Source organism: Nocardia transvalensis NBRC 15921, assembly GCF_000308875.1.
In the GTDB taxonomy this organism is placed as follows: domain Bacteria; phylum Actinomycetota; class Actinomycetes; order Mycobacteriales; family Mycobacteriaceae; genus Nocardia; species Nocardia transvalensis.
The window spans coordinates 1-57,011 of record NZ_BAGL01000003.1; the positions used below are offsets into that span (position 1 = coordinate 1).

General features: G+C 67.7%; 51 protein-coding genes, 4 tRNA genes and 1 pseudogene (1 of these 56 running past the window's edge). 28 read left to right on the top strand and 28 right to left on the bottom strand.

What is annotated here, in order from left to right:
• The 11 genes from ON41_RS02090 to ON41_RS02140 all read right to left on the bottom strand — a co-directional run.
• Positions 1-2,215: ATP-binding cassette domain-containing protein (locus ON41_RS02090; RefSeq protein ID WP_040744653.1), on the bottom strand; the 2,215-nt coding region annotated here is incomplete at its 3' end.
• 37 nt (positions 2,216-2,252) lie between these two features.
• Entirely contained in the window at positions 2,253-2,663 is a 411-nt protein-coding gene (locus ON41_RS02095; protein WP_040744704.1) for a VOC family protein, read from the bottom strand.
• 5 nt (positions 2,664-2,668) lie between these two features.
• Complete coding sequence (locus ON41_RS02100; RefSeq protein ID WP_040744654.1) at positions 2,669-3,118, bottom strand: helix-turn-helix transcriptional regulator; 450 nt, start codon at positions 3,116-3,118, stop codon at positions 2,669-2,671.
• A 121-nt stretch (positions 3,119-3,239) separates the two neighbouring features.
• Entirely contained in the window at positions 3,240-3,758 is a 519-nt protein-coding gene (locus ON41_RS02105) for a hypothetical protein (protein ID WP_040744656.1), read from the bottom strand.
• Positions 3,759-3,968: 210 nt separating this feature from the next.
• Complete coding sequence (locus ON41_RS02110; protein ID WP_040744658.1) at positions 3,969-4,817, bottom strand: SDR family oxidoreductase; 849 nt, start codon at positions 4,815-4,817, stop codon at positions 3,969-3,971.
• 172 nt (positions 4,818-4,989) lie between these two features.
• Positions 4,990-6,039 carry a ribosome small subunit-dependent GTPase A gene (gene rsgA, locus ON41_RS02115; RefSeq protein WP_040744660.1) on the bottom strand — a complete coding sequence of 350 codons (1,050 nt, stop codon included), beginning with the start codon at positions 6,037-6,039 and terminating at the stop codon, positions 4,990-4,992.
• Positions 6,040-6,274: 235 nt separating this feature from the next.
• Complete coding sequence (locus ON41_RS41295) at positions 6,275-7,411, bottom strand: hypothetical protein (RefSeq protein WP_157185329.1); 1,137 nt, start codon at positions 7,409-7,411, stop codon at positions 6,275-6,277.
• A 34-nt stretch (positions 7,412-7,445) separates the two neighbouring features.
• Entirely contained in the window at positions 7,446-8,387 is a 942-nt protein-coding gene (glfT1, locus tag ON41_RS02125) for a galactofuranosyltransferase GlfT1 (protein ID WP_051160880.1), read from the bottom strand.
• Complete coding sequence (gene wzt / locus ON41_RS02130) at positions 8,384-9,205, bottom strand: galactan export ABC transporter ATP-binding subunit Wzt/RfbE (RefSeq protein WP_040744662.1); 822 nt, start codon at positions 9,203-9,205, stop codon at positions 8,384-8,386. Before wzt ends, glfT1 begins: the two co-directional genes overlap by 4 nt.
• Positions 9,206-9,214: 9 nt before the next feature.
• A complete protein-coding gene (wzm, locus tag ON41_RS02135; RefSeq protein WP_051160881.1) occupies positions 9,215-10,039 on the bottom strand; it encodes a galactan export ABC transporter permease subunit Wzm/RfbD in 825 nt (274 codons plus the stop codon).
• A gap of 177 nt (positions 10,040-10,216) precedes the next feature.
• Positions 10,217-10,804: a bacterial proteasome activator family protein gene (locus ON41_RS02140; RefSeq protein ID WP_174411281.1), complete on the bottom strand. Its 588-nt coding sequence runs from the start codon at positions 10,802-10,804 to the stop codon at positions 10,217-10,219.
• Positions 10,805-11,080: 276 nt separating this feature from the next.
• Between ON41_RS02140 and ON41_RS02145 the strand changes: the two genes are divergently transcribed.
• Positions 11,081-12,283, top strand: coding sequence for a cysteine desulfurase-like protein (locus ON41_RS02145; protein ID WP_040744711.1), 1,203 nt, complete (start codon positions 11,081-11,083; stop codon positions 12,281-12,283).
• Positions 12,284-12,632: 349 nt separating this feature from the next.
• Here the strand turns inward: ON41_RS02145 and ON41_RS02150 are convergent, their stop codons facing one another.
• Entirely contained in the window at positions 12,633-13,622 is a 990-nt protein-coding gene (locus ON41_RS02150; RefSeq protein WP_040744666.1) for an NAD(P)H-quinone oxidoreductase, read from the bottom strand.
• Positions 13,623-13,651: 29 nt separating this feature from the next.
• Positions 13,652-13,813, bottom strand: coding sequence for a hypothetical protein (locus ON41_RS41300; RefSeq protein ID WP_157185330.1), 162 nt, complete (start codon positions 13,811-13,813; stop codon positions 13,652-13,654).
• Between the two features lie 72 nt (positions 13,814-13,885).
• Between ON41_RS41300 and ON41_RS02155 the strand changes: the two genes are divergently transcribed.
• The gene (locus ON41_RS02155; RefSeq protein ID WP_040744668.1) at positions 13,886-15,061 is read left to right on the top strand and encodes a lactate 2-monooxygenase; all 1,176 of its coding nucleotides are present in this window, start codon (positions 13,886-13,888) and stop codon (positions 15,059-15,061) included.
• 42 nt (positions 15,062-15,103) lie between these two features.
• Positions 15,104-15,601: a MarR family winged helix-turn-helix transcriptional regulator gene (locus ON41_RS02160; RefSeq protein ID WP_040744670.1), complete on the top strand. Its 498-nt coding sequence runs from the start codon at positions 15,104-15,106 to the stop codon at positions 15,599-15,601.
• A 4-nt stretch (positions 15,602-15,605) separates the two neighbouring features.
• Here the strand turns inward: ON41_RS02160 and ON41_RS02165 are convergent, their stop codons facing one another.
• Positions 15,606-16,163, bottom strand: a complete 558-nt coding sequence (locus ON41_RS02165) for a class IV adenylate cyclase (RefSeq protein WP_040744672.1) — start codon at positions 16,161-16,163, stop codon at positions 15,606-15,608.
• Positions 16,164-16,179: 16 nt separating this feature from the next.
• Entirely contained in the window at positions 16,180-17,007 is an 828-nt protein-coding gene (locus ON41_RS02170) for a helix-turn-helix domain-containing protein (protein ID WP_040744674.1), read from the bottom strand.
• A 1,217-nt stretch (positions 17,008-18,224) separates the two neighbouring features.
• Here ON41_RS02170 and ON41_RS39935 point away from each other — a divergent pair.
• From ON41_RS39935 to ON41_RS02190, 3 genes are all read left to right on the top strand, one after another.
• Positions 18,225-19,226: a GTP pyrophosphokinase gene (locus ON41_RS39935; RefSeq protein WP_083905076.1), complete on the top strand. Its 1,002-nt coding sequence runs from the start codon at positions 18,225-18,227 to the stop codon at positions 19,224-19,226.
• A 507-nt stretch (positions 19,227-19,733) separates the two neighbouring features.
• Positions 19,734-21,602, top strand: coding sequence for a hypothetical protein (locus ON41_RS02185; protein WP_040744678.1), 1,869 nt, complete (start codon positions 19,734-19,736; stop codon positions 21,600-21,602).
• Positions 21,603-21,951: 349 nt separating this feature from the next.
• Positions 21,952-23,007: a virulence RhuM family protein gene (locus ON41_RS02190; protein WP_051160882.1), complete on the top strand. Its 1,056-nt coding sequence runs from the start codon at positions 21,952-21,954 to the stop codon at positions 23,005-23,007.
• A gap of 145 nt (positions 23,008-23,152) precedes the next feature.
• Here ON41_RS02190 and ON41_RS02195 read toward each other — a convergent pair.
• Positions 23,153-23,237, bottom strand: a tRNA-Ser gene (locus tag ON41_RS02195).
• A 145-nt stretch (positions 23,238-23,382) separates the two neighbouring features.
• On the opposite strand from ON41_RS02195, the gene nicT reads away from it, so the two are divergent.
• Positions 23,383-24,432, top strand: a complete 1,050-nt coding sequence (gene nicT / locus ON41_RS02200; protein ID WP_476703704.1) for a Nickel transporter NicT — start codon at positions 23,383-23,385, stop codon at positions 24,430-24,432.
• Between the two features lie 102 nt (positions 24,433-24,534).
• A complete protein-coding gene (locus tag ON41_RS02205; protein WP_040744680.1) occupies positions 24,535-25,611 on the top strand; it encodes an alpha/beta hydrolase in 1,077 nt (358 codons plus the stop codon).
• A 1-nt stretch (position 25,612) separates the two neighbouring features.
• On the opposite strand, the gene hisC is transcribed toward ON41_RS02205, so the two are convergent.
• Positions 25,613-26,692: a histidinol-phosphate transaminase gene (gene hisC, locus ON41_RS02210; RefSeq protein WP_040744682.1), complete on the bottom strand. Its 1,080-nt coding sequence runs from the start codon at positions 26,690-26,692 to the stop codon at positions 25,613-25,615.
• Positions 26,693-26,816: 124 nt separating this feature from the next.
• Here hisC and ON41_RS02215 point away from each other — a divergent pair, with 124 nt between their 5' ends.
• The 5 genes from ON41_RS02215 (at position 26,817) to ON41_RS02235 (ending at position 30,731) form a co-directional block, all read left to right on the top strand.
• Positions 26,817-27,542, top strand: coding sequence for a dienelactone hydrolase family protein (locus tag ON41_RS02215; RefSeq protein WP_040744684.1), 726 nt, complete (start codon positions 26,817-26,819; stop codon positions 27,540-27,542).
• An 86-nt stretch (positions 27,543-27,628) separates the two neighbouring features.
• Positions 27,629-27,718 (top strand) — tRNA-Ser (locus ON41_RS02220).
• Between the two features lie 61 nt (positions 27,719-27,779).
• Positions 27,780-27,852 (top strand) — tRNA-Arg (locus ON41_RS02225).
• Positions 27,853-28,609: 757 nt separating this feature from the next.
• Positions 28,610-29,569 carry an asparagine synthase C-terminal domain-containing protein gene (locus tag ON41_RS02230; protein ID WP_157185331.1) on the top strand — a complete coding sequence of 320 codons (960 nt, stop codon included), beginning with the start codon at positions 28,610-28,612 and terminating at the stop codon, positions 29,567-29,569.
• A 112-nt stretch (positions 29,570-29,681) separates the two neighbouring features.
• A complete protein-coding gene (locus ON41_RS02235; RefSeq protein ID WP_051160883.1) occupies positions 29,682-30,731 on the top strand; it encodes an HIRAN domain-containing protein in 1,050 nt (349 codons plus the stop codon).
• On the opposite strand, the gene ON41_RS43605 is transcribed toward ON41_RS02235, so the two are convergent.
• Both ON41_RS43605 and ON41_RS43610 read right to left on the bottom strand, forming a co-directional pair.
• Positions 30,728-31,279 (bottom strand): GNAT family N-acetyltransferase, encoded by a 552-nt coding sequence (locus ON41_RS43605; RefSeq protein ID WP_169336463.1) that lies wholly within the window; start codon positions 31,277-31,279, stop codon positions 30,728-30,730. The two genes, ON41_RS02235 and ON41_RS43605, sit on opposite strands and share 4 nt — an antisense overlap.
• 15 nt (positions 31,280-31,294) lie before the next feature.
• Positions 31,295-31,987 (bottom strand): annotated as a pseudogene (locus tag ON41_RS43610) (MerR family transcriptional regulator); the annotation flags it as partial.
• A 111-nt stretch (positions 31,988-32,098) separates the two neighbouring features.
• Here ON41_RS43610 and ON41_RS02245 point away from each other — a divergent pair.
• From ON41_RS02245 to ON41_RS02260, 4 genes are all read left to right on the top strand, one after another.
• Entirely contained in the window at positions 32,099-33,343 is a 1,245-nt protein-coding gene (locus tag ON41_RS02245) for an erythromycin esterase family protein (RefSeq protein ID WP_040744686.1), read from the top strand.
• Between the two features lie 146 nt (positions 33,344-33,489).
• Positions 33,490-34,632 (top strand): DNA cytosine methyltransferase, encoded by a 1,143-nt coding sequence (locus ON41_RS02250; RefSeq protein WP_174411282.1) that lies wholly within the window; start codon positions 33,490-33,492, stop codon positions 34,630-34,632.
• Between the two features lie 7 nt (positions 34,633-34,639).
• The gene (locus ON41_RS02255) at positions 34,640-35,056 is read left to right on the top strand and encodes a very short patch repair endonuclease (protein ID WP_040744688.1); all 417 of its coding nucleotides are present in this window, start codon (positions 34,640-34,642) and stop codon (positions 35,054-35,056) included.
• A 66-nt stretch (positions 35,057-35,122) separates the two neighbouring features.
• Positions 35,123-35,929: a DUF998 domain-containing protein gene (locus ON41_RS02260; RefSeq protein WP_083905078.1), complete on the top strand. Its 807-nt coding sequence runs from the start codon at positions 35,123-35,125 to the stop codon at positions 35,927-35,929.
• Between the two features lie 85 nt (positions 35,930-36,014).
• Here ON41_RS02260 and ON41_RS02265 read toward each other — a convergent pair whose 3' ends face one another.
• Positions 36,015-37,580, bottom strand: coding sequence for an esterase-like activity of phytase family protein (locus tag ON41_RS02265; RefSeq protein ID WP_051160884.1), 1,566 nt, complete (start codon positions 37,578-37,580; stop codon positions 36,015-36,017).
• 114 nt (positions 37,581-37,694) lie between these two features.
• Here ON41_RS02265 and ON41_RS02270 point away from each other — a divergent pair, with 114 nt between their 5' ends.
• Positions 37,695-38,417: a maleylpyruvate isomerase family mycothiol-dependent enzyme gene (locus ON41_RS02270; protein WP_083905079.1), complete on the top strand. Its 723-nt coding sequence runs from the start codon at positions 37,695-37,697 to the stop codon at positions 38,415-38,417.
• Positions 38,418-38,421: 4 nt separating this feature from the next.
• Here the strand turns inward: ON41_RS02270 and ON41_RS02275 are convergent, their stop codons facing one another.
• A complete protein-coding gene (locus ON41_RS02275; protein ID WP_040744689.1) occupies positions 38,422-38,691 on the bottom strand; it encodes a putative quinol monooxygenase in 270 nt (89 codons plus the stop codon).
• Positions 38,692-38,844: 153 nt separating this feature from the next.
• On the opposite strand from ON41_RS02275, the gene ON41_RS02280 reads away from it, so the two are divergent.
• From ON41_RS02280 to ON41_RS02290, 3 genes are all read left to right on the top strand, one after another.
• Positions 38,845-40,692, top strand: coding sequence for an ABC transporter ATP-binding protein (locus ON41_RS02280; protein WP_063709819.1), 1,848 nt, complete (start codon positions 38,845-38,847; stop codon positions 40,690-40,692).
• A complete protein-coding gene (locus ON41_RS02285) occupies positions 40,689-42,587 on the top strand; it encodes an ABC transporter ATP-binding protein (RefSeq protein WP_040744690.1) in 1,899 nt (632 codons plus the stop codon). The genes ON41_RS02280 and ON41_RS02285 overlap by 4 nt, the downstream gene beginning before the upstream one ends.
• A gap of 141 nt (positions 42,588-42,728) precedes the next feature.
• Positions 42,729-43,277, top strand: a complete 549-nt coding sequence (locus tag ON41_RS02290) for a putative glycolipid-binding domain-containing protein (protein ID WP_040744725.1) — start codon at positions 42,729-42,731, stop codon at positions 43,275-43,277.
• A gap of 10 nt (positions 43,278-43,287) precedes the next feature.
• Here the strand turns inward: ON41_RS02290 and ON41_RS02295 are convergent, their stop codons facing one another.
• Positions 43,288-44,241, bottom strand: a complete 954-nt coding sequence (locus ON41_RS02295) for a prephenate dehydrogenase (protein WP_040744691.1) — start codon at positions 44,239-44,241, stop codon at positions 43,288-43,290.
• A gap of 58 nt (positions 44,242-44,299) precedes the next feature.
• Between ON41_RS02295 and ON41_RS02300 the strand changes: the two genes are divergently transcribed.
• The 3 genes from ON41_RS02300 to ON41_RS02310 all read left to right on the top strand — a co-directional run bounded on the left by ON41_RS02300 (position 44,300) and on the right by ON41_RS02310 (position 45,447).
• On the top strand, positions 44,300-44,839 hold the full coding sequence (locus ON41_RS02300) for a tRNA adenosine deaminase-associated protein (protein WP_040744692.1): 540 nt from the start codon (positions 44,300-44,302) through the stop codon (positions 44,837-44,839).
• Between the two features lie 12 nt (positions 44,840-44,851).
• Positions 44,852-45,304, top strand: a complete 453-nt coding sequence (locus ON41_RS02305; protein ID WP_040744726.1) for a nucleoside deaminase — start codon at positions 44,852-44,854, stop codon at positions 45,302-45,304.
• Between the two features lie 55 nt (positions 45,305-45,359).
• A tRNA-Ser gene (locus ON41_RS02310) sits at positions 45,360-45,447 on the top strand.
• 97 nt (positions 45,448-45,544) lie between these two features.
• On the opposite strand, the gene ON41_RS02315 is transcribed toward ON41_RS02310, so the two are convergent.
• Positions 45,545-46,156 carry a TetR/AcrR family transcriptional regulator gene (locus tag ON41_RS02315; protein WP_040744693.1) on the bottom strand — a complete coding sequence of 204 codons (612 nt, stop codon included), beginning with the start codon at positions 46,154-46,156 and terminating at the stop codon, positions 45,545-45,547.
• A 100-nt stretch (positions 46,157-46,256) separates the two neighbouring features.
• On the opposite strand from ON41_RS02315, the gene ON41_RS02320 reads away from it, so the two are divergent.
• Both ON41_RS02320 and ON41_RS02325 read left to right on the top strand, forming a co-directional pair.
• Positions 46,257-47,387, top strand: a complete 1,131-nt coding sequence (locus tag ON41_RS02320) for an FAD-dependent oxidoreductase (protein WP_040744694.1) — start codon at positions 46,257-46,259, stop codon at positions 47,385-47,387.
• Between the two features lie 11 nt (positions 47,388-47,398).
• Entirely contained in the window at positions 47,399-48,007 is a 609-nt protein-coding gene (locus ON41_RS02325; protein WP_218003335.1) for a DUF3159 domain-containing protein, read from the top strand.
• A gap of 94 nt (positions 48,008-48,101) precedes the next feature.
• On the opposite strand, the gene ON41_RS02330 is transcribed toward ON41_RS02325, so the two are convergent.
• Genes ON41_RS02330 through ON41_RS02340 form a run of 3 tightly spaced genes read right to left on the bottom strand, consistent with a single transcriptional unit; the run spans position 48,102 to position 50,242 of the window.
• Positions 48,102-48,680, bottom strand: a complete 579-nt coding sequence (locus ON41_RS02330) for a P-loop NTPase family protein (protein WP_040744727.1) — start codon at positions 48,678-48,680, stop codon at positions 48,102-48,104.
• Between the two features lie 7 nt (positions 48,681-48,687).
• A complete protein-coding gene (locus tag ON41_RS02335) occupies positions 48,688-48,996 on the bottom strand; it encodes a DUF6374 family protein (RefSeq protein WP_040744696.1) in 309 nt (102 codons plus the stop codon).
• A 37-nt stretch (positions 48,997-49,033) separates the two neighbouring features.
• Positions 49,034-50,242: an FAD-dependent oxidoreductase gene (locus ON41_RS02340; protein WP_246829434.1), complete on the bottom strand. Its 1,209-nt coding sequence runs from the start codon at positions 50,240-50,242 to the stop codon at positions 49,034-49,036.
• 138 nt (positions 50,243-50,380) lie between these two features.
• Here ON41_RS02340 and ON41_RS02345 point away from each other — a divergent pair, with 138 nt between their 5' ends.
• A complete protein-coding gene (locus tag ON41_RS02345; protein WP_040744698.1) occupies positions 50,381-51,316 on the top strand; it encodes an LLM class F420-dependent oxidoreductase in 936 nt (311 codons plus the stop codon).
• 15 nt (positions 51,317-51,331) lie between these two features.
• Here the strand turns inward: ON41_RS02345 and ON41_RS02350 are convergent, their stop codons facing one another.
• Both ON41_RS02350 and ON41_RS02355 read right to left on the bottom strand, forming a co-directional pair.
• Entirely contained in the window at positions 51,332-53,638 is a 2,307-nt protein-coding gene (locus ON41_RS02350; RefSeq protein WP_040744700.1) for an MMPL family transporter, read from the bottom strand.
• Positions 53,639-53,848: 210 nt separating this feature from the next.
• A complete protein-coding gene (locus ON41_RS02355) occupies positions 53,849-56,239 on the bottom strand; it encodes an MMPL family transporter (protein ID WP_040744701.1) in 2,391 nt (796 codons plus the stop codon).
• A 208-nt stretch (positions 56,240-56,447) separates the two neighbouring features.
• On the opposite strand from ON41_RS02355, the gene ON41_RS02360 reads away from it, so the two are divergent.
• Positions 56,448-57,011, top strand: partial view of a TetR/AcrR family transcriptional regulator gene (locus ON41_RS02360; RefSeq protein WP_083905081.1) — the 5' portion only. The gene runs 87 nt beyond the window's last position; 564 of the gene's 651 nt are visible here — the first part of the coding sequence; its start codon is at positions 56,448-56,450; its stop codon lies beyond the right edge, outside the window.

Genomic DNA, 57,011 nt, shown 5'->3' on the forward strand with positions numbered 1-57,011 from the left:
GGTGCTCGATGACGATCACCGACTTACCCGATTCCACCAGCCGGTCCAGCAGCCCGAGTAGCTGCTCGACATCGGCCAGGTGCAGGCCCGTGGTCGGTTCGTCGAGCACGTAGACGCCGCCCTTGTCGCCCATGTGCGTGGCCAGCTTCAGCCGCTGCCGCTCGCCGCCCGACAGCGTGGTCAGGGGCTGGCCGATGGTGAGGTAGCCGAGCCCGACGTCGGCGAGCCGATCCAGGATCTTGTGCGCCGCAGGCGTTTTCGCGGCGCCGTCGGCGAAGAACTCGACGGCCTCCGCCACCGGCATCGCCAGCACCTCGGCGATGTTCTTGCCGCCGAACGTGTACTCGAGCACCTCGGCCTGGAACCGCTTGCCCTCGCACACCTCACACGTGGTGGACACGCTCGCCATCACGCCGAGGTCGGTGTAGACCACACCGGCCCCGTTGCAATTGGGGCACGCCCCTTCGGAATTCGCGCTGAACAGCGCCGGCTTCACGCCGTTGGCCTTCGCGAACGCCTTGCGGATCGGCTCGAGCAGGCCGGTATAGGTCGCCGGATTGCTCCGCCGCGAGCCGCGGATGGGCGTCTGATCGACCGCCACCACACCTTCCGCGGCCGGGACCGAGCCGTGGATCAGCGAACTCTTCCCGGATCCGGCCACCCCGGTGACCGCGACGAGTACCCCGAGCGGAACATCGACATCGACATTCCGGAGGTTGTTGGCGTTCGCGCCGCGAATCTCCAAGGCTCCGGTCGACTTTCGCACCGACTTCTTGAGCGCCGCCCGATCGTCGAAATGCCGTCCGGTCACGGTGCCGCTGGTGCGCAGCTTGTCGACGGTGCCCTCGAAGCAGACGGTGCCGCCGCCCGCACCCGCGCCTGGCCCGAGGTCCACGACGTGGTCGGCGATCGCGATCGTCTCCGGCTTGTGCTCCACGACCAATACCGTGTTGCCCTTGTCCCGCAACCGCAGCAGCAGGTCGTTCATCCGCTGGATGTCGTGCGGATGCAGGCCCGCGGTGGGCTCGTCGAAGACGTAGGTGACGTCGGTGAGTGAGGACCCGAGATGGCGAATCATCTTGACGCGCTGCGCCTCACCGCCCGACAGCGTGCCCGCGGGCCGCTCCAGCGACAGATAGCCGAGCCCGATCTCCACGAACGAGTCCAGCGTGTGCCGCAGCGACTTCAGCAGCGGCGCCACCGACGGCTCGTCGAGGCCCCCGACCCAGGCCGCCAGATCGCTGATCTGCATCGAGCAGGCGTCGGCGATGCTGATCCCCGCGATCTTCGAGGACCGGGCGCCCTCGCTGAGCCGGGTGCCGTCGCACTCTGGGCAGACCTGGAAAGTCACGGCCCGTTCCACGAAGGCGCGGATGTGCGGCTGCAGCGCGTCGACGTCCTTGGACAGCATCGACTTGCGGATCCGCGGGATGAGGCCCTCGTAGGTGAGGTTGATGCCGTCGACCTTGATCTTGGTCGGCTCCTTGTAGAGCAGGTCGGCGAGCTGTTTCTTGGTGAACTTCTTGATCGGCTTGTCCGGGTCGAAGAAGCCGCAGCCGCTGAAGATCCGGCCGTACCAGCCGTCCATGCTGTAGCCGGGGATGGTGAGCGCGCCCTCGTTGAGCGATTTGTTCTCGTCGTACAGCTGGGTCAGATCGATGTCGTTGACCGAACCGCGGCCCTCGCAGCGCGGGCACATGCCGCCCGTGATGCTGAAGGCGCGGCGCTCCTTCACCTGCTGGCCGCCGCGCTCCACCGTGACCGCGCCCGCGCCGCTGATCGAGGCCACGTTGAACGAGAACGCCTGCGGCGAGCCGATATGCGGATCGCCGAGGCGGCTGAAGAGGATGCGCAGCATGGCGTTGGCATCGGTGGCGGTGCCGACCGTGGAGCGGGGGTCGGAACCCATCCGCTCCTGGTCGACGATGATCGCGGTGGTCAGTCCGTCGAGGACGTCGACCTCCGGGCGGGCCTGATTCGGCATGAAACCCTGGATGAAGGCGCTGTAGGTCTCGTTGATCAGCCGCTGCGACTCCGCGGCGATCGTGCCGAAGACCAGCGAGCTCTTGCCCGAGCCGGAGACGCCGGTGAACACCGTGAGGCGGCGCTTGGGGATCTCGATGTCGACGCCCTGGAGATTGTTCTCGCGGGCGCCCACCACACGGATCAGGTCGTGCGTATCGGCGGCGTGGGTCGTGTCCGGCTGTGCGGCCATGGCTCGTCGGTCTCTTTCTCTCGGGCGAGGGCCGGCCTCAGCCCACCTGCTGGATGCGGATCAGATTGCCCGCGGGGTCGCGGAAGGCGCAGTCGCGTACGCCGTAGGGCTGGTCGGTCGGCTCCTGGACGACCTCGGCATTGCCGGCCTGCAACTTCTCGAACACGCCGTCGACGTCGTGGGTTGCCAGGTTGATGCTGGCGTAGGTGCCCTTGGCCATCATCTCGGCGACGACGCGGCGTTCGTCGTCGGTGAGACCGGGGGTGGCGGCCGGCGGATACAGCACGATGCTGACCTCCGGCTGGTCGGCCGGGCCCACCGTGATCCAGTGCATGCCCTTGTAGCCGACGTCGTTGCGGACCTCGAAGCCGAGCGTGTCGCGGTAGAAGGCCAGCGCCGCGTCCGGATCGTTCTGCGGGAGGAGGGTCGAATGAATGGTGATGTCCATGCCGATCACGATATGTGCGGTTCGGTAACCGGCGCTTCTCGATTCCTGATCGGTCTGGTGACCTGCTTCGCCACGCAGGCGGGCATTCCCTCGGTCGCGAGCGTCGCCTCGCGCCGGTAGACGCTCGGCGACATGCCGACCAGTTCGGTGAAGCGCGTGCTGAACGTCCCCAGCGACGAACAGCCCACCGCGAAACACACCTCGGTGACGCTGAGATCACCGCGCCGCAGCAGCGCCATCGCCCGCTCGATCCGGCGCGTCATCAGATACGAGTACGGCGACTCGCCATACGCGGCCCGGAACTGCCGGCTCAGATGTCCCGCCGACATGTGCACGCCCCGCGCGAGCGCCTCGACGTCCAGCGGCTGCGCGAACTCGCGATCGATCCGGTCGCGCACGCGCCGCAGCAGCGCGAGGTCGCGCAGCTGCGGCGCGTCGGCGGAACTGCTGGTCACATGTGCGATCGTGCCATGTCGCCCGGCCAATGCCTAGTGCCTGCCGCCCCGCGCGGAGTGGCAGGCACCAGGCGGGGTGGCAGGCGTGAGGCGGCGCTGTCCGCTCGGCTACACCCGGTACTCAGCCCGCCGACCCGGTCGGCGCGGGTGGCGGAGCGTTGTCGACTACCGCCCTGTGGAAGTCGACGCGCAGCGCATAAACGTCCCTGAGCGGGCCCGGTTCGTACTTCGGCGGCTGATTCTCCCAGGTCCCCGGCTTGTAGACCGGCGGCCGCTGCTCCAGTTTGCCGTCCGGCCCGACGGTGGGCGGCTGGTTCTCCCAGGTTCCCGGCGACATCCGCCGGGGTTGCTCCTTCCAGGTGCCCGGCCCTCTGTCTGGCGCGCACTTCTCGATCACCCGCGCCTCGGTGTGCGGGGCGACGTAGGAGCGCACCCGCGCCCTGTCGCCGTTCGAGCACAGCGCGATGCCCTCGACCCGGTAGGTGTCGTCGGTGTCGTTGCGGCAGGTGAGCCCGCCGCACGAGACGCCCGGCGCCAGCTCCCGCGCCTCCTCCTGTGCCGCAGCGGGCGGTGCGAGGAGGGCGGTCGCGCCCGCGACCGCGGCGGCGATGCCGAGCCCGAATCTCAACCGATGGCTCATCTGTGTCCTACTCCGTTCGCCAGCCCGACCCGGAGTCCAATATACCGACAAATCGGGCGACCAGTTTGTGAAGGTGGTCGCGCGATGCGTTTCGAAACCCTTGGCGGGCAACAGGTTCGGCTGGCACTACGGGAGAAGGTCGTGCTGGCACCACCGTGCTGACGCAGACCGGCCCACCACGCACGAGGGGTGCGCGATGCAGTGTCGTACTCAGAGAAAGAGGTCCGTGGTGAGCGGCTCGTCGCCGGGGGTCACGCGGTACTTGTCGAGGTCGGTGATCCCGTGTGCCGCAAGGACTTCGTCGTCGAGGAAGAAGTTCCCCGTGGTGTCCTTGGCGGGGGAGGTGAGCACCAGGTACGCCGCGTCGGCGTAGATGTCCGGGGTGCGCGAGGTCCGGACCATATCGTCGCCGCCGAGCAGATTCTTCACCGCGGCGGTGGCGATGGTGGTGCGCGGCCACAGCGAGTTGACGCCGACACCGTACTGCCGCAGCTCCTCGGCCAGGCCCAGCGTGGTGAGCGACATGCCGTACTTGGCGATGGTGTAGCCGAGCGAGGAGCCCGCCCACTTCGGGTCCAGGTTCAGCGGCGGGGACAGGGTCAGGATGTGCGGATTGCGCCCGGCCTGCGCGGAATCCTTGAGCGCGGGGATGCTCAGCTTGGACAGCAGGAAACTGCCGCGGCAGTTGATGTCCTGCATCAGGTCGTACTTCTTCATCGACAGGAGTTCGGTCGGCGCCAGGTCGATCGCCGAGGCGTTGTTCACCACCAGGTCGATACCGCCGAACCGCTCCACGGTCTGCTGCACCGCCTGCGCGACCGCCTCGTCGTCGCGCACGTCGCCGACGAACTTCAGCAGCGTGCCGCCGGCCTCCTCGAGTTCCGCCGCGGCGGTGTGGATGGTGCCGGGCAGCTTCGGATGTGCCTGGTCGGTCTTCGCGATCAGGGTGATATTCGCACCGTCGGCCGCGGCTCGCTTGGCGATCTCCAGCCCGATGCCGCGGCTGCCGCCGGACATGATCATGGTCCGGCCCGCGAGCGGCCTGCCTGCTTCCGTCATACGCCTGCTCCATTCTGTGCGACGCCCCCGGCTCGATCATCCCAGCGGGCGACGGCCGGGGGCGGGATCTGCCCGATTCGCACAGTAGGCCACGTGTCCGGTGTTATGCAACGAGTTGCATAGTGAGATAGGCCGCCGGAACGACGGTTGACATCGGTACCGACTCGCGGCCTCAGCGGCCGCGCGTCTGCTGCTCGCGATACACCGCCCGCTGTGACCGGGCGACGTTCTTCCACTGCCGCTGGCGCTCGGCGCGCAACCTGGCATCGGATCGGGATGCGAGCCACTCGTTCTCGCGCTGCAACTTCATGTAGCTGTCGAATCGGCGGCGGGGGAGGTCGCCGGAATCGAGGGCCGCTTGGACGGCGCACCCCGCGTCGCGCTGGTGCGAGCAATCCGCGAACCGGCACTCGGCGGCGAGGGCCTCGATATCGCTGAACGTCCGGCCGATGCCCTCGGTGGCGTCCCACAGACCCACCGAGCGCAGGCCCGGCGTATCGATGAGAGTGCCGCCGTTCGGCAGCGGCCGCAGTTCGCGGTGCACCGTCGTGTGCCGCCCGCGTTTATCGGCGGCGCGAACCTCGTTGGTGGCGAAGACTTCCGCGCCGAGCAGCGCGTTGGCCAGCGTCGACTTGCCCGCGCCGGACGGGCCGAGCAGCGCGACCGTGCCGTCGAGCACCGCGGCGAGCACATCCATACCCTGTTCCGTGGCGGCGCTGACCGCCAGCACCGTGGCGCCCGGCGCGATCGCGCGCACCTCGTCCAGCGGGATGTCCCCGGCCAGATCGGCTTTCGTCAACACCACCACCGGCTGTGCGCCGGATTCCCAGGCCAGCGCCAACATTCGTTCGATGCGGCCCAGGTCGACGTCGCCGTCGGCGGCCGAACACACCAACACCGTATCGACGTTCGCGGCCAGTACCTGGGCCTGCGAGCGTCCCGAGACCGAGGCGCGCACGATGGCGGTGCGCCTCGGAAGTAATTGCCGCACTGTGGATTCCGTGTCCAGGGCGACCCAATCGCCGGTACACAGGCCGTTGACGTTGGTATCCGCCCGCGGGCAGCGCGCACGCGCGAGCCCTTCGGGGGTCGCGACGTCGCACTCGCTCCGATCCATTCGGATCACGCGGGCCGGGACCCAGCCGGTGTCGAGCAGCCGTGTGTACGCAGCGGAAACGGCCGGATTCCAGCCGTAAGGAATGAGACGGTCGTAATCGACCATGAGGAGAGCGTCCTTCGTCGGGCACCGAGCCCGCGCGGGCTCAGTGAGTCAGGCAGAGGGTGGACATACGTGCGGCGGCGCGGCTTTCGATGACCGGCCGCGGCCCGGCCGCGACAACCCGATAGTTTGCTTTCACGTATTCCACCTCCTCGGCCCTTCGACGATGTCGTCCGTTGTGGACGGATATAACGATGACAGCTGCCCCGGTCGGGGCGCAACGTATTTTTCCGCGGACCTACATGGCCGCGATCATCACGATGTTCAGCAGGATGATGAGCGCGACGAACGCCCACATCACGTAGATGAACACGATGCCCGGTGTGGGCTGCGGTCCGGGGCCGATGGCGCCGTTGATGAACGCGATGGCCGGCGAGCGGTAGAACACCCGCGTGCTCTGGCCCTCGGCGACCGGTACGACGGTCTCCGCCGGGCCCATATCCCACATCCAGCGGGTGGCGACCCTTACGTGGTGCTGGCCCGGGCCGATCGGAATGTGCGTGGCGCCCCACCGTGCCATGGGCACCTGCTGGCCGTTGACCAGGATCTTCGGCCCGGTCAGGGCTAGCATGAAGGCCATCGGGAAGTAGGAACTCTCCACCACGATGCCCGGCGGCCCCGGCTGCGGAACGAATTGCTGCGGCGCCTGCCCCGGCCCGTAGGGCGGGAACTGCCCCTGCGGCGCACCGTAATTCGGCGGCGCGTACGGATTCGGCTGCCCGCCATAGGGATTGGGCTGCGCGCCAGGATACGGCTGCCCGGGGACGGGCGCGCCGTACCCTGGCTGCGGTGCGCCGTACTGCTGCGGTCCACCGTAATTGGGCTGAGGAGCCCCGTACCCCGGCTGCGGGATCTGCGGCGAGGAGACGCCGTTGGGCTGCGGCACACCATATCCGGGCTGCGGTATCTGCGGCGACGACAGACCATTCGGCTGCGGCGGCGCATACCCGGGCTGCGGTATCTGCGGCGAGGACGCGCTGTTCGGTTGGGGTGCGCCGTATCCGGGCTGGGGGATCTGTGGTGAGGACGCGCTGTTGGGCTGGGGTGCGCCGTATCCGGGCTGGGGGATCTGTGGTGAGGACGCGCTATTGGGCTGGGGTGCGCCGTATCCCGGCTGGGGGATCTGCGGTGAGGACGCGCTGTTCGGTTGGGGCGCACCGAAACCGGGCTGGGGGATCTGGGGGGAGGAGGCGCTGTGCGGCTGGGGGAACTGCGGGGCCGATGCGCTGTGGGGTTGCGGCGGGACCGGAGGCTGCTGGGGGGAGCCGTACGCGCCGGGTTGTGACTGCGGCGCTCCCGGATACGGCGACTGCCCGTTGTGCTGCCACGCCTGTCCGTTCGGTGGCTGCCCGCCGTAGGGGTTGCTCACAGCCATACCTCCATCGTCGAAATGCGCGGAACGCGCTGATCTAACCGGGTTTGTGGAACTGCTCGCGCCGCCCCAGGCGCCGCAGTCGCAGCCATTCTCGCAGACCGGCCGGATCTCGTTGCTGCACAAGGAAGAACCAGGAGAAGCGCGCCCACTCCTGCGGCAGCAACTTGCGCATCCCGGGCTGTGCCATCAGATAGCCACGGTTGCGATAGGTGAAGTAGCGCTTGACCGGATCGTCCGGGTACTGGGTGTGCATCCGCCCGCCCAGGATCGGCTTGAATTCGGCGGAACCGTTGGGGTGCAGGTACGCCGCCTGCAAACAGGTGCCGAACGGCAGTCCGGACCGGACAAGCCGGCGATGGATCTCCACCTCGTCGCCGCGCACGAACAGGCGCAGATCCGGCACCCCGATCACGTCGACGGCCCGCGCGGAGAGCAGGGCGCCGTTGAACAGCGAGGCGATGCCGGGCAGGAAATCCTCGTCGCCGAGTTCGGAACGCAGCCGCCGCCACACCACCCCGCGGCGCAGCGGGAACGCCAGCCGATCCGGATCGTCGATATCGGCGACCACCGGCGACACCTCCGAAAGCCCGTGCCGCTGGGCGCAACTCACCAGCGTCTCGAGCACGTCGGGACCCTCGGGCCGACCGTCGTCGTCGGCCAGCCACACCCAGTCCGCGCCCAGCGACAGCGCGTGCAGGATGCCGAGCGCGAAACCGCCCGCGCCGCCGAGATTGTGCTCCGAACCCAGGTAGGTGGCCTCCAGCGGCTGCTCCCGGACCAGGTCGCCGACCTCGGTTTCGTTGGCGTTGTCGACCACGATCAGATGATCGATCGGGCGAGTCTGCGAGGCGAGCACCTTCAGCGATTCGGCCAGCAGTTCCCGGCGCTTGTGGGTGACGACCACCGCGACGATGCGGCTCCCGTCACCGATCGGCTCGGACCGCGCACGATCGTTGTCGGTCGCCTGATCACTCATGTGGGATTCCGCTCCAGTTCCCGTTCTCGTTCCAGCTCGCGCAGAATGTGGGCGACGTGGTCACCGGCATCGGGCCCCTCGTAGGCCCGCACCACTTCCTCGATCCCGCCGCGCATCCGCATCCGGCCGTGATCGATCCAGATCGCGGTGTCGCACAGTTGCGCCAGGAATTCGTTGGAATGGCTGCAAAATACCAGGATTCCGGACCGAGCGACGAGATCGCGCAGGCGATTTCGTGCCTTTTTCAGGAAATCGGCGTCCACCGCGCCGATGCCCTCGTCCAGCAGCAGGATCTCGGGATCGATCGAGGTGACGACGCCCATTGCCAGGCGCACGCGCATACCGGCCGAATAGGTGCGCAGCGGCATGTTGAGATATTCGCCGAGTTCGGTGAACTCGGCGATCTCGTCCACCTTGGCCATCATCTGCTTGCGGGTCTGCCCGAGGAACAGGCCGCGGATGATGATGTTCTCGTAGCCGGAGATCTCCGGATCCATGCCGACGCCGAGATCGAAGACGGGCGCCACGCGGCCCCGCAGATGCGCGCTGCCGCGGGTGGGTTCGTAGATTCCGGCCAGCAGCCGCAGCAGCGTGGATTTACCCGCGCCGTTGTGGCCGACCAGGCCGACCCGGTCACCCTCCTTGAATGACAGCGTGATCTCGCGCAGGGCCTCGACCACCACCACGTCGGATTGATTGCGTCCGATCGCGCCGCCCGCCTTACCGAGGACCGCCTTCTTCAGCGATCGCGATTTGGCGTCGAAGATCGGGAATTCCACCCAGGCGTCATGGGTTTCGATGCTGACGTGCTCGGTCATAAAAGCCCTTTACACCCAGTACGGCACGCGGGAACGGAACTTCTTCAGGGCCAGCAGCGCCACCGCCCAGCCGACGGCGGTGATCGCCAGCACCACCACCCAGCTGTGCAGCTGGATCTGCTCACCCAGCAGGGGGGCACGCACGATTTCCAGGTAGTGGAAGGTCGGCACCAGTTCCACCAGCCGCGCGCGCTCGCTCACCGCGCCACCCTGTTCGTGCAGCGATTTGGTGGTCCACATCACCGGCGTGAGCACGAACAGCATCAGCGTGGTGCTGCCCAGGATCGGCACGATGTCGCGATAGCGGGTGCTGAAGATTCCGAATGCGATGGAGACCCACATGGCATTCAGGAAGATCAGAACCAGTGCCGGGATCGCGAGCAGGACGGTCCACTCGAGGTGTTTCCACACACCCATCGCCACCAGCATGATCACGTAGATGATCATGTTGTGCGCGAAGAACAGGAACTGCCGCCACACCATGCGGTAGATATGCACGCTCAGTGCCGACGGCAGCTGTTTGATCAGTCCCTCGTTCGCGATGAACACATCCGAACCCTCGAGGATGCTGGCCGAGATCACATTCCAGATGATCAGACCGACCGTCACATACGGCAGGAAAGTCCAGAGATCCTGGCCGAGGATCGCGGAGTAGAGGACACCCATGGCGCCGGCTTGGACGCCGGTGGCGATGGTGATCCAGAACGGCCCCAGCACCGACCGGCGATACCTCTGTTTGATGTCCTGCCATCCCAGCGACAGCCACAACTCGCGCTGCGAGAACCCGTCGCGCAGGTCCTTGAACGCGCGGCCGAACGATTGGGAGTCGGACATCAGAGGCACCGTCGCGTCGGCCGGGCTGTCTTCGGCGACCGCCGACTCGGCTGGGGCTGCTGCAGGCACAGTGACCGACTGTAGCGGAAAGAAACAGCGCGATAACCGGTGCAGTCCGCTATGGCCGCCACCTCGCGGTTTCCGGCCAAACGCGGCCCGGCGCCGGTCGACGGATACTCAGAGATACTGCCCGCTGCCACCCGTGACCGAGGGGCCCTGCCCGCGTTCGCCCTGGATGTTCGCGCCCGGGGGCAGTGCGTGCCGCATCTGCTCCAGCTGCTGCCGGGCGGCCATCTGCTGGGCGAACAGCGCGGTCTGGATGCCGTGGAACAGCCCCTCCAGCCAGCCGACCAGCTGGGCCTGGGCGATGCGCAGCTCGGCGTCCGACGGGATCGACTCCTCGCTGAACGGCAGCGCCAGCCGCTCCAGCTCGTCGCGCAGCTCCGGCGACAGGCCCTGTTCCAGCTCGCGCACCGAGGTCTTGTGGATCTCCTTGAGGCGGCTGCGGCTGGCGTCGTCCAGGGGCGCGGCGCGGACCTCCTCGAGTAGCTGTTTGATCATGGTGCCGATGCGCATGACCTTCGCGGGCTGTTCGACCATGTCGGCCAGCGATTCGTCCTTGGTCTCGGAATCCCGCGCGTCGTCCTCGGCGCCGGCGGCCATCTGATCGGCGAAATCGCCCTGGGCGCTCGCCGGGATGACCAACGGCTTGCCTTCGGGGCCGATCACCACAATGGAATCCGGTGCTCCGTCCGAGTGCGTCATGATCTCCATCATGTCTTGTCCACGCTCGCCGCGCTAAGGGGAGGGGTACGGACTGCGGGTATGCCGGATCGTGACGGTCAGTATTCTGTTGCGGTCGTGTCCGCTTCGTGTGTGGTTGGTTTGCTGAAAGTCGGTTGCCATGTCGCGTGAACTGTTCGCCGCGTCCCTCGGCCGTGCCTGCCTGCGGGTAGTGGCGGCGGAGTTCGCGATGCGCTGCCCCGCGATAGCCATCGACACGGTTACCCCGACTCGCCTGCTGCCCTTAGAGTGGCCAGCATGACTTACGACGTCGCGAGGGTTCGGGGGTTGATACCGTCCCTGGGCGACGGCTGGATTCATCTCGACCCGCAGGCCGGCATGCTGGTCCCGGATTCGGTATCCCGCGCCGTCTCAACGGGTTTCCGTACCTCCGCGTTCACTCATGGCAACCGTTATTCCGCGACCAGGCGCAGCGGCGCCATCCTCGATGCCGCCCGGGAGGCGGTCGCCGACCTGGTCGGCGCCGATCCGGCGGGCGTCGTCCTCGGCCCCGACCGCGCGGTCCTGCTGGCCTGGCTGGCCGAATCGCTGAGTTCGCGGCTCGGGCTGGGCACCGGCATCGTGCTGTCCCGCCTGGATGACGAGGCCAACGTCGCGCCGTGGTTACGCATCGCCAACCGGTATGGCGCACATGTGCGTTGGGCCGAGGTGGAGATCGAGACGTGCGAGATGCCCGCGTGGCAGTTCGAGGAGCTGATCGGGCCCACCGCGCGTCTAGTCGCCTTGACGGCGGCCTCGCCGATCGTCGGCTCGGCGCCCGCGGTGCGCGTGGCCGCGGACCGGGTGCACGAGGTGGGCGGACTACTCGTCGCCGACTGCTTCGGCGCGGCCCCGTACGCCCTGATCGATATCGACGAGTTGAACGCCGACGTGGTAGCGCTGTCCGCGGTCGCATGGGGCGGCCCGCAGATCGGCGCGCTGGTCTTCCGCGACCCGGCATTTCTGGACCGGATCCCGTCGATGTCGCTGAATCCCTATGCCAAAGGCGCGGAACGGCTCGAGGTCGGGCACCACCAGTACGCGCTGCTGGCCGGGCTCACCACCTCCATCGAATACCTCGCCGGCCTGGACGAGCAGGCGTCGGGCACCCGCCGCGAGCGGCTGGAGATGTCCATAACATCCCTGCAGGACTACCACGACCAGCTGTTCGAGCACCTCATGGAGGTCCTCGACCACGTCCCCAACCTGACCGTCATCGGCCGCGCCTCCACCCGCATCCCCACGGTCAGCTTCACCATCGCCGGCATGCAGGCCGAGAAGGTCTCCGCCAAACTCGCCGACCACCGCGTAGGCACCCTCAGCGGCGTCCACGGCGGCAGCCGCCTCCTCGACGCCCTCGGCGTCAACGACGAGGGCGGCGCAGTAACCATCGGATTGGCCCCCTACACAACCAAGTTCGAAATCGAACAACTCGGCCGAGCCCTAGCCACCCTCGACTGATCCTTCCCGATGCCTCCTGCCCGCGCGGGACACTCTGCTTCCCGCTCGCGTGGCACTCTTCCCCATGAGTGGCGCGCTCTGCTTCATCCACGCGGCGCACTCTTCCCCGCAACGTTTCGTCCGCGCGGGGCACTCTTCCTCGCGGCGTTTCGTCTACTCGGGGCACTCTTCCCCGCGGTGCGGCACTCTGCTTCCCCCGCGGTGCGGCACCCTGCTTCCCCACCGATGGTCACTCTGCGTTCCCACACCGAAGGCCACTCTGCTTCCCCCACACCGAAGGCCACTCTGCTTCCCCCACACCGAAGGCCACTCTGCTTCCCCCACACCGAAGGTGTTGGGGGCCGCCGCGTCAGGACTCGCGGATGCGCAGCAGGACCTTGCCGACGGTTTCGGGGGAATCGAGGAGGCGGTGGGCCTCGGCGGCCTCGGTGGCGGGGAGTTCGGCGTGGACGATGGGGGCGATCGTGCCGTCGGCGATCAGGGGCCAGAGGTGGCGGTGCAGGTCGGCGATGATCTCGGCCTTGCTGGACGGTCCGGTGGCGGGGCGCTTACGGAGGTTGGTGGCGTGCACGGTGCCGCGCTTGCCGAGCAGGGTCGCGATGTTCAGCTCACCCTTGACGCCACCCTGCATGCCGATGATGCACAGCTGACCATCTTCGGCCAGGGCCTCGGCATTGCGATCCAGGTACGCCGCGCCCATATTGTCGAGAATGACGTCGGCGCCGCCGAATTCGCGCACCGCGGCCACGAAGTCGTCGTCCCGATAATTGATCAGAATGCTCGCGCCGAGTTCCTTGCAGCGATCGAGTTTGAGCTGCGAACCCGCGGTGACCGCCACCCGTGCGCCGCGGCTCACCGCGACCTGGATGGCGTGCGTCCCGATCCCGCTGCCGCCGCCGTGGATCAGCAGCAACTGCCCGGCACGCAGCCCGGCCCGCATGACGAGATTCGACCAGACCGTGGCCGCCACCTCCGGAAGTGCGGCGGCGGCAGCCAGATCCAGCTCGCCGGGCACCGGCAGCACCTGCGTCGCGGGCACGACGACCCGCTCGGCATACCCGCCGCCCGACAGCAGTGCACAAACCCTGTCACCCGGCCGGAAGTCCGTGACCCCGGCCCCGACCTCGGCGATCACGCCCGAGCATTCGAGTCCGATGGTCTCGCTGGCGCCGGGCGGCGGCGGGTAGAAGCCCTGCCGCTGCAGCAGATCCGCGCGGTTCACACCCGCGGCCACGACGTCGATGAGCACCTCGCCGGCCCCCGGTCCCACCGGATCGGGCACCTGCGCCCACCGCATCACCTCGGGTCCACCGAATTCGTCGAGCGTCACGGCATACATACCCGCGACTCTACGACGCGTCCGGGAAACTACCGGTTGCGCGCCGCCTGCTCGGCGGTGTCGGCGTCGACGCCCTTGGCCATCTGGCCCAGGGCGTGGAGGAGTTCGTCCGCGGACATCTCGTCGGTGCCGGCGATCCCGGCGGCCTCGCCGCGCCGACGCAGTTCGCGGAGGCGATCGTCTTCGGTCATGTCACATCCCCTTTCGGCGTCGTGCGTGGGATACCCGATCCGTTTCGGACAATTCCTACTAGCGTTCCGGGAATGAGCAGTTTCGCCGACTTCCAGAACGAGATCTATCTGGCCGGGCTCGCCGGCACCCGACCCGACCTGCCGATGACGGCGGCGGGCCTGGCCGAGCGGGCGCGCGAGGTGCTGGACCCGGAGGCCTACGCGTACGTCGCGGGCAGCGCCGGGGCCGAGCGCACCGCGGCGGCGAACGAGTCGGCCTTCGACCGCTACCGCCTGATCCCGCGAATGTGGCGGGGCGCCAGCGGACCCGGCGTGCGCGATCTGTCGGTCGAGGTGCTGGGCACCCGGCTGGCCGCGCCCGTCCTGACCGCACCCGTCGGCGTGCTGGAACTGCTGCACGAGCGCGGCGAGACGGTCGTCGCGGAGGTGACGCGCGAACTGGGCGTCGGCATGGTGCTGTCCACCGCGTCCTCGACCCCGATCGAGGACGTGGGCGCCGCGGCCGGTCCCTGGTGGTACCAGCTGTACTGGCCGAGCGACGACGAACTGGCCCACTCCTTCGTCGATCGGGCGGTGAAGGCCGGGGCGCAGGCCATCGTGATCACCGCCGACACCCCCAGCCTCGGCTGGCGGCCGCGCGATCTCGAACTGGCTCACCTGCCGTTCCTACGCGGCAAAGGCATCGCGAACTATCTGTCCGATCCGGTCTTTCGCGCCAAGCTGTCCGCCCCGCCGGAGGAGAGTGCGGAGGCGCTGCAAATGGCGGTGCTGACCTGGGTCGGCCTGTTCGGCAACCACGCCCTGCGGCCCGCCGATATCGCCAAGGTGCGCGAGTGGACCGACCTGCCGATCGCGGTGAAGGGCGTTTTGCACCCCGACGACGCCCGCCACATGGTCGACGCCGGCGCCGACGCGGTGATCGTGAGCAATCACGGCGGCCGCCAGGTCGACGGTTCCATCGGTGCGCTCGACGCGCTGTCCTCGGTCGTCGCCACCATCGGCGACCGGGCCGACGTGCTGTTCGACTCCGGTATCCGCACCGGCTCGGACGTCATGGTCGCGCTGTCGCTGGGCGCCAAGGCGGTGCTGTACGGCCGGCCGTGGGCCTACGGCCTCGGTCTCGCCGGCGCGGACGGCGTCCGGCACGCCCTGCGAATCCTGCTCGCCGACCTCGATTCCGCGATGGGCCTCTCCGGCTGCACCGGTGTCGCCGACCTCAGCCGCACGATGCTGTCGACCGCCCGCTGACCGGCCGACACGTGCGGAAATATCGGCTAATAGAATGTCCGTATGGCATTCGAACCGAGCGGTCGCACGGCGCCGGAGCCGAGGTGGCTCAGCTCGGCTCAACAACAGGCGTGGCGCGCCTACATGGACGGCGGCCAGCGCCTGCTGGCCGACCTCAACCGCCAACTCCAACGAGACAGCGACCTCAGCTTCGCCGAATACCGAATCCTGGTCCTGCTGTCCGAGGCCCCCGACCATTCCCTGCGCATGAGCGACCTGGCCGACGGCGTCCTCTCCTCGAGAAGCCGCCTAACCCACCAGATCCGCCGCATGGAAGCCCAGGGCATGGTCCATCGCACCAGCGCGGAGGAGGACGGGCGCGGGGTACGAGCCCACCTCACGGAGGAGGGTATGGCCCGCCTACGCGCCGCCGCCCCGGGTCACGTCAACGCCGTCCGCCGAGATTTCATCGATCTCCTCACCCCTGAGCAGATCGCCGTGCTGGCCGAGGTTTTCGAGCGAGTGGACAAGGAAATCATCATCCGAGGCAACAAGCCGTAGCCGCTTACTGGTTCCGGCTCTTACGCACTGCGTCGGTGTACAGCTCTGTCGTCCATTGGTCAGGGCTGATACCCAGCTCCGCAAGTTCGCCACGAAGATCAGCGAGCGCGCTGTCGAGTTCGCCGTCAGGCACAAGCGTCTCGATCTCGAGAAAAACGCCATCGATTTCCGGAACTGTGACCACTGTGGCCAACACATCGCGTCCGGCGGCGGCATATCGGTAGTTCTCGCAATTCTTCGTAAACGAGATATCCGGCCTGAATCCCAGATGCTTGATGATCTCTTCCGCCGACTCGCGTTCACCGACAAGCGTTTCGAACTCGGGCTTGGACCCGGTTTCCTGATCGACAGTCGCGTCCTTGAACGTCAGCAGATGTTCGCTGCCCTTGTTTCCGGAAACCGTACGAAGCCGAAGCTCCTGATCCCTGCTGGTGAGCGAGCCGTCTTCCCGGTCGAAGTACGTGTCCTGATACGAAACCCGGTCAGGATTAGCCTTGCCGTTCAAGAGTCCACGCACCCGGTCAGGATCAGCGAGACGAGCCTTGTACTCGGCCTCGATCATGAAGCCTCCTCGTATGTCAGATAATTCGGCATCCTGTGGCGAAATTCTGTTCCAGAGTCCGCACGAATGCATGGTGAAGCACACCGTGCCGATTCGGCTCGACCCTATGCGTAGGCGACGAGTGCCCCTCGTGATAATCCGTGAACGCGGATACGAAAAGACTGCTGTCCAACTTGATTATCCGCCACACCGGAGCATGGCTGTAGAGATAGATCTGAACGGGCCGATTCGCCGCCGCCATCTCCTTCACCCGCGCTATCGAGAGCCGGATACCGGCTACGAACGACTCCGGCGACTCGCCTATTTCCGCCGCCCGATCAGCCGCCGCATCTGAATCCGGGTCGAGCAGCAGCACCCGGAGCCTCGCCTCCAGAGGCAGTGCCTCGCGCAGCAATGAGTCGTTCAATCCGAGGATGCCCAGCCCTCGCACCGCGAGTATGTCGACACTCGCAACGTCCTTGGCAATCTTCCTGATCTCATCGGCTGCCGCTGACTGCGATGGGTACGTCGCCGAAATCTCCGCCAATTCGGACAACGTGACGTGCTCGGATGCAGCCGGAGCCAGACCGAGATCCATACGCGCGTGGTCCGGCATCCGCAAGCCGTCAGCGATCCGTTCGAAGGCTCCGAGACTGGTCACGATTCGACGCCTGTTGATCAACTCGTTGACACGTCCTTGCGACATTTCCAACGCGGTCGCAATCCGTTGCTGACTCGCGCCCGTGTACTGCTGAACCGACCGCAGGAGTGCCGCAATATCCCTCTCCCGCAACGCGGTCCGCACTTCTCCGCGATCCCAGACCGACGCCGGAACCGCGATCGGCACGAACGATTTCCCCGACATCGACAGCTCCTCGCGTGCGCCCGCAGCAACCTCGCCTATCTCACCGTGAGATCAAAAGTATGGTAGATGAGATCACCACGCTGTAGTCGTTTCCACCTCCGCACCCTGGCTTCCTTATCAGCATGTCCAGCACCTTCGGCCGCACAACGAGAACCGAACTCCGCCCGCCCCACACACGCCGCGGCCGACAGTGGAGGCAGAAGTGAGGCCGCACCCCACCGCCCTAGCCTGGCTTGACCCGAACCACACCGTTGCACCTGAGTGGGACAGCGCCCAGATCCGGAAGCTGGCTCGCCGCCTCGGCTACGCCCTGCTGTGGCCCCCGGACGACTCCACCCTTGACCCGGCCGACATCGCTCGCCAAATGGACGTGGACGCCGTGATCGTCCCCGCACCAACCCATCTCACAGCCCTCGCCCTGAACAGACTGATGAACGTAGCCGACGTCGAGTCGGCAAATCCGCGTTGCTCCTTCGCCCGCTGGAGGGTGGGCACAGCATGAGGGACAGGCTGCTCCCTGTATCCATGGCCCCGACTCACTTTGGCCGTCGAGAGGGACCGCAGGACCACTCTCCCGGCCATCGCCACCAGACCTCGAGCATGAGGTCGTATTGCCAATGATCGGATGGCAAGTCGGCCTGATAGTCGCAATATCCATCCCCCTGTTCGTGTTCATTGCCGCCCTGCTGTGGTCGCAGCCGAGACCAGAGGGCAAGTCGGCCAGCGGAATCCGACACCGGATCGAGAGCGAAGACGAGAGCTCAGCTGAGCAATGGTCCGAAGAAGAGTGATCGGACATCAGACATCGACCACCGCAGCGTCCGGCAACGCAGTTCGCAGAGACCGGCGAAGTTTGTTCAAGCTGATCTAGCCACCGTCACGATTCGGGAAGACCGGATTGTTCGGGAGCGTTGCAAGAGCACGCCGGCACCGCAGCGCTTCGACGTGCAACGCGGGCTGATGAGGCGTTGTCTGCGGTGCGTCGGTGGCATGCTGCGCTACTCCCGGAACTTCTGAATCCGATCGGATAATTCTCGCAGTCGTCGACCAGTCGGCCCACCCTTTACCGACCGATCCGATGCCGGTACACGTCGGCGATTGCCATGGACTACCGCCCCGAGAAGCTATCTACGCCCACCAAAACCCTGAGCTACTGCGGAAGCACGAGTAGTATCGTTCGGCATTCACCAGCCAACACTCACTCACAAGGGACGTAGATGCCCGGAGGCTCAGCGGTAGATCGCTGGCGCTCAGAGTATGACTCCAGAGAGCCAACGTACACAAAGCTCAAAGAAGAAGTTGAACACGAGATTAGGCACAGTCTCAAAGCCATAACTACACATGACATAAAAGTCAGAGTAAAAACACGAGCGAGCTTTCTTGAGAAAATAGAAAGAAAACGGTACGAACACCCCTTCGAGCAGATGCCGGATATCGTCGGCGCTAGAATTGTATGCCTGTTCCTGGATGACCTCAAGGTAGTAGACGACTCGCTTGAGCGCTGCTTTGATGTGATCCATAAAGAGGACAAGACCGGTGCGGCACCACCGGATACATTCAGTTACCGATCAGTACACTACGAATGCACTATAAAAGAAACCAATAGCGGTACACGTTACGACACGATAAAGGGTTTGACTTTTGAAGTTCAGGCTAGGACGATATTGCAGGACGCATGGGCTGTGGTTGAGCACACCCTTGCCTACAAAGGGGGTTCTAGCATACCGAACGAACTCAAGCGAGATTTTAGCGCCCTCGTCGGACTATTCCATGTCGCAGACAAAATGTTCCAGCAGCTTCGCTACAGCATAGAGCGCTCAGAATTAGATGCTGAGCACGCGGTGTTATACACAAAGGAAATGTCTAACCAGTCAAGCACGGCCGTTGATGAAATAAACCGAGGCACCGTAAAGGCGCTCTTGCAGCAGCTATACCCCGACCGTGGAGTCACGAGAGATATTGCGTACTCTACCTTTGTCGAAGAGTTGACTGCGGCGGGATTTTGCAGCATCGCAGAGCTGCGTAAAGTTCTTGAGCGTGATTCTGAATTGATTCGATCTATGGAAATAAAAGAATTGCGTGAGGGGCCGTATGGGGACGACGACGGAAACATGCATGCAAGATTTGCGGACGTCGGATTTGCTCGACAGATTCTCGAACAGGTTTCGCCTGCATTCCAAGATTACAGGCGTGAGCAAAGGAGAACCAATAAGGTGTAGCTGATGTGTCAATGAATGCCATCGTCGAGTGTAATAATTAGCGGCCTTCGGCCGTGTGGTCTTGCTGGGTGGTGGCCCGCATCGTTCTCCACGCCCCTCCAGCGTCGGTGGCGCCTCCGGCGCGAGCTGCGCTGATGACTGTCACCACCCCTTGATCCCAGACCTCTGCGCGGGAAAGGCAGGCCCTATGGGCATGTTCCTGATTAGCATCTAGTTGATGCTGCAACACCATCGTGCTACCGTCTCCGGCTAGCTACATCACACAGCCAGTTCGCTGATTCCAGTTCGGTCGCCTGCTTCCGCCCGGAAGCCCGGCCGGACTAAGGCTCCATCCGTCACAGTCGGCGGGTGTCCTGAGGGGAGCGGCGGGTCAGCAGTGTGCCACAGCCCTGGACGGCCATTCGGCCGAGAGGGATAGATGGGGGCGCGGTGTCGAGTCTGGCCCAGGCCCTCGCTTTCTGATCACCATGGTGGTGCTCAGGTCGAGAGCCAGAGGAGGACTCCGTTATGGCTTCGTCATTGTCGGCCGAAGAGTCGGAAGACTTCATAGAGTCAGACATAGTGGACCACCAGGTCATTGGTGCGAGGCTGCGTCCACAGGCATCGGGTGCGGTGATCGACAAGAGCATCGCCGCAGGCATGGCAGTGGGCCTGCCCAGGGAGCTTGCCGAAGTTCTGGCCCATGCTGCTGCAGACCAGCAGCAACTGCGCGGCGCGTTGCGCTCGCCGAAGATTCAGCGCTTCGGCACCGAGGAGTTCACATACATCGAGTTCGATGTTCTCACCTGGCGGATCGTCCCTTCGCCGGACAACATACGGTTCGAGGGCGCGCATGCACGTGGCGCGATCGGCATGCCGCGGTTCGATGCGGTGGAGGAGTGGCCCTTGCTGACTTTCGAGATGGACTCGACCGAGGGCATGATCAACGCGATGGGGCCGCGGATCAAGGACATGCTTGAGCACAACCCGCACGTTCCCTCTATTCAGAATCGTGGTATTGAAACCCCTGGGTGGCTGAGTTTCTTGCAGCTCACGACGAACGACGTCGGCTCGGTGATCCGATTGGAGTCCACGGACGGATTCGGGCGGACAGTAGCTGCTCACCAGGGCTTGGGGATCACATTCAAGGACGCGGCGTGGAACTTGCGTCCCGGTGGTCGGCGCGCGGCTTCGCTGCTCCGCGACTTGGTGGACTGGGCCGACAGCGACATCGTGAGCGACGAGCAAGCACGCAAGGTTCGGTGTTCGATCATGCCCAACGCCCGGGTCATCATCGGCTATGCCGCGCAGCGTTCGTTTGACCGTGCGCGCAGGCGGTTCGTCGCGCACCTGCACATGGCTCCGCCGATGACCTTCAGTCCCGCCACTACGCTCAACGCGAAGGCCAACGCCGCAGTGGACAATCTCTTCGAGCGTGGTCTGCTGCCCGTGCCTGACGGGATGGACGCCGCCGAGGTGCGGGGCATCCTCGATGGCAGTATCCGCGATCATGAGCTCCTCGACGACGAGGTCGCGGTGCTCGCGTGCGGGGCGCTCAATCCACATCCGAACAGGCGCCAGGCGCGCGCGGTAAACGAGGCGATCGCCGACCTCACTGGTACCAGGCCCAGGCTCGAGGAACGCACGTTGCTCGCCGCCGAAGTTGCTCTGCGAGGCTTCCCAGACGACAAGCGCCTCACCGCATTGCGGGCCGCGCTCGAACGCAGCTGGCGCTGGGTGCCCCTACGTGGTGTCGCTCTCACATGCAAGGAACCACAGATTCTGCTGAAGAAGGCCATCCGCGAACTCGTGCAAACCACCGCTACCGAGCGGCCGGCGATAGCGGAACTCGCTGCATTGGCGAGCTATCACCTAGTTGCTGGGCCTACCCAACTGTTGGCCCGATCCGAGTACGGCCGCGGTAATAACACCGAGCCGCAGCAGATCCTCAAGCGTTTGGCCAATTCTGACGTTCGGCTACGGCAGCTGTGCCAAATCATCTTGGATGGTCGTGCCGGTCGCAAGCCTCAGCTACTCCCCGATGGTATGGAACCACGAGATAGTGTGATCCGCGGTGCGGACATCCTGGATGCTACGCAGCTGCGGAAACTGGCGGCGATGTCCGAGGAAGGCATTTCTCACGACAGTCCAGAAGACGAGTTCGCCGTAGCGACTAAGGGTTTCGAGGACCAGGTTGAGGAGCTCCACCAAGCTGCTCAAGCTGTGGCCAGTGTGGAAGACCGGGATGGTGTGCCACTGGTTGACACTCGTGGATATGAGAACGTGTCCGCGAAGTCGACGTTGCAAGACGTCGTCGACCTGGTCTCGGATTGGCGTAGCGTTAAGCGGCGCGTAGCGCGGATGCGCCCGGCCGCCGAAAGCAGCGAGGGTGTCTGATGGATGGAGGCACACGCCTCTTCGCTCCCGACACATACAACACCGTCGGCGCGCGGGCAGGCCCATGACGCACGGCCCTGCCATTTAGCAGGGAGCTTCGATAAGCCGAGACATATCGTGACGGCTTAGGTCGTAGGATTCGTATGAATTGTCATCAGACGGTGATAAATGGCCTTGGAACGCCGGGCCATGCTGAAGATGACCCAGCAGGGCCCGGACGTGCCTTGATTGGACGTCCGAATTCTACGCAAATCCCTCAAGATACGCAGTACACGACCGTCACGTAGTGCGTCTCCTGTCGGTAGTCCCCGCGTATCCGCAGCACAGTACAACAGCAGGAGACGAGTACATGGGAAATCCTGATGATGCGTTCGATGCCGAGCTGGCGCGCGACGACCTCTCGCCGAGCGCGTCCGGAGAGTTCATCGTATACAGGACCGAGGACGGCCGGGCCGAAGTGCAGCTCCGTCCGGTAAACGGTACCGTATGGTTGACCCAGTCGCAGATGGCCGAGCTGTACAGCACATCGGTGCCGAACATCAATCAGATCATCCACCGTATTCTGGCGGACGGCGAAGTGACCGAGGCAACTATTAACTCTCAGTTAATGGTTCGCCGTGAGGGAACGCGCTCAGTAAAGCGCCAGGTCAAGTACTACAACCTGGATATGGTGCTGGCTGTCGGCTACCGCGTCACCACCCTGCGCGCGGTGCAGTTCAGGCAGTGGGCCACCACCGTGCTGCGCGAGTACCTGATTAAGGGCTTCGCGATGAACGATGCGCGACTGAAAGATCCTCAAGGGGCCGACTACTTCGATGAGCTGCTTGAGCGGATACGAGACATCCGTGCATCGGAGAAGCAGTTTTACCTGAAGGTGCGCGAGGTGTTCAAGGCGTCCAGCGTCGACTACGACAGCAGTTCCAAGGTGGCTCAGAACTTCTTCGCGACAATCCAGAACAAGTTGCTGTTCGCCGTCACCAAGCACACAGCGGCCGAGCTCGTCATCGAACGCGGTGATATCGAGAAGCCGAACATGGGCCTGACCGCCTGGAAAGGCGCTGTAGTCCGCAAGGGCGATGTCTGCACCGCGAAGAATTATCTGTCTCAGCCTGAGATACAGCACCTCAACCGGTTGACCACGATGTTTCTGGATTACGCAGAAGATCGCGCCGAGCGCCGAGAACAGATCCACATGGCGGACTGGGTCGCGATGACCGACAGGTTCCTTGAGTTCAACGAGCGTGATGTCCTCCGGGGCGCCGGCCGAGTTTCACACGAAGATATGCAACGCATCGCCCGCCAGCGCTACGATGACTTCGACACTCGGCGGCGGGAGATCGAGGAAGAGCAAGCCGATCTCGCCGAACTGAAGGCCATCCAGGACGAGATCGAACGCCGGAAGTAGTAGACGCCCACCCTGAAGCAGAGCATGCGCGTCCGATCCACTCCCACCACTCCTGAGCAGGCGGGTGCCATGGCTGCTGCGGGCCAATTGTGGGCCGCGTCCGAAGAACCCGACGTCGAAGACGATGAAAACGAGTCTCTACCTGCGGTGGGTGTGGGATTTGAACCCACGGTGGCGTGAACCACGACGGTTTTCAAGACCGTTCCCTTAGGCCGCTCGGGCAACCCACCCTGCTCCGGTGGTGGTACTGGTCGGAGCAAGCCCAGGGTACTGGTGAACGGGGGGTGGAGCCCAATCGGTGGGGTGGATGGGCGGGGGCTCGATCGGCGCGGCCGGTACGGTTGGTCGGTTCGATCTTTCGGAACGGGGTGTGGCGTGCGCAGCGTGGTCGGAATGGTGGTGGCCGTCGCGGGGCTGCATGTTGTGGGGTGGGGGGTGTTGTTGCTGGTGGTGGTGCCGCAGCATCATCTGGTCGACGGGGCCGTGTTCGGGGTGGGGCTGGGGGTGACCGCGTACACGCTGGGTATGCGGCATGCGTTCGACGCCGATCACATCGCGGCGATCGACAACACCACGCGAAAGCTGGTGGCGGAGAACGGGAGAGCGAACTCGCAGTCGGTCGGGTTCTGGTTCTCGCTCGGGCACTCCTCGGTCGTGTTCATCCTGGTCGGGCTGCTCGCGATGGGGATCCGGGCGCTGGCGAGCAACCTCGAGGACTCCGATTCGGGGCTGCAACGGTGGACGGGGCTGTGGGGCACCAGCGTCTCCGGTGTCTTCCTCATACTCATCGGCCTGCTGAATCTGGCGTCGCTGGTCGGGATCTGGCGGGTGTTCCGGCGGATGCGCCGCGGCGACTTCGACGAGTCGCAGCTGGAACGGGCCCTCGACGCGCGCGGCGCGCTGAACCGGGTGCTCGGGCCGGCGGTGCGGATGGTGCGCAGGCCGGTGCACATGTATCCGGTGGGTCTGCTGTTCGGGCTGGGCTTCGACACCGTCACCGAGGTGGGTCTGCTGGTGATCGCGGGCGGCGCGGCGGCGACGGGGTTGCCCTGGTACGCGATTCTGGTGCTGCCCGTGCTGTTCTCGGCGGGGATGTCGCTGTTCGACTCGCTCGACGGTTCGTTCATGAGTTACGCCTACGACTGGGCGTTCGCGCGGCCGATCCGCAAGATCTACTACAACCTGGTGATCACCGGGCTGTCGGTGGCGGTGGCGCTGTTGATCGGCGGGCAGGAGCTGGTGTCGATCCTGGTCGAGAAGGGCGGAGTGGAATCCGGAGTCGTCGCCTGGATCGGCAATCTGGACCTCGGCGCGCTCGGTTTCATCATCGTCGGGCTGTTCGTGCTGACCTGGGCCGTCGCCGTGGCGATCTGGCGGTTCACCGGGGTGGAGCGGCGCTGGGAGCGCGATCTCGCCTCGGAGTAGCCCGCGAGGATAACCCACCCGGCTGTGTCGCGGGTCACTTTCGGCGCGACTTGTGGATGACGAACTTCGACGTCACGTCCCACCTCTGGCAGGATGGCGCCCATGGTTCGTGGCCGGAGACGGCGGCGCCTGCCCGGCGCCGCCATCGCCTGTGCTGCACTGATGATCGGTGCGGCTGTTTTCGCGGCTCCCGGTGCGGCCGATGCGCCGCCCCCGCCGCCGCACAAACCGCCGGCCGAATCGGGGTCCGCCGAAGGCCCTCAGCCGCAGGCCGAACCGGAGCCGCCCGGGGTGCCGGAGATCGACCACGTCGAGCCCATCAACGATCGCCTGCAACGGGTGTTCGTGAAGTCGCCCGCCATGGGTCGCACGGTGCAGGTGCAGATCCTGCTGCCGGCCGACCGCAGCACACCGCGCCCCACCCTCTACATGCTCGACGGCCGCAGCGCCAGCAACGACTACAACAACTGGATCGAACGCGGCGGCGCCCTCAACTTCTTCGGCGACAAGAACGTCAACGTCGTCTTCACCATCGGCGGCCCGGCCGGCTACTACACCGACTGGCAGCGCCCGGATCCCATCCTGGGCAAGAACATGTGGGAAACGTTCCTTACCAAGGAACTTCCCCCGCTGGTCGACGCCACATTCGGCGGCAACGGCAGCAACGCGGTCGAGGGCGTCTCGATGGGCGCCGAGGCGGCCATGATGCTGGTGATGCGCAATACGAAGCTGTATCGCGGGGTCGCCGCTCACAGCGGGTGCTACGCCATGGGTTCCGATATCGGCCAGGCGCAGGCGCGCGCCGTGGTGCGCACCTACGGCGGCGAACCGGACAACATGTTCGGCCCGCAGGAGGACCCCGATTGGCTGGCGCACGACGTGATGGTCAACGCGGAAGGTCTGCGCGGCGAGACGATCTACCTGTCCGCGGGCAGCGGCCTGCCGGGCGTGCACGATACGGCGGCCAATCCCGAGTACTCGCCCACCTCGGTCACCTTCGGCGGTCCGCTGGAGGCCGCCTCGAACGCGTGCACCATGGCTCTGGCCGACCGGCTCTCGCGCATGCAGATCCCGGCCCAGGTGAACCTGAACCCGGTGGGCACCCACTCCTGGCCGTACTGGGCCGACGAACTGCCCCGGGCCTGGCCGACGCTCGCCAAGGCCCTCGGCACCCGCTGACTCAGCCCAGGAACCGCTCCACCACCGCCGGATCCGTGGCGAAGGCGAGGAACAGGTCGTTCTCGTGCGGATCGCCCGCGGTCACCCGGACGCCGTCGGTGCCGTAGGGCCGCACCAGAACCCCCGCCGCCGCGCTCGCCTCGCCGAACTCCGCGCTGCGCTCGCCCAGCGGTAGCCAGACGAAATTCGCCTCGCTCGGCGGCACGGTGTAGCCGGCCGCGCGCAGTGCCGCGCTCATCCGGTCGCGCTCGGCGACAACATGTCCGGTGCGGTCGAGAAGTTCGTGCCGCGCCTCCAGGGACGCGATCGCCGCCGCCTGCGCCAGCCGGTTCACGCTGAACGGGATGTGCACCTTGAGCAGCGCGGTGATCACCTCCGGATCGCCCACCGCGTACCCGACGCGCAGCCCGGCCAGCCCGTACGCCTTCGAGAAGGTGCGCAGGACCAGGACATTCGGCCTGCCGCGGCCGATCTGCACCCCGTCGGGATGATCCTCGGCAGGGAGCCGCATGTACTCGTAGTACGCCTCGTCCAGCACCACCAGGACGTGGTCGGGGACGGAATCGAGGAACCGGACCAGCTCGCCGCGCCCGTACGCCGTCCCGGTCGGGTTGTTCGGGTTGCAGACGAAGATCAACTTCGTGTGCTCGGCGACGGCCGCGGCCATGGCATCGAGATCGTGCGCGTACCCGTCGGTCAGCGGTACCTGCACCGCCCGGGCGTTGCCGACCTGCGTCACGATCGGATACGCCTCGAACGACCGCCACGCGAACAGCACCTCGTCGGTCGGCGCCGCGCAGGTGATCTGCACCAGTTCCTGGCACAGCGCGACGCTGCCGCAGCCGACCGCCACATTCGCGACGTCCACCCCGTGGAACTCCGCGACGGCCGCGCGAAGTTCGCTCGCCATGTTGTCCGGGTACCGGTTGGCGAGTTCCGCGGCCTCCGCGATGGCCTTGGCGACGGTCGGCAGCGGGCCGGGGGTGCTCTCGTTGCTGGCCAGTTTCACCGCGCCGGGATGGCTGCGGCCGGGGGAGTACGCGGGGATGGACTCGAGGTCCGGGCGAATGCGAGCGTTCACCCCACCACACTAGAACCTGCCGGACAGGCTCGGTCGCAGTGTCCGCGCAGCCGGAAAATATCCGCCCGGACGCCCTCACATGGGACTTCTCCCGAAGTTTATAAATGCGAACTACTCTGGTTTCATGTCGGGCTTTTATCGAGACATCGCCGTATTGCGCGACGGCGGCCTGGCGGCAGACGAGGACCGGGCGCGGGCGGCGCCGGCCCGGGTACCCATCACGGTCCACGAACCGGACGGCAACGCGCGCGGCGGCATCGTGGTCCTGCACGAGTCCCGCGAGTTCGCCGACGCGTTGCTGGAGCTGATGAGATCGCTCGCCGGTGAGGGCTGGATGGTGGTGGCGCCCAACCTGTTCCACCGCAACGGCAGCACCGAGGCCGTATTCGGTGACGACCTGTTCGCCGATTTCGACGCGTGCTTCGACTGGCTGACCGGACGCGGGGTGTTCGACGACTGCGTCGGGGTGCTCGGCTTCGACTCGGCGGGAACGGCCGCGCTGCTCGTGGCGACCAACCGGCCGGTCGGCGCCGCGGTGAGCGTGGCGGCGCCCGGCATCGCCGACCCGCTGGGCGCCGGCGCCGACGCACTGGTCCGAGCCGCCCCGCGACTACAGGCCCCGTGGCTGGGCCTGTACGGCGCCGACGATCCCGCCACCCCGGTCGACCAGATCGAGAGCTTGCGCGACGCCGCCGCCCGCGCCATGGTCGCCACCCTGCTCGTCACCTATCCCGGCCTGCGGCACCGCCCCGACCACCCCGGCTTCGACGCCGCCGATTCCGAAGACGCGGAGACCGTGATCGCCGCCCAGACCAGAATCTTCGACTGGTTCGACAGTCACCTACGCTGACCAGCCGTTTTGCGTCCTGAGCGGTAGCTCTGTAATCTTGCCTCTCGGCGGTTCGAAAGGACCGGGCCCTCGACGAGAAGGCTCCAGGAGGCGTGCCAGAGCGGCCGAATGGGACTCACTGCTAATGAGTTGTCCCTTCACGGGGACCGGAGGTTCAAATCCTCTCGCCTCCGCCACGCCCGGCTTGCCGGGCGCACAACTGAATACGATGTCGTCGGACCCAGTCCGGCAGACCCTGCGCCCGTAGCTCAACGGATAGAGCATCTGACTACGGATCAGAAGGTTGGGAGTTCGAGTCTCTCCGGGCGCGCACCAGGTAGAAGGCCCCTTCGCTCACTGCGGAGGGGTTTTTTCCGTCCGGCCATCAGCCCGGTCCACCGGCTGTGGTCACGGCACACCACGGTGGTCTCACGAGTCGCCGAAGAACGCCAGGTACGCGGCCCGGCTGACTGCGAACCGAGCTTGAGACTCCTCGAACTGCTCCCTCGCCCGCCGCATGGGCTCTGACTCGCCACCCCCCACCGATGACGGCGTAGCGCGGGCATCCTCGACCTGACGGCCATGCCGTAAATCTCTCATCGCCCCGCCGTCCTTCGGTCCCGCCAATCGTGCCGAGGTGTCCACTGGCCGTGCTCCCTGTTACCCGAAGTCCCCGTGAGACGCCGCAATACGAGCCAGGCGCGCACGAGAGTCCTCGACCGCGAGTTTCGCCCGCAACATCCTCGACCGTGCCGCCGCACCCTCCAGTCGATATCTACGCACCCGATGCCGAGCATCCGCCAGAAACATCTTCGCCGAGGTCAGTGCGTCACGGGAATCCGCGACGTAACCGCGGCAGTCGAAAGGTTCCAAGTCCCGCATAGCCCTTGGGTACCCAGACAGGGACCGGAGATTCCCCGATCCCCGATCTGCATTGCCAGGTCGGGGGATTCTTATCGGAATGACTCGCCGGAGAGGCTCCGGCATCCTTGATTCGCGCCCTCCGACGAGGATGGCCTGGACGAGGAGTTGTATCGATGACGGAAGCCCTCGAGTGCCCGCCGCAGACCGTCGAGCCGATCGAGTTCGTGGCGGATCTGCTGGATAGCGTGGCCGCGCCGGATCCGGGGGCGCGGACGGTGACCGATCCCCGGGTGGCGGCGGAGTTGGTTGCGGGCGAGACTCGGTCGCGGGTGCGGGCCGTGCTCGAGCATGTCGGTGGGACGCCTGTGGTTCTGCTCAGTGGGGGAGTCGACTCGATTTATGTGGCTGCCGTCGCGGCCGAGTTGGGTGGTGCGCCGCGTGCTGTCACGGTTGTCACGGACGGGGCCTCCGACGAGGACCATGCCAGCGCGGCGGCCGAGGCGCTCGGGCTGCGGCACGACATCGTCCGGCTCACCCGCGACGACGTCATCGACTTGGCGCGCGACACCATCATTCGCCTGAACACCTCCGAGCTGTGGGAGGTTACCGCGGGCATTCCGCTGCTCGCTGCGCGTCGGGTTCTCGACGCGATTCCCGATGGTGGGGCGATCCTGACCGGGAGCGGCGCGGACGCGATTCTCGCCGGCGGCCGCTCGCTCTCTTACCCGCTCGAATCCGACAGCGCCCGAACCGAACTCGACGCGATGATCCGCGCCGAGACCGCCGCCAACTTCCGCCGCGATCGGCTGGTGCCGGACTTCTATCCGGCGCTCTTGGAGGACAAGGCATCCCGGCTGGTCCATGTCTTTCAAACGGTCCGCTGGTGGAGGCTCGCCGAAACCCTCGCCCCACCAGCGCTTTTCGGCACCCGCGACGACCATCCCATCGACAAACTGGCCCTCAGGCTCGCCTGCGAGGCCCAATTACCCCCCACCGCAGCCCATCTCGCCTGGTCCGTCAAAGACCCCATCCAACGCTCCACGGGCCTGATGTCCGTCCTCTTCACCGCCGCCCGCACCTACGCGGCCACCCTCCCCGGGGCGGACACCTACACGAACCCCCTGACCGAAGACCCGGAAGCCATCGCGACCCGCTTCTACCTCGACATCCTCGGCCGCCGCTGAGTTCGGACCGAACCGTCGGCGATCGCGTAACGGCGGCCCTCCGGCGGCGATTCACTGCCGAGACATCGCAATTCTCCGCCCGCGGGGCGGCGCCGAGGGGATCGAGCAGAGGATGGCCGGACAACCGTTCGTCTTGTGGGGAAAACAGACCTGGCACGGGCAGGAGGTCGTCGGCGAATCGCACTACGTCGACGCCATTCGACGCCTCTTCGTGGACGGAGTCGATGAAGAATGGACGGAACTGACCGCCACGGCCGATCTGGTGCCGGAGCCCGGGAATCCTCATGACTCGAATGCCGTGAAAGTTGTGGTGGCTGGTGCCCTGGTGGGTTATCTGCCACGCCAGGACGCCGCTCGCTATGCGCCGGTGTTGTCCACACTGGTGTCGAACGGCTTGCTACCCCAGACGTCGGCGCGCGTGATCGGTTCGCTCGTCACGGATCTGGTATCCGACAGGTGGGGCCGACTGACGGAGCAGAAGAGGTTCGCCTGCAGCGTGCAACTCGCCCTGGCCGAGCCGGATCTGCTGGTTCCCGCCAATATGCCGCCACCTGAGCGGTATGTGCTGCTGCCCGAAGGGCGTGCCATCCAGGTCACGGGCGAGGAGGCGTACGTCGACAGGCTCGCGCCGTTGCTCGGATCGTCGGCCGAACGATGGATATACGTCACTCTGCACGAGGTGACCGAGCAACTGGCGCGGTCTTCGCGGATTGTCGTCGAGGTTCGAGTCGACGGTGAACCCGCGGGTCGGCTCACTCCGAAGATGAGCGGTGAACTGCTGCCCGCCATCCGGCATTTCACGGAGCGTGATCTCGCAACTGCTGCCCGGGCGATTCTGAAAGGCAATCACCTGAAGGTCGACGTGGTGCTACAGGTCGTGCGCGCTGGGGAGTTGTCGGCCGAATGGCTGGCGGAGCCGCCGATATCGCAAAGCAACTGGCACCCCACCGCGTCGGGCGCCACCGAAACCGCTGAGCCGCAGCCAAGTTCGTCTGCCCTCGCCACGACCGTCACGGCGACGTCCACCGGGTGGCGTTTCAACCCGCCGCCCGGGTGGCCCGCTCCTCCAACGGATTGGGTGCCCCCGCCCGGCTGGCAGATTCCGCCCGGAATGCCGCCGGTTCCGGAAGGCTGGCAATGGTGGGTGCCCTCAGGACGTTAGGTCGAGCGGGTGAGTTCCCAGATCACGTCGGTGCCGGATTCGGCGGGGGTGAGGGGGTCTCGGGCGGGGGTGCGGCGGGCGATTTCGGTGAAGCCGAGGCGTTGGGGGACTCGGGCGCTGGCGGTGTTGGCCTCGTCGGTCCAGATTTGGACTCGGGTGATGCCGGGGAGGGTGAAGGCCTGGTCGGTCAGGGCGGCTGCGGCGGTGGTGATGTAGCCGTGGCCGGTGTGGTCGGGGTGTAGCCAGTAGCCGATCTCCAGGCCGTCCGGGCCGATGCGCTGTTCCAGGCCGCAGACGCCGACGGGCTGGCCGGAGACGGTGACGAGGTAGGTGTAAGAGGTTCCCGCCGACCAGTTCTCGCGTGTGCGGGTGAGGAATTCGTCTACGGCGGCGCGGGGGTGCGGGCCGGTCTGCGGAACCCAGTTCATCCACGGGCGCAGGTGGGTCAGCGATTCGTTGATGATGCGGTGCAGCGTGTCCGCGTCGGTCGGGCGGATGCGCCGCAGGTGCACGTTGTCGCGGTGGATGGATTCGGCGGGGCGGGTCATGCGGTCATGGTCGCAAGTTCGATCGAGCTGGGTGAGATAGGTGTCCAGCTGGGCCGCGCCGGTGAGGAGGGCTCGGCTGCGGGTGGTGAGGCGGTCTTGCCAGGCCTCGAGGAAGGCGCTCAGAGCGTCCGAACCGCCTGCCTCGCGCAGGGATTCGAGGAACTGTGCGACCTTGGGTAGGGGGTACCCGCCGCGACGTAGCTGCCGTGCGATCTCGGCGTCGCGCACGCTGTCGGGGCCGTAGGTGCGGTAGCCCGTGGCGCGGTCGCGTTGCGGGTGGAGGATGTTCGCGGACTCCCAGGCGCGCAGGGTGGCCGGGTGTACGGCGAGGCGGCGGGCGAGTTCGCCGACGGTCAGGGGGTGGCCGCGGACGGGGGTCGTTGGTGAAGTAGCCAGGCTGCCGAGGGCCGCCGCGACCTCGGTGCGGGTGTCGCGTTCGGCACGCAGTTCGGCGTGGGTGGCATCGATGAGCCGGTAGGCGGAATCGGTGTCGCCGCGATTGATCGCGCGCATGATGTCCAGTGCGCGGCTGTGGCCGTGGCCGGCGCGCAGTGCGAGGAAGGTGCGCAGGGCCTGGGCGTGCAGGGGTGTGTAGCGGCGGTAGCCGGATGCGCTGCGCTCGGTCGGCGGGAGGGCGCCCGCGTCGTCGTAGTTGCGGATCGCCTGGGCGGACAATCCGTGTTCGCGGGCGAGATCGATGGGCCGCACCGCTCACCTCCGTTTGAGACTTTCGCTCCATTCACCAGGAGAAAATCGCAGAAGTTTCACCCGAATCTTCAACGATAGCGTCGAGGGCAGTCGTTCCGGAAAGGGGTTCTCATGTCCACTCCCACCGCACCCGGTGGAATCGGCCGCCCGCTCGACGACCCGGCGAGCCTGGGTCGTGCCGTAGACGAACTGCTCGCCGCGCGAGCCGAGCCGCCGGTGTTGCTCGGACTGGGCGAGCCGGCACACGGGGTCGAGGCATTTCCGTTGCTGCGCAACGATCTTCTTCGGCGCCTGGTCGAGCGGGGGTTCCGGTCGGTCGCGCTGGAGATCGATATCTTCGCCGCGTCCCTGGTCGACGGCTATGTGAACGGGGAGCCGGGGGATCTCGACACGGTCCTGGAGACCGGGTTCAGCCATGGGTTCGGCAGCATCCCGGGCAATCGTGAACTCGTCGAATGGCTTCGCGCGCACAATGCCGGCCGCCCGCCACGGGATCGGGTGCGCTTCCTCGGTTTCGACGCACCGCTCGAGACCTACTCCGCGCCGAGCCCGCGACGCTCGCTGACCGCCGTCCACGACTACCTGCCCGCGACGTTGCGGCCCGAGTCGGCCCGCGATCTCGAGGCGCTGCTCGGCGACGACGCCGACTGGACGAACCAGGCGGCCGTCTTCGACCCCGCGCAATCCATCGGCGATTCCGACCGCGCCCGCGCCCTGCGCATCGCCGCGGACGACCTCGCCAGCGCCCTCCGCCGCGCGGCACCGGACCTGCGCGCCGCCGACCCGACCGGTTACGACGGTGCCCTCGCCCACGCCCGCACCGCTCGGGGCCTGCTGCGCTATCAGGCCACCCTGGCCTCGTCCGCCCCCGGTCGCGTCGGCACGCTGTTCAGCCTGCGCACCGAGATGATGGCCGAGAACCTCCTCGCCATCCGAGAGCAGGAGCAGCACCGGGGGCCGACCTTGGTCTTCGCGCACAACGAACACCTGCGTCGCAGGCGATCCGGCGCCCCGGTCGGCAGGGATGACGTGCGCGGTGGGAACACTGACGCCGCCGTGAGCTGGGGGAGTGCCGGTGCTCTCGTCGACCTCACCCTCGGCGAGCGCTACATGTTCGTGGCGACTGACACCGGTCTCGACAGCAACCCCGGCACCCTCCAGCACGAACTGAAAGAGGCGACCACACGCCGCGCCTTGTTCCCCGCGCCGACCCTGCGCGCCGCCCTCCCTCCGACGATCGGCACAGCCGAACCCATTGTGCGCGGCCACATCCCGCTCACACCCGAGGACCTCACCTCCACCGATGCGGTCATCTTCGTTGCCGACACCGACGGGAAACAGCATCAATACTGGTAGCGCATCCGGTAGTCACTCGACCCCGAAACCCGGTGTTGCTGGCCGACCTGTCCGGGGCACTCGAGTAACGTTCTCCCGCAGGCTCGGCGCGGGTGGCGACGCCGGACGGGTACAGGAGGCGGAAGGGACACGTGACGGGCGCGCGGATGGTCGGGCTGTTCGCCGGAATCGGCGGGCTGGAGCTGGGCCTGAGCGCGCACGGATGGCAGACCGAACTGCTGTGCGAGATCGATCCGGGGGCGCGGGCCGTGCTGTCGGACCGCTTCCCCGAGGTCGACGTGCACACCGATGTCACGCGGCTGCGGGCGCTGCCGTCCGGCACGGATCTGGTCGCCGCCGGATTTCCCTGCCAGGACCTGTCCCAGGCCGGGCGGACCGCCGGAATCACCGGCGCGCGTTCGGGTCTGGTGGACGAGGTGTTCCGGCTGGTGCGGCGCAAACGCGGGCCGCGCTGGCTGCTGATCGAGAACGTGCCGTTCATGCTGCAACTCGGCCGCGGGCAGGCGATGCTGCACATCACCACCGCGCTGGAGGAACTCGGCTATACCTGGGCGTATCGGGTGGTGGACGCCCGCGCGTTCGGGTTGCCGCAGCGGCGGCAGCGGGTGCTCATGCTGGCCTCGCGCACCGAGGATCCGCGGCCGGTGCTGTTCGGCACCGACGCCGGGCCGCGCACGATCGGCGACGCCGCCGCGGACCCCTGCGGCTTCTACTGGACCGAGGGCGTCCGCGGGCTCGGCTGGGCCGTGAACGCCGTGCCGACCCTCAAGGGCGGATCCGGCCTCGGCATCGCCAGCCCGCCCGCCGTGCGGCTGCCGTCCGGCGAGATCGTCACCCCCGGACTCGCCGATGCCGAACGCCTGCAAGGCTTTTCACCCGGCTGGACGGAACCGGCCCTCGACGCGCCGGGCGTCCGCCAGGGCCACCGCTGGAAACTGGTCGGCAATGCGGTGAGCGTGCGCATGGCGGCCTGGGCCGGCGCGCGGCTGACCGATCCGGTGGTCGACACGATTCCCGACGACCTCCCGCTGCCCGGTAACCGCTGGCCCACGGCTGCGTGGGGCCGCGCCGGGGTCGCGCACCGGGTCGCGGTCTCCACCTGGCCGGTGCACGAGCCGTACGAGGACCTGCGCTGGTTCCTCGAGGACGCCCGCCTGCTGTCCGCCCGCGCCACCGCCGGATTCCTGCGCCGCGCCGCCCGCGGCACCCTGCGCTTCCCACCCGGATTCCTTGCCGATGTGGAGAACCACCTGCTCCGCATGGGAGGGTTTCCCCAGGAAGCGGCATGAGAGCGAGATGACCACCGAACGTCCAGTCACCGATGCCCGCACCAGCGCCCGGATGTCCCGGCAGCGCCGCGTCGGGACCGCGCCGGAGACCGCGCTGCGCAGGGAACTGCACCGGCGCGGATACCGGTACTTCGTCGACCGGGCGCCGCTGCGCGGCCTGCGCCGGCGGGCGGATCTGGTGTTCCCGCGCCGCAAGGTGGCCGTGTACGTGGACGGGTGTTTCTGGCACTGCTGCCCCGACCACGCCACCTATCCGAAGAACAACGCGCGGTGGTGGGCCGACAAGCTGGCCGGCAACGTCGCTCGCGACCGCGATACCGACGCCCGGCTGGCCGACGCGGGCTGGCTGGTGGTGCGGGTGTGGGAGCACGAGCCCGCCGCCGCGGCCGCCGACCGAGTGCAGGCGGCCCTGTCCGGCCGATAGGTCATGATGGAAAGAGGACCTCGGCAACCAGCCGACCAGTCTGTAGCCGGGAACGAGACGAGGGCGATGACCGAATATTCGCGCTCCACGGCGGCCGTCCTGGACCGGGATCAGCCGCCGGCTCCTCGACGTCCGCGGATCCTGCGCTGGTGCGTCGCCGTGGCGATCGCGGTGGCCGGGATCTGCTACTCGTCGTGGGTTCTCGAATTCGTCCTGCCCGTCGGCCTGAATCCGATCAATTCGTTCCTCAGCGAACTCGATGCCGACGGCCGCCCGTACGGATGGGTGTTCTCCGTCGCGGACACCGTGACCGGCAGCCTGGCGCTGGCCGCCGCGCTGGGCGGGCTGTTCGCGTTCACACGCCGCCGGCTGTCGACCGTCGCGTGGATCGCGCTGGGATGTTTCGGCGCGTCGACGATCGCGGACGCGCAGTGGCCGATAAAGCCGTGCTCGGGCGACTGTGACAACGGCCTGTTCCCGCAGCTCCACCAGGTGCACGCGCTGACCAGCACGCTGGCGGTGACCTCGATCTTCGTGGCCATGATCACGTTCAGCGTGGCGGCGTTCCGCTACCGGCGCTGGCCGATCCTGCGGCATTCCGGGCTGTGGATCCTGGTGCTCGGAGCGGCGACGACCCTCTGGATGATGATCGCCGACAACCTGCCCGGCGATTACGCGCTGGGTATCGCACAGCGCATCCAGGTGGGGTCGATGTCGCTGTGGCTGGTGGCGCTGGCCGTGCAGATCTGGGTGGCGGAGCGGGTCAGCGGCGGCGCGCCCGCACGGCCACCAGCGAGCGCGGGGCCGAGGACGCCACGGCCCCGGACACGGCCATGGCCGCCAGGATGGCCAGCGCGGCCGCGCCGACGATGAATTCGATGACTACGTTCATGACTCCACAGTGGCAGCGGCGCCTGTCGTCAGTCCGTGGGATTTCTGGGTAAATCCTGAGGATTTGTCACCGTACGGTCACGGTCACCGTGGTGGTCCGCGTGCGCGCGGGCAGTTCGCCGGTGTCGATCTCGAGGATTTCGCCGGTGTCGGGGAGCCCGCCCGGCAGCGTCTTGGCCTTCAGGCCGAACGGCGGCGTGCTGCCCGTGCTGCCTTCCAGGCCGAAGTCGCTGTCGTTGGCGACGTACAGGGTCTTGCCGTTGTCGGTCGTGGCGACGCCTTCGATCTTGTCGTGGCCGAAGAAGCTGCCGTCGGACGCCAGGCCGTCGACCAGCTTGCCCAGATCGAGGTGCGCGCTCTTGGTCACCGGGGTGATCCCGGCCCCATTCAGCGCCGCGACGCCCTCCGAGGTGGGTACCGCGCCGACGAAGGTCTCCAGCGGTGTGTCACCGAGCAGCAGGCCGAGGTTCGGGTCGTAGTGCGCCCCGGCGACTGCGGCCTGCGGGCCGACATCGGTGGCGCCCGCCAGATCGATGGTCCACAACTTCTTGTTCGCCCCCGGAGCGGGCTTGCCGTCGCGCTCGTCGACCAGGAACGTGGTGTTGCTCAGCGCCGTGATCTCCGAGACCGCCAGCTTGCTCTTCGGATCCTCGAGCGGATACACGAACTCCTTGGCCGCCTTGGATTTCAGATCGAGGGTGACGATGCGGGTCATCGGCACGTCGCGGGCCGAGCCGACGCCCGGCGTCTGCAGGCCGCTCTGGATGATTCCGACCAGGGTGGCGCCGTCCGGGGTGACCGTCAATCCCTCCATACCCTGGTTGGGGGTGCGCAGCGCCAGTTCCTTCGGCAGTCCGCTGCCCGGCGCGAGCCGCTCGATCTCGGTGCCGCCGGCGTCGAGGTGAACCAGGAACGGGCCGTATTCGTCGGAGACCCAGAAGGTTCCGTCGGGCAGGGCGACCAGGCCCTCGGGGTCCAGGCCGTGATCGGTCGGGGGCAGCGTGGCGCCGTCCAGGCCGCGCATCGTCTCGCCGGTCGAGGCGGACGCGTCGACCAGACCGTTGAAGGGCACGCCCGCGCGGTTCTTCATGTCGATGGTCGATTCCAGCTCCGCGCGATTGCCGGTGAGCTTGAACTTCCCGATCTTGGGTACGAAAGCCGGTGTGGGCGTCAGCTTCTCGTTCTTACCCGGACCGTCGACGTTCGGGCCGCGGTCGGTCATGCCGTAGAACTCGTCCGGGGAACCGGGCACGGGCGCGAACGCCGAGCCGAAGCCGCTGCCCTGCACCGTGGCCCCGCCGAACCGGCCGAGCGGCGGAATATCGGTGCTGTACCGGCGCACCGCGTCGGTGGTGGTGACCGTGATCGTGTCCGAACCGGTGAAACCCGGGTCCGGCGTGTAGACGAGAGAGCCGTCGGTGCGGCGCTCGATCCGGCCGTGCTCCGGATCGGCCACCGCGACGGCCGCGGTGCCGCCGGTGCGCGCGAGCAGGTCGTCGGCCGAGATCGCCAGCGGCTGATCCTTACCGGTGCCGAAGCCCGCGTCGTCGTTCCCCGAGGAGCACGCGGTGACGGCGGCGGCGCCTAGCGCGGCGGCCAGAAGGGTGGAGCGGATACTGCGGCTGGTTCTCACTCGATGTGCCTATCGTGGTCAGGCGACGACCAGTTGGCCGGCATTTGAACAGTTACCTTTTCGGCGTCCGGTCCGGAGAGGCGCGGGGCCGTCGCGCTGGGTAATCTCACACTCGTGACCAGTGATGCCCCGGAACTCCGCGAGCACCTGTCCCTGCTCGACACGGTCGACGCCGCGACCGGCCGCCTGCTCGGCGCCCTGGAGACGCTGACCGACGGCGACGTCCCGGCGCCGTCGCTGTGCGCGGGCTGGTCCCGCGGGCATGTGCTCGCGCATCTGGCGCGCAATGCCGACGGCCTGGTGAACCTGCTGCTGTGGGCGCGCACCGGTATCGAAACCCCGCAGTACGCAAGCCAATTCCTGCGCGACGCCGATATCGATCTGGGCGCGCCGCGACCGATCACCGAGCAACTCGACGACCTGCGCGCCGCCTCCGATCGCTGGCTCGCCCTGGCCCGCGCCATGCCCGCCGACCGGTGGCCGACGCCGGTGCGCACCCGTCAGGGCAGAGAGCTTCCGGCCACGGAGATTCCGTGGTTGCGGCTGCGCGAGCTCGAGATCCATCACGTCGATCTTGCCATCGGTTACGAACCGGCGGACTGGCCCGCGGATTTCGTGGCCCGGCTGCTGCCCGAGGTGGTCGAGGGCATGCACAGCGCCGCCGGGCCCGCGAGCTTCACGGTGTCCACGACCGATACCGGCTTCACCTCGACGATCGGCGCCGCGCCCACCGCTACGGTCTCCGGCCCTGCCGCGCTGGTCACGGCCTGGCTCATCGGCAGGTCCGACGGCGCCGGCCTCACCGGCGAGCTGCCCGAGCTGCCCGACTGGCTGTAGCCGCCTACTCGTCCCCGCACTCGTATTCGCGCACATCCGCGGCGACGATCCGGGCCGACAGGTCCGCGCCCGGACCGTTGCCGCGGAAGGTCTCGACGGCCTCCCGGGTGGTCCAGCGCTCGAAGATGTTGACGCGGTCCGGTTCCACGAGATCCGCGCCGAGGCTGTAGTCCAGGCAACCCGGGGCCGACCGCGCGAGTTCGACCACCTCGCGGCAGCGTTCGAGGTAGTGGTCGCGGTCGGTGACGCGGAGATATCCGGCGACGATGAGCACTCCCGCACTCTAGGCCGGACCGGGCGGGCGCACGGAAAATCTGTGGCGGCGGCGTGCCCGATCCTGGCAACCTGGAATGCCGTACCCCGGTGCGCGCTGTGATGCCCCGCTGTGCGGGTGTGGACAAATCTTGCGAAAACAGAGGGGGAAGCTGTGTCCGTGATCCTGGCCGGGACCTCCGATCCGGAGGCCGACTGTACCGGATCGACTGCGCCGCCGGATGATTCGCGGTCCGGTCCGCTGCGGCGGCTGTGGCCCGACATCCGGCCGTACCGGCGCGCGCTGTACGCCAGCGCGCTGCTGCCGGGCGTCGGAATGCTGTGCGATCTGCTGGTTCCGGTGCTGACCGCGCATATCGTCGACGGCCCCGTCGCCCGCCGCGATTTCGGCGGCGTGTGGTGGCCGGTGCTGGTGGTGGCGGTGTTGTCGCTGATCAGCACGGTGTCGTCGTTCTCGCGACGCTGGATCATCGCCCATCCGGCCGCGAACCTCGAGGTCGGGCTGCGCGCCCGGCTGTTCCGGCGGTTGCAGATCCTGTCGGTCGGCGTCCACGACGGCATGGAATCCGGGCAGCTGACCTCCCGCGCCATCACCGACATGTCGACGCTGCGCCGGTTCTTCGCCTTCGTGGCGCCGTCGCTCGTCGCGCTGTCGATGATGGTGGGCGCCGGCGTGCTGATCCTGTTCCTGTTCGCCTGGCAGATCGGCCTGGTCGAACTGCTGATCGCGGTGCCGCTGGTGCTGCTGTCCCTGCGGTTCGAGCGCGAGTACGGCCTGGCGTCGCGGCGCGCCCAGGACCAGTCGGGCGATCTGGCTACCACCGTGGAGGAGTCGGCGCAGGGCATCCGCGTGCTGAAGGCCTTCGGCCGCGGCGAGTGGTTCGGCCACCGGTTCCGCCGGCAGGCCCGCGACCTGCGCCGCCTCGAGCTGAACAAGGTGCGGCTGGACGCGCAGCTGTGGACGGCCCTGAACCTGTTGTCGGCCTTGGGAATCGCGGCCGCGCTCGCCATCGGCGGCTACCTGCTCACCGTGCACGCCATGACGCTCGGCACGCTGGTCGCGGGCATCACCCTCGTCACCTACCTGCAGTGGCCGATCATCGGATTCGGCTTCCTGCTGGCCGAATTGAACCAGGCCCGCACCGCCGCCGAACGGTACTGGGAGATCATCGACACCCCGGTAAGTATCGCCGATCCGGCCGAACCGGAGTCGCTGCCGCGGCCGCTGCGGGGCGAATTGCGGTTCGAGGGTGTGCGTTTCCGCTTCCCGGACGCCGAACACGATCTGCTGCACGATATTTCGCTGCGCATCCGGTCCGGCGAGACGGTCGCGGTCGTGGGCGCCACGGGCAGCGGGAAATCGGCGCTGCTCGGCCTGGTCCCGCGGCTGTTCGACGTCTCCGGCGGCGCCGTCACCATCGACGGCACCGATATCCGCGCGCTGCGGCTGGCGGACCTGCGCTCGACCGTCTCGGTCGCCTTCGAGGATCCGGTGCTGTTCTCGGCGAGCGTGCGGGAGAACATCACCCTCGGCTACCCGGACGCCACCACCGCGCAGGTCCGCGCGGCCCTCGAGGTCGCCTGCGCCACCGAATTCGTGGACAACCTGCCATGGGGCCTGCGGACCCGCATCGGTGAGCAGGGGCTGAGCCTGTCCGGCGGCCAGCGCCAGCGCCTCGCCCTCGCCCGCGCGGTGCTCGACCGGCAGCGGCATCCCGGCGGGCACCTGGTCGTCCTGGACGATCCGCTGTCGGCGCTGGACGTCACCACCGAGGAGTTCGTGCAGACCCGCCTGCACGAGGCGCTCGACGGGGCCACCGTGCTGCTCGTCGCGCACCGCCCGTCGACCGCCGCCTGGGCCGATCGCGTCGCGGTGCTCGACGGCGGCCGGATCATCGCCGACGGCCCGCACGAACACCTGCTGGAAACCTGCCCGCGCTACCGCGAGCTCATGGGCGGCGAGGTCGACGCGACCGCCGCCCCCTCGGGAGGCAGACGATGACGGAATTATCGGAAAAGACCGCCGCCGTGGACGATTCGGCCGAGCCGGACGGCGAGTGGCGCGGTGTCGCGGCCGAGGAGGCCGAGGCCACCGATGCGGTGAACCTGGCACTGGCGGCCCGGCAGCGGCGGCTGCTGTGGTCGCTGGTGCGGCCGTACCGGCTGTGGGCGCTGGCCGCGCTCGCGCTGGTGGTGGTGGACAACGCCGCCATGGTGGGCGCGCCGCTGTTCGTGGCGCACGGGCTCGACGCCGGGGTCGGTCCGGCCATGTCGGGGGACTGGCTGCCGCTGCTGATCGCGGTGGGCGGCGTCGCCGCATGCGCGGTGCTCGGCGGGATCACCACCTTCCTGTTCGTCCGCGTCTCGGGCCGGCTGAGCCAGCAGGTGCTGTTCGATCTGCGGCTGCGGGTGTTCACGCATGTGCAGCGGCTGTCGGTCGCCTTCCACGAGAACTACACCTCGGGCAAGATCGTCGCCCGTCTCACCAGTGATCTGGAGTCGCTGGAGGATCTGCTGGAGCGCGCCCTCAACGACGCGCTGAGCGCCGTGCTGTCGGTGGCCACCATCGCGGTGATCCTGCTGTGGCTGGACCTCCCGCTGGCCCTGGTGGTGCTGGCCGGATTCGTGCCGCTGATCTACGTCACCCGCTGGGCGCAGCGCCGGCAGCGGGCGGGATACCGACGCACTCGCGGCGCTATCGCCAAGGTCGTCGTGCATTTCGTGGAGACGATGGGCGGCATCCGCGCGGTGCAGGCGTTCCGGCGCGAGGACCGCAACCAGACCATCCTGGCGCTCGAGGACGACGAGTACCGCGCCGCCAACGCCGGCGCGCTGCGCGGGATGGCCGGGTACATCGGGCTGGTGCGGCTGATCAGCAACGGCACCACGGTGATCATCCTGGTGGTCGGCGCGTGGCGAGTCATCCACGGCCACACCGAGATCGGCGTGCTCGCGGCCTATCTGCTCTACCTGCGGCAGTTCTACGGCCCGCTGGACGAACTCGCCCAGGTATTCAACTCCTACCAGTCCGCCGCCGCGGCGCTGGAGCGAATTTCCGGCGTGCTCGAGGAGCGCCCGAGCGTGCCCGAACCGCAATCCCCGCGGGCACTGCCGAGGGCGCGCGGTGAATTGCGGCTCGAGGATGTTCGTTTCGAATATCCGCCGCGAAAAACTCAGGGCGACGGCGAAAGCCCGGAAAATCACGGGAAAACCCCGGTACTTCCGCAATTCTCGCTGACCATTCCGCACGGGCAGGTGGTCGCGCTGGTGGGCGCCACCGGAGCCGGTAAATCGACGCTCGCCAAACTCATCGCGCGTTTCTACGATCCCTCCGGCGGCGTCGTTCGCCTGGACGGTGTGGACCTGCGCGAGGTCGCCGACGCCGATCTGCGCCGCAATATCGCCATGGTGACGCAGGAGTCGTACCTGTTCTCCGGCTCGGTGGCCGACAATATCCGGCTCGGCCGCCCGGAGGCCGACGACGCGGAGGTGTACGAGGCGGCCCGCGCGGTCGGCCTGTACGACTTCGCGATATCGCTGCCGGAGGGTTTCGACACCGATGTGCGCAAGCGCGGCGGGCGGCTGTCGGCGGGCCAGCGGCAGCTGGTCGCCTTCGCCCGGGTGTTCCTGGCCGGACCGGCGGTGATCGTGCTCGACGAGGCCACCTCCAGCCTGGACATCCCTGGTGAGCGGCAGGTTCAGCACGCACTGGAGACCGTGCTGCGCGACCGCACCGCGGTCATCATCGCCCACCGGCTGTCCACGGTGGCCATCGCCGATCGGGTGCTGGTACTGGAGGCCGGGCGCATCGTCGAGGACGGCTCGCCCGACGAGCTGATCGCCGCGACCGGGCGGTTCGCGTCGCTGCACTCGGCCTGGCGGGACTCATTGGTGTGAGCCGCGCCCGGACGGCGCGCGGGCGTCCGGGCCCCCGTCACTTACGGTAGAGAGGTGAGCAATCCAGCCCAGGGCAATTCGTCGGCCGCCCCGGCGGGCGGCGGGAGCGTCGGCACTCCGGCGGTATCCCGCTGGCCGGCGATGCTCACCTGGCGGGCGCACAACGCCTCCCGCATGGAGTCGGTGCGAGTGATCCTCACCGGCAACAGGATTCGTGCCTCCGGCCGCATCATCGCCGGCGAATGCGAGGACCACCCGGCCTTCAGCGCGTCCTACGACCTGGTCACCGACGAGAGCGGCGTGACCAAGCGGCTGTCGCTGCGCAGCACCGTGGCGGCCGGCGAGCGGCACGCCTCGATCGCCCGCGACGAGGAGAACTACTGGCTCATCGACGCCGGCGGTAACCACGTCCGCTCCACGTTCGGCGGCGCGCTGGATGTCGACGTGGTGCTCAGCCCGTTCTTCAACACGCTGCCGATCCGGCGCTACGGCCTCGCCCAGGCCACTGAGGACGTGCAGGTCCCGGTGGTCTACGTGCGCCTGCCCGACCTCCAGGTACAGGAGGCGAGCCTGACGTACTCCAGTGGCGCCGACGGGATCCACGTGCTGTCGCCGGTGTCCAGCGCGACGGTGACCGTGGATTCGGACGGGCTGCTGCTGGACTATCCGGGTCTCGCCGAGCGCATCTGACCTGGGCGAATCAGTGGTCCAGGCGGCGAATCACGCCGCCGCGGCGGCCCGCGTCGCGCAATCGGTCCAGCCAGTCGTGGTCGCCCGGGTGGATGTCGGTGATCTCCCAGCGTTCCAGGGTGTCGTAGCGGTCGCGCTCGCTGTAGCCCGCGTCGGCGAGTTCGCCGAGGGTGCCGTCGGCGGCCAGGCTGTCACGGGCCGCGTTCAGCAGGCGCAGCGTGTCGTCGAGGGCCTCCAGCAGCGCGGCGGAATTGGGCTCGCAGATCGCGCGCACCAGATCCGCCGAGGTCGCGGCGACCCGCGTGCCGTCGCGGAACGATCCCGCCGCGAGCCCCAGGGCCAGGTCGCCGCCGCCCGCCCCGGCCACCGCGAGCGCCTCGGCGAGGACGTGCGGCAGGTGCGAGATGCGCGCGACGGCCCGGTCGTGCTCCTCGGCGACCACCGGCACCAGGTAGGAACCGCAGTCGAGGGCGAGCCGGGCCACTCGCATCCACGGCTCGGCGCGCGTGCCCGGATCGACGCCGACGGCCCACGCCGCGCCCTCGAACAGGCCGGGGGTCGATGCCGCCCAACCGGATTCGGCGGTCCCGGCCATCGGATGCCCGCCCACGTACCGCGCGCTCAGCTCGTGCGCGCGCACGGCCGCGGCCACCGGCGCTTTCACACTGACTACATCGGTGAGCGGGCAGTCCGGGGCGAACAGTTTCACGTCCGAGAGAATCGCGTCGACGGCAGGCATGGGGACGCCCACGACCAGCAGCGCGTCGGCCGCGGCGGCGCGGGCCAGGACGGCCTCGATATCGTCGCTCACGTCGAATCCGTCCGACCGCGCGGCCCGGACGCCGGTCGCCGAACGGTTGAATCCCCAGGATTCATAGCCCGCGGCGACGGCCGCGCGCAGCACCGAACCGCCGATCAATCCCGTTCCCAGCACGCATACGGCTGAATTCCGATCGCCTGTCATCCGATCAGATTCGCATACGACTTCAACATTTCCGCCCAAGCGGACTACCGTTGCGGCCATGGCAGCACAGCGCTCGAGCACGAACAGGGCGGCGTCGGACGATTATGACGATGTCGAAGGGTTCGCAGTGGCGGTTGTCCGCGAAGAAAGCACCTGGCGATGCAGCCCGCTCAGCCCCGCGGCACTCAACAGTTTGTCGGCAGCCGAACACGAACTGCGCGCACTGCGCAGTACGGGCGCGGTGTTCGGTCTGCTCGACGTGGACGACGAATTCTTCATCGTTTTGCGCCCGGCGCCGACCGGCAGCCGCCTGCTGATCTCCGATGCCACGGCCGCGATCGATTACGACATCGCCGCGGACGTGCTCGAGGCGTTGAATGTCGAGATTCCCGATGTCGACCCCGACGAACTCGACGACATCGAGCCCTGGGAGGAGGGTGACCTCGGCGTGCTCGCCGACCTGGGCCTCCCCGAACCGGTGCTCAGCGTGATCCTCGCCGAAACCGACCTCTACCCGGACGAACAGCTCAGCATGATCGCCCAGCGGCTGGGCTTCACCAGCGAGCTGGCCGAGGTGCTGGACAAGCTCCCGCGCTGAGTGGTGGCCGCACTGTCCGACGAGGATTTGGTGCGTGCGGCGCTGGCCGCCGCGGCCGAAGCCGACCCCCGGGACGTGCCGGTCGGAGCCGTCGTATTCGACGCCTCGGGGCGAGAACTCGCGCGCGCGGCGAATGCGCGTGAGGCGCTCGGCGATCCGACCGCCCACGCCGAGGTCCTGGCCCTGCGCCGGGCCGCCGCGGTCGCCGGTAACGGCTGGCGTCTGGAAGGCGCCACCCTGGCCGTCACCCTCGAGCCGTGCACGATGTGCGCGGGCGCGTTGGTCCTGGCCCGCGTCGAGCGCGTGGTCTTCGGCGCCTGGGAACCCAAGACCGGCGCCGTCGGCTCCCTCTGGGACGTCGTCCGTGACCGCCGTCTCAACCACCGCCCCCAGGTCCGCGGCGGCATCCTCGAAACCGAATGCGCCGCAACGCTGGACGCCTTCTTCCACACCCAGCGCCCCTGACCTCCGCCTCCCGACGATTTCGAGATTCCCGCCCCCGTCCGGTAAAGTCACCGGCGGTGGCGTGTCCGAGCGGCCTAAGGAGCACGCCTCGAAAGCGTGTGAGGGGTAACCCCCCTCCGAGGGTTCAAATCCCTCCGCCACCGCTCTCGCTCCCCATCTGCACTACAGATGGGGAGCTTTTGTCTGCGCGGAGGGGGAGCGAGAAGGCCCTGCCGTCCGAGCCGGATCCGAGGACCGCGTTCACGGTGGTGGTGGTGTTCGTCCGGTCAGGCAGTGCTGCACGAGCGGGCCGAATCGGGTGACGAGTTCGTCGACGGACGCCGAGGCGATCGGTTCGATTCGCGCGATGTACCGCGCTACCGCGAGGCCCAGGATCTGGACGTTGACCATGCCGGCCCGGAGTGCGGCGTCCGGTGTGTCGAGCATCGCGGCGAGCCGGTCGGTGATCTCCCGGTCGATGAACTCGCGCAGCAGCGTTCGGGATTGGTCGTCGGTGGGCGCCCACCTGGTCAGCATGACGAGTGGGGCGCGGTCGGACCGGTCGAGGTTCTCCAGGAGCGTGCGGACGATGCGCTCGCCGATGGCGTCGAGGTCGGCGGTGAAGATCGACTCGATGGCGGGCGGAACGTTCTCGGCCATGTCGATCGCGGCGGCGAACAGGCCCTGTTTGGTGCCGAAGAAATAGAACACCATCGCCGGGTCGACCTCGGCCGCGGTGGCGATCGCGCGCACGGTCGTGCCGCGGTAGCCGTTCCGGCCGAACAGGTCGCGGGCGGTTCGGAGGATCCGCTGCTTGCTCTCCGCGCCGGACCGCCAGCGCCCGGGACGGCTGTGGGTGCCTTGTTCTGTCATGACCGCCGCAGCCTAACAGGCTTTCTTCATCGTTCGGTGGAGTTTTATGACGACTCGCCGTAGTGTGTTCTTCATCGTTTGATGAAGAAAGGTCGGCGGGATGAAGGTGATCGTGGTCGGCGCGGGTCTGGGCGGGTTGACGCTCGCGCACGGATTGCGCCGCGCGGGGATCGATGTCGCCGTGTACGAGCGCGACGGGCTGCTGGGCCGTCCGCAGGGCGTCAGCCTGCATGTCGACGACCGAGGCGCCGCGGCGCTGCGAGGCTGCCTGCCTCCGGAGCACGTCGCGATGGTCGAGGCCACGATGGGCGGGCCGCGCGAACAGACCCTGAACCTGTCCGAAGTGGATGGGGTGCTCACCGTCGTGGGCGCTCGGTCGCTCGACGGCGAACCGGGCGGGGCGCGGCCGGGGCGTCAGGTCCATCGTCCGCTGCTGCGTGCGATATTGCTGACGGGACTGGAGGGCGTGGTTCGGTTCGGGGCGGAGTTCACGCGGTTCGAGCAGCGAGCCGACGGCAGCGTCCGGGTGTGGTGTGCCGACGGAAGCACGGATACGGCCGACGTGTTGGTCGGCGCGGACGGGATCGGCTCGGCGGTCCGCCGCCAGTACCTGCCGCACGTGCGGGTGGTCGACACGGGACAGCCCATGCTCATGGGTGCGACCCCACTGCGGGCCATGGCCGGTACCGGGCTGCCCGAGCTGATCGGCGACAGCCCCGCCGTCGCGCGGGTCGGCGGCACGATGATGGTGCTGGGCGTGCTGCGGTTCACCGAGTCTCCCCGGGCCGCGCGGCAGCGATGGCTGCCCGCTCTGCGCATCGGCGCGGTCGCCGAGGCCGAGGACTACGCGATGTGGGCCTTGCCCACCACGCGGGAGCGGCTCGGTTCGGCCGGGGTGTGGCGCCGGGCCGTGGAGTTGACCGCGGCCCTGCCCTCGGCCCTGCGGTCGGTCGTCGCCGAGGCGTGGCAGGACGTCACGGTCGCGCTGCGAAGCGGGGTGATCCCGCCGATGCCCGCCTGGCCCGCCGGCCCGGTGACGGTCGTCGGCGACGCCATCCACCTGGCTCGCGGCTTCGGCGGCAACCTGGCGATGCAGGACGCGCACCGCCTCTGCGAGGCGCTGGTCGAGGTGGGTCGCGGCCGGCTCGCCCTGCTCGAAGCGATCGGCGCCTACGAGGACACGATGCGCCGCGACAACTTCACCTCTGTCGCGGCGAAGGCGGGCATATGAGCCTCGGCAGCATGTTGACGCAGCAGTCGCTGTCGTTGTTCGCCGCGGTGGGCGGTTGGCGCACGGTCGCCGAAGGAGTCGCGTCGCGGGCGCTGTTCCTGGTCGCGTATCTGCTGACCGGGCAGGTGCCGACGTCCGCGCTGATCGCGGTCGGCGGGGTGCTGGCGTTCGGGGTCGTGCGGCTGTGCACCGACCGCAAGGTCTGGCAGCCGGCGCTCGGGTTGCTCGTGGTCGGGGTGTCCGCGCTGGTGGCCGGGAGCACCGGAAACGCGGCCGACTTCTACCTCGTCGCCGTCCTCTGGCAGGCAGGCGGCGGCATCGTGTTCTTGACGTCCATACTCGTGCGATGGCCGGTCATCGGGTTGGTGATGGGCACGGTGCGCGGTGGCGGCCGAGCCTGGCAGCGTGATCGCGGGCAGCGGCGGCGCTACGACATCTGCACCGCGGTATTTCTGGCGAAATTCGCCCTCGCCACGGCAGTGCTGTGGCCGCTGTACGCGGCCGGAGCCGTGATCCCACTCGGCATCGCCGCCACGCTCCTGGGCGGTGCGCCCGCGCTGGGCGTCTGCGTCTACCTGTGCTGGCGGGTCCTACGCGCCGATCCACATATCGCTCAGTGATCCACAGCGGCGATCAGGTGCCGCCGTGCATGTGACACTGCGGCACAACATCTTTCGACACGGAAAGTGAGCCAGATCCGTTTCGTTCGTCCGGTCAGGGCTCCCGGGTACGCGAGGGCATGTCCGCCGAGGGAGCGAGGCCGGACAGGAAGCGGCGGGTGTCGCGGTGGGAGCGGAGGCGGATGAAGTCGATGTGGCGGTAGGCCGGGTCGGCTTGGGCGATGGTGTAGCGGAGGCGGTTCTTGGGGTGGGTGCGCCAAGCCCACACGATTACCGAGCGTTCGGGGTCGAGGGACAGAAGGTGGCGCACCGGTTCTCGGTTGCCGTTCCACAGCTCGCGGGCGGTGAGGGCGCGGATCAGGGTGCGGCGGATGATCTGGGCCATGACGAGCCAGCGCGGGAGGTCGAACCAGACGACCGTGTCGGCGCGGCGCCAGACCAAGTCGCCGAGTTTGCCCTGGTAGTTGCCGTCGGCGACCCACGCGGGCAGGGCGATCCGCTCGGCGACGGCCGCGCGGAAATCCTCGGCGGGCATCGGCGTCCAGTTTGCCTGGTGGTGGATGGCGTCGAGTTCGATATGCGGGATACCGAGCCGGCGGGCGATGTGAGCGGCCAGCGTGCTCTTCCCCGACCCTGAGGTACCTACTACCGAGATCCGGCGCTCCCTGCCCACCGGGGCATTATCCACTCGTGAGGTGGCCCGCCATCCGGGTTCGGCCGGATGGACGCCAAGGCGGTATGGCGGGATACCGGGGATCGGCGGTGCGCAGGGCTGGCGGCGGCTCGACGCGAGGTGCGGGAGTAGGGGGCTGCGCGGGCGGCTGGTCGGCCAGCTCGGTGAAGATGCGGAGCCCTTCGGCGACCTTGCCGGACATGACATTCAGCTGCTCGGCGGACAGATTCGTGCTGGTGGCGGCGGCGGAGGCCAGGTGGTCGCGCACCTGTTCCAACCACAGCTGGGCGAAGTGGATGTGGCGGTCGAGAGGCATGCCGCCACACTACTCCGATTCGAACACAAGTTCGATATCAATTGTTGGCGCGTTGGATCGCCCTGTGAACCAGGTGCCGGATGCCGGGGAGCTGGATGGCGCGGAGCATGAGTTCGGCGGCCCGGACATGCGCGCGCGAGGGCGGGGCGAAGCGGCTGATTCCCTTGCGGGCCAATGCTTGTCGCTTGCGGACCTCGGGACGCAGCCCGGCCTCCCAGTCGTCGAGGGCCGCGGGAATGTCGTCGCCGTGTGCCTCGAGGGCGGCGCCGAGCCGATCCGCGCCGTCCAGGGCGAGCGCCGCGCCGTAGCCGGCGAAGACGGTGACGCACCACGCGGCGTCGCCGACCAGGACCACGCGACCGCGGCTCCAGCGGTCCATGACGATCTGGCCGACCGAGTCGAAATAGGCTCCGTCCGGGTCGATTTCGAGCAGGCGCAAGGCGTCGGCGACACCGCCGCCGAGGTCCCCGAACGCCCGGCCCAGCGCGGACACCGGACCGAGGGCCAGGTCGCCCGCCGGATCGGGGCAGCGATAGGTGAAGAACGCCGAGGATCGATCCGGTCCGAGATTCATCACCGCGGCCGTGCGCCGGGGGCCGATGAACGTGGCGCCGACGCCGTCCGGAACATGCTCGGGCACGGTGTCGAGAGGAAACGCGCCCACCATGTGCCCCAGGTCCACGAGGTGGTCCGCCTCGGGCCCGAAGACGAGTTCGCGGATCCGGGAGTGCACGCCGTCGGCCCCGACGAGAAGTCCGGCCGACAGGTGGGTGCCGTCGTCCAGGGTGACGCCCACGTCCTCGCCGTCGTCGGTGATCGATCGGACGGTGGTGCCGAAACGGATATCGGCGAAACCGGCCACCGCGTCGTACAGCGCCGACTCCAGATCGCCGCGGAACAGGCTCAGCGCCCGGCTGCCGACCGCCTCCTGCGCGACGGCGGCCGGAATCGCGAACTTCTCGCGCCCGTCGGCGTGGACCAGGATCGAGGTGAAGAACCCGATATCTTTCGGGGCCAGCGCGGGCAGCAGCCCGAGCCGTTCGGCGGCGTCGTATCCGGGCCCGTGCAGGTTGACCAGGTAGCCGCCGCTGCGCCGCGCCGGAGCCCGCTCGACCACCACGACCTCCCAGCCCGCCTGACGCATCCGCAGCGCGGCGGCCAGTCCGGCGATTCCGGCGCCCACCACGACCACCCGCTGAGTCGCTACTCCGGCGTCACGATGCGCCGCGTTGTCGATCCCTGTCACTGCCTGCTCCTGCATCGCTCCGGTGTCGGCGAAAGCCGCTCTCATCGTCAACTAATAGTTGACGATGAGTTGTGCGTCAACCGATAATTGACGCCGTGCCGGTGCGACACACATCCCATGAATCTGTAGGTTGGAGCCGTGGACCTACGGATCTTCACCGAACCTCAGCAGGGCGCGACCTACGACGACCTGCTCCGCGTCGCCAAGGCGACCGAGGACGCGGGTTTCGACGCGTTCTTCCGTTCCGACCACTACCTGAAGATGGGCGGCGTCTCCGGCCTGCCCGGGCCGACCGACGCCTGGATCACGCTGGCCGGTCTGGCCCGCGAGACCTCCCGGATCCGGCTGGGCACGCTGGTCACCGCCGCCACCTTCCGGCACCCGTCGGTGCTGGCCATCTCGGTGGCGCAGGTGGACCAGATGTCCGGCGGCCGTATCGAATTCGGCTTCGGCGCCGGCTGGTTCGAGGACGAGCACACCGCCTACGGCATCCCGCTGCCCGATGTGCCGGAACGGTTCGACCGGTACTCCGAACAGCTCGAGGTGATCACCGGGCTGTGGAAGACGGTCGAGGGCGAATCCTTCAACTACCTGGGCAAGCACTACACCCTGGTCGATTCACCGGCCCTGCCCAAGCCCGTGCAGCGGCCCGGCCCGCCCGTGATCATCGGCGGCATGGGCAAGAAGCGGACCCCGGAGCTGGCCGCCCGCTTCGCCCACGAGTTCAACCTGCCGTTCACCGATCCCGCCACCGCGACAGCGCAATTCGAGCGAGTGGACGCCGCCGCGCGGCAGATCGGCCGCGACCCGGGCGACATCACCCGGTCGGCCGCGCAGGTGTTGTGCGTGGGCCGCGACGAGGCCGAGATCGCCCGCCGTGCCGCCGCCATCGGCCGCGAGGTCGGCGAACTGCGGACCAACGGCCTCGCCGGGACCCCGGCCGAACTGGTCGACAAGATCGGCCGCTACCGCGAGGCGACCGGCATCACCCGCCTCTACCTCCAGGTCCTGGACCTGCCCGACCTGGACCATCTGGAACTGGTCGCCACCGAGGTGGCGCCCCAGCTGGGCTGAACGAAACGCGAAGACCTACGAACCGACCGGCACCGTGGGCTTCGATTCGTCGGCCGCGTTCAGCTCGTGCAGCCGCGCGCCCTCGACATCGATATCCGGCACGATCTTGCTGAGCCAGGAGGGAATCCACCAGGCCCACTTGCCCATCAGGATCAGCAGCGACGGGATCAGCACCATCCGGACGATGAAGGCGTCGAACAGCACGCCCGCCGCCAGCGCGAAGCCCATCGACTTCGCCGTGGTGTCGGATTCCAGGATGAACGAGCCGAAGACGAAGATCATGATGATCGCCGCCGACGAGACCACGCGGGCGCCGTGGTGGTAGCCCCTGATCACCGCCTCCTTCGGCGTCTGCCCGTGCACGAACTCCTCGCGCATGCGGGTCACCAGGAAGACCTGGTAGTCCATGGCGAGCCCGAATACCAAGCCGATCAACATGATCGGCAGGAAGCTCACGATCGGCCGTGGTTCGTCGACCAGGCCGAGCGCGCCGTCCTGGAATATGAGCACGGTGGCGCCGAAGGTGGCCGCCATGGACAACAGGAATCCCAGTGCCGCGGTGAGCGGGACCAGCACCGACCGGAAGACCGCGATCAACAGCAGGAATGCCGCGCCCGCCACGATCGCCAGATAGGGCACGATCTTGCTGAGCAGGGCGTGGTCGACATCGGCGTAGATGGCGGTGGTGCCGGTGATGCCGTACTCGATGCCGTATTGCTCGCGCAGTGACTGCTCGGCGTCGCGGGCATCGCGGACCAGATCCTTGGTGTCCTGGTTGTTCGGACCGGTCTTGGGAATCGCGTTGAGCAGCGCGCCCGCGCCGTCCTGGCTGAGCTGTGGCTCGGTCACGTAGTCCATATCCGGATAGCCGGACAGCTTGTCGCGCAACGCCTGCACCGCAGTCGGCCGCTGCTCGGGCGCGACGCCGCCGAGTTCGGCGACCACCATCAGCTTGCCGTTACTGCCCTCGCCGAAACCCTCGGTGCGCAGGTCGTAGGCCTTCCGGATGGTCAGATCCTTCGGCATGCTGTCCTCGCCGGGCAGGCCGAGCTGCATATGCGTGGCGGGCCCGGCGGCCAGCGCGAGCACGATGATGCTCAGCACCAGCGCGACGGCCGGCGCCTTGCCGATCAGCCGCGCCACCCGCATGCCGTTGGTGACGGAGTCGTCGTCCTCCGGATCGTGCTGGGCGATCACCGGCAGCTTCGGCTTGAACAGGAACCGGCCGAACGCGCCGAGCAGCGCCGGCATCAGCGTGATGGCGGTGAGCACCGCGAACGCGGCGGCCAGCGCACCGCCGAGGCCCATGAACGTCAGGAATCGGATACCGACGATGGCGAGGCCGACCAGCGCGATGATGACCGTCCCGCCCGCGAACACCACCGCGGCCCCGGCCGTGCCCAGCGCGGTCCCCGCCGCCGCTTCGGGCGAATCCTGCACGGCCAGTTCGTGTTTGTAGCGGGAGACGATGAACAGCGCGTAGTCGATCGATAGCGCGATGCCGATCATGGAGGCGAGGAAGGTGGTGAAGCTCGGCACCGAGAGGAACGAGGTGCCCAGCATGATCACCGACATGGTCACGCCCAGCCCCACGATCGCGGTGATGATCGGGACGAACGCGGCGACGATCGCGCCGAAGGCCACGATCATGACGATCAGCGCGAAGCCCATGCCGATCATCTCCGACTTGCCACTGGGTTGCTGCTGCTCCATCGCGATGGTGCCGTCGAGTTCGACGGTCAGACCGGCCGCGCGGGCGCCGTCCGCGATGTCGTACGCAGCCTTGCGGTCGTCGGCGGTGACATCGGTGAACTGGGTGATGGTGAACGGAACCGTCAGCACCGCAACCGAATCCGGGTCGGTCTTGTTCAGCACGTTCAGCGGCGCGGCGCTGCACTTGGACGAGAACTCCGCGGTGCCGCGGTCGGGCGTCACGCAGCCCATGGTCTCGGCGGCGGCGACCGGATCGGTCAGCGGCTTGCTGTGGTCGACGATGCCGAGTGCGCCCAGCTCGGCGATGAGATCCCCGATCGCCGCGCGGTAGGCCGGGTCGGTGAGCTTCTGCCCGTCGGGCGCCGCGATGACGTAGGTGCCGGTGACGGCGTCGAACTGGAACGCCTCCGACATGCCCGGGAAATGCTTGTCCAGAATGTCGGTGGCCCGCTCCGACGGCAGATTCGGGATCGTGAAGTCGTTGGTCATCGGCTTGCTGAGCTGGCTCCCCAGCCCACCGACCACGAGGAACAGCACGATCCAGACGGGTAGGACGATCCATTTGCGGCGGAACGCGAACCTGCCCCACCGGTACAGATATACGGACACGAGCGTCTCCTTGCGGTCTGTGGGCCGATAGACGAAACGCCGAGCTGGTGAAGAACTGGTACGAGTCTGCTGCGTAGTAGCTACAAGATCAAGGTCCGCCCCCGGAACGGCGTCGGCCCCCACCTGGAAAGCGGTGGGGGCCGACGTGGCCGAATCGAGTTGGGGCCCGACGTGGCCGAATCGGGTGGGTCCCGACGTGTCCGGTTCGGATCAGCCGACGGGAACCGGCTGCTTCTCCGACTCCACGTCGCGGTCGCGCTGCCGCAGCTCGCGCAGCTTCGTGCCCTCGACGTCGATATTCGGCAGGAGGCGGTCCAGCCACTTCGGCAGCCACCAGGCCCACTTGCCCATCAGCACCAGCAGCGACGGGATGAGCACCATCCGGACGAGGAACGCGTCCAGCAGCACGCCCGCCGCCAGCGCGAAGCCCATCGACTTGGAGGTGACATCGGGCGCCAGCATGAATCCGCCGAAGACCGAGATCATGATGATCGCGGCGGAGGTCACCACGCGGGCGCCGTGGTGGTAGCCCTTGACCACGGCCTCCTTGGGCGACGCGCCGTGCACGAACTCCTCGCGCATACGGGTCACCAGGAAGACCTGGTAGTCCATGGCGAGCCCGAATACCAAGCCGATCAACATGATCGGCAGGAAGCTGATGATCGGGTGGGTGTCCTTGATCAGGCCCAGCGCGCCCTCCTGGAACACCAGCACGGTGACGCCGAACGTGGCCGCCATCGAGAGCAGGAAGCCGAGCGCCGCCGTCAGCGGTACCAGGATGGACCGGAAGACCAGCACCAGCAGCAGGAACGCGGCGCCGGCGACGATCGCGAGATACGGGACGATGCTGGACAGCAGCACGTGGTTCACGTCCGCGTAGATCGCGGTCTGGCCGGTGATGCCGTAGGTGATCCCGTACTCGGCCTCCAGCTCGCTCTCGGCGTCGCGGGCCCGGGACACCAGGTCCTGGGTCGCCTCGCTGTTCGGGCCCGACTTCGGCACCGCCATGAACAGTGCGGCCTGCCCGTCCTTGCTCTGCTGCGAGGTGGTCAGGTAGTCCATGTCCTCGTAGCCGCCGAGGCGGTCACGCAGGGCCGTCAGCGCGTCGGCGCGCTGGTTCTCGGGGGCCCCGGACAGGTCCGCGGCCACGACGAGCATGCCGTTCTTACCCTCGCCGAAGCCCGCGGTCTGGAGTTCGTACGCCTTGCGCATCGAGGAACCCTCGGGTGCGCTGTCGCCGCCGGGCAGGCCGAGGTTCAGGCCCGCGGCGGGCGCCGCGAGCAGGCCGAGCACGATCACGCTCAGCGCGAGCGTCGCGGCGGGCACCTTGGTGATCAGGCGTGCGAACCGTATGCCGTTGGTGACCGAGTTCTCGTCCTCGGGATCGTGCTTGGCGACCAGCGGCACCTTCGGCTTGAACAGGAAGCGTCCGAACGCGCCGATCAGGGCGGGCAGCAGGGTGATCGCGGCCATGATCGCGAAGGCCGCGGCGATCGCGCCGCCGAGTCCCATCATCGTCAGGAATCCGACGCCGACGACGCTCAGGCCGAGCAGGGCGATGATGACCGTCAGACCGGCGAACACCACCGCGCCGCCGGCCGTGCCGACCGCGGTTCCGGCGGCCTCCTCCGGCGAATCCTGCACGGCGAGTTCGTGTTTGTAGCGGGAGACGATGAACAGCGCGTAGTCGATCGACAGCGCGAGCCCGATCATCGACGCGAGAACCGGGGTGAAGGTGGGGATGGCGGTCAGCGAGGTGCCGGTCAGGATCAGGAACGCGGCACAGGCCACGCCGACGAGGCCGGTGATGATCGGGACGAACGCGGCCACGATCGCGCCGAAGGCGATGATCATCACCACCAGCGCGACGCCGACGCCGATCATCTCCGACTGGCCGGACTCCGGCTGCTCCTGCGCGATGGAGCCCGTGAGCTCCACGGTCAGACCGGCCTCGCGGGCGACGTCGGCCACGGCCTTCGCCTCTTCCCGGTGCTCGGGCTTGATGTCGGAGAAGCTCGCCATGGTGAACGGGACGTCGATGACGGCGACCGTGTTGGCGCGCGTCTCGTTCAGCACGTTCAGCGGTGCGCCGCTGCACAGCGCCTTGTAGTCGGGGGAGCCGCGGCCGTCGAGGCAGCTCGGGCTGGGCGCCGGCGGCGACTGGCCCGGCTTCAGCGTCTTCATCGCCTCGGCCTGCTGCTGGGCCGCCTGCTGGGTGGCCGGCATCAGCGAGGTCGTGGTGACCGGGTCGGTGATCGGCTTGCTGTGGTCGACGATGTCCAGGGCGTTGAGCTTCTGGACGAACGCCTGCAGGGCCGCGTGGTTGCCGGTATCGGTCAGCGTGCCGTTGTCCGTGGACACGACGTAGGTGCCGGTGATGGCGTCGAGCTGGAACGCCTTCGACATCTCGGGCATGTGCTCGTCGAGGATTTCGGTGGCCCGCTCGGACGGCAGGCCCGGCATCGAGAACTTGTCCTCGAAGGGCTTCATCGAGGCCGCGCCGAGGCCTCCGAGCAGCAGGAATATCAGCAGCCAGACCGGGAGGACGATCCATTTCCGGCGGAAGGCGAACTTGCCCCACCGGTAGAGGTATACGGACACGAGCGGGTTCTCCTAAGCGAATAGCCGGGTTGTGTGCTGCGTTCAGGCCCCGTAGACAGCACCTCGCGGCCGCTCTGACGCGGGCCGCCTCCACCTGACGCTTTGTGCCTACCGTGCGGTAGGTAGACTACCGAGCGGTAAGCGGAGGAACAACCTCAATATTCGGGGCTTCACCCGCCGAACCGGATCGTGATGAGAGGATCATCCCATGAGAGCCCGTAGTGCTTCCGGAAACGTCGTCGCAGGTGGGAGCACCAAAGATGCGATCCGGAACGCCGCAATCAGGCTTTTTTCGAGTAAAGGATTCGATCACACGAGCCTGCGCGAGGTCGCAGATGCGGTAGGAATCACAAAAGCCTCCCTCTACTATCACTTCGCCTCGAAGCAGGAATTGCTGCTCGCGATTCTCGAGCCGATCTTCGACGACCTGAACGAGGTCGTGGCGGGCCTCCCCGAGGTGACCTACGGTCCGGAGGGCATTCGCGAGGTGCTGCGCCGCCAGCTGCACGCCCTGCTGCGGCACCGCACCGCGGGCGCGATGTGCGTGCGGGATACGGTCGCGATCATCAACGCGATCGACAACCGCTATCCCGACATGATCGAGATGCACCGGCAGCTGAGCACCTGGCTGGCCGGACCGGACCCCTCCGCCGAGCACCGGCTGCGGGCCAGCGCCGCGCTCGAGGTCCTCGGGACGGCCCTCTGGTCCGACGAGATGAATCCCGATACCGGCGACGAGCTGATCGAGCGGGTGCTGCTGGACGCCGCGCTG

What these genes read in the sequence shown, in the direction of transcription:
- ON41_RS02190 (WP_051160882.1), top strand. Translation starts at nt 21,952, where the DNA reads ATGGGAAATCCTGATGATGCGTTCGATGCCGAGCTGGCGCGCGACGAC.
- ON41_RS02105 (WP_040744656.1), bottom strand. Translation starts at nt 3,758, where the DNA reads ATGAGCCATCGGTTGAGATTCGGGCTCGGCATCGCCGCCGCGGTCGCG.
- ON41_RS02300 (WP_040744692.1), top strand. Translation starts at nt 44,300, where the DNA reads ATGGCAGCACAGCGCTCGAGCACGAACAGGGCGGCGTCGGACGATTAT.
- ON41_RS02205 (WP_040744680.1), top strand. Translation starts at nt 24,535, where the DNA reads ATGGTTCGTGGCCGGAGACGGCGGCGCCTGCCCGGCGCCGCCATCGCC.
- ON41_RS02145 (WP_040744711.1), top strand. Translation starts at nt 11,081, where the DNA reads ATGACTTACGACGTCGCGAGGGTTCGGGGGTTGATACCGTCCCTGGGC.
- ON41_RS02170 (WP_040744674.1), bottom strand. Translation starts at nt 17,007, where the DNA reads ATGTCGGGGAAATCGTTCGTGCCGATCGCGGTTCCGGCGTCGGTCTGG.
- wzt (WP_040744662.1), bottom strand. Translation starts at nt 9,205, where the DNA reads ATGACCGAGCACGTCAGCATCGAAACCCATGACGCCTGGGTGGAATTC.
- ON41_RS02260 (WP_083905078.1), top strand. Translation starts at nt 35,123, where the DNA reads ATGACCGAATATTCGCGCTCCACGGCGGCCGTCCTGGACCGGGATCAG.
- ON41_RS41300 (WP_157185330.1), bottom strand. Translation starts at nt 13,813, where the DNA reads ATGACCGAAGACGATCGCCTCCGCGAACTGCGTCGGCGCGGCGAGGCC.
- ON41_RS41295 (WP_157185329.1), bottom strand. Translation starts at nt 7,411, where the DNA reads ATGGCTGTGAGCAACCCCTACGGCGGGCAGCCACCGAACGGACAGGCG.
- ON41_RS02285 (WP_040744690.1), top strand. Translation starts at nt 40,689, where the DNA reads ATGACGGAATTATCGGAAAAGACCGCCGCCGTGGACGATTCGGCCGAG.
- ON41_RS43605 (WP_169336463.1), bottom strand. Translation starts at nt 31,279, where the DNA reads ATGACCCGCCCCGCCGAATCCATCCACCGCGACAACGTGCACCTGCGG.
- ON41_RS02150 (WP_040744666.1), bottom strand. Translation starts at nt 13,622, where the DNA reads ATGTATGCCGTGACGCTCGACGAATTCGGTGGACCCGAGGTGATGCGG.
- ON41_RS02235 (WP_051160883.1), top strand. Translation starts at nt 29,682, where the DNA reads ATGGCCGGACAACCGTTCGTCTTGTGGGGAAAACAGACCTGGCACGGG.
- ON41_RS02140 (WP_174411281.1), bottom strand. Translation starts at nt 10,804, where the DNA reads ATGACGCACTCGGACGGAGCACCGGATTCCATTGTGGTGATCGGCCCC.
- ON41_RS02185 (WP_040744678.1), top strand. Translation starts at nt 19,734, where the DNA reads ATGGCTTCGTCATTGTCGGCCGAAGAGTCGGAAGACTTCATAGAGTCA.
- wzm (WP_051160881.1), bottom strand. Translation starts at nt 10,039, where the DNA reads ATGTCCGACTCCCAATCGTTCGGCCGCGCGTTCAAGGACCTGCGCGAC.
- ON41_RS02295 (WP_040744691.1), bottom strand. Translation starts at nt 44,241, where the DNA reads ATGACAGGCGATCGGAATTCAGCCGTATGCGTGCTGGGAACGGGATTG.
- glfT1 (WP_051160880.1), bottom strand. Translation starts at nt 8,387, where the DNA reads ATGAGTGATCAGGCGACCGACAACGATCGTGCGCGGTCCGAGCCGATC.
- ON41_RS02245 (WP_040744686.1), top strand. Translation starts at nt 32,099, where the DNA reads ATGTCCACTCCCACCGCACCCGGTGGAATCGGCCGCCCGCTCGACGAC.
- ON41_RS02160 (WP_040744670.1), top strand. Translation starts at nt 15,104, where the DNA reads ATGGCATTCGAACCGAGCGGTCGCACGGCGCCGGAGCCGAGGTGGCTC.
- ON41_RS02095 (WP_040744704.1), bottom strand. Translation starts at nt 2,663, where the DNA reads ATGGACATCACCATTCATTCGACCCTCCTCCCGCAGAACGATCCGGAC.
- ON41_RS02325 (WP_218003335.1), top strand. Translation starts at nt 47,399, where the DNA reads ATGTTGACGCAGCAGTCGCTGTCGTTGTTCGCCGCGGTGGGCGGTTGG.
- ON41_RS02215 (WP_040744684.1), top strand. Translation starts at nt 26,817, where the DNA reads ATGTCGGGCTTTTATCGAGACATCGCCGTATTGCGCGACGGCGGCCTG.
- ON41_RS02165 (WP_040744672.1), bottom strand. Translation starts at nt 16,163, where the DNA reads ATGATCGAGGCCGAGTACAAGGCTCGTCTCGCTGATCCTGACCGGGTG.
- ON41_RS02155 (WP_040744668.1), top strand. Translation starts at nt 13,886, where the DNA reads ATGAGCAGTTTCGCCGACTTCCAGAACGAGATCTATCTGGCCGGGCTC.
- ON41_RS02315 (WP_040744693.1), bottom strand. Translation starts at nt 46,156, where the DNA reads ATGACAGAACAAGGCACCCACAGCCGTCCCGGGCGCTGGCGGTCCGGC.
- ON41_RS02320 (WP_040744694.1), top strand. Translation starts at nt 46,257, where the DNA reads ATGAAGGTGATCGTGGTCGGCGCGGGTCTGGGCGGGTTGACGCTCGCG.
- rsgA (WP_040744660.1), bottom strand. Translation starts at nt 6,039, where the DNA reads ATGGTCGATTACGACCGTCTCATTCCTTACGGCTGGAATCCGGCCGTT.
- ON41_RS39935 (WP_083905076.1), top strand. Translation starts at nt 18,225, where the DNA reads ATGCCCGGAGGCTCAGCGGTAGATCGCTGGCGCTCAGAGTATGACTCC.
- ON41_RS02335 (WP_040744696.1), bottom strand. Translation starts at nt 48,996, where the DNA reads ATGCCTCTCGACCGCCACATCCACTTCGCCCAGCTGTGGTTGGAACAG.
- ON41_RS02290 (WP_040744725.1), top strand. Translation starts at nt 42,729, where the DNA reads ATGCTCACCTGGCGGGCGCACAACGCCTCCCGCATGGAGTCGGTGCGA.
- ON41_RS02110 (WP_040744658.1), bottom strand. Translation starts at nt 4,817, where the DNA reads ATGACGGAAGCAGGCAGGCCGCTCGCGGGCCGGACCATGATCATGTCC.
- ON41_RS02250 (WP_174411282.1), top strand. Translation starts at nt 33,490, where the DNA reads ATGGTCGGGCTGTTCGCCGGAATCGGCGGGCTGGAGCTGGGCCTGAGC.
- ON41_RS02255 (WP_040744688.1), top strand. Translation starts at nt 34,640, where the DNA reads ATGACCACCGAACGTCCAGTCACCGATGCCCGCACCAGCGCCCGGATG.